53 protein-coding genes and 1 tRNA gene (1 of these 54 only partly in view) are annotated in these 56,194 nt (G+C 71.4%); 29 read left to right on the top strand and 25 right to left on the bottom strand.

All coding sequences use genetic code 11. From position 1 onward, the window contains the following. From ABD932_RS02005 to ABD932_RS01980, 6 genes are all read left to right on the top strand, one after another. Nucleotides 1–25, top strand: the 3' end of a protein-coding gene (locus tag ABD932_RS02005) for a class F sortase (protein ID WP_345008308.1). Its footprint begins 629 nt before the window's first position; only the last 25 of its 654 coding nucleotides appear in the window; its start codon lies off the left edge, out of view; its stop codon occupies nt 23–25. Between the two features lie 188 nt (nt 26–213). Continuing rightward, nucleotides 214–1,554, top strand: a complete 1,341-nt coding sequence (locus ABD932_RS02000; RefSeq protein WP_345008307.1) for an ABC transporter ATP-binding protein — start codon at nt 214–216, stop codon at nt 1,552–1,554. 29 nt (nt 1,555–1,583) lie between these two features. Next, the gene (locus tag ABD932_RS01995; RefSeq protein ID WP_345008306.1) at nt 1,584–2,054 is read left to right on the top strand and encodes a DUF3574 domain-containing protein; all 471 of its coding nucleotides are present in this window, start codon (nt 1,584–1,586) and stop codon (nt 2,052–2,054) included. A gap of 136 nt (nt 2,055–2,190) precedes the next feature. Next, nucleotides 2,191–3,579 carry an aldehyde dehydrogenase family protein gene (locus ABD932_RS01990; RefSeq protein WP_345008305.1) on the top strand — a complete coding sequence of 463 codons (1,389 nt, stop codon included), beginning with the start codon at nt 2,191–2,193 and terminating at the stop codon, nt 3,577–3,579. An 11-nt stretch (nt 3,580–3,590) separates the two neighbouring features. After that, a complete protein-coding gene (locus tag ABD932_RS01985) occupies nt 3,591–4,670 on the top strand; it encodes a Zn-dependent alcohol dehydrogenase (RefSeq protein WP_345008304.1) in 1,080 nt (359 codons plus the stop codon). Between the two features lie 191 nt (nt 4,671–4,861). Further along, nucleotides 4,862–6,184, top strand: a complete 1,323-nt coding sequence (locus ABD932_RS01980; RefSeq protein ID WP_345008303.1) for an MFS transporter — start codon at nt 4,862–4,864, stop codon at nt 6,182–6,184. Here ABD932_RS01980 and ABD932_RS01975 read toward each other — a convergent pair. The 3 genes from ABD932_RS01975 to ABD932_RS01965 form a co-directional block, all read right to left on the bottom strand. Next, complete coding sequence (locus tag ABD932_RS01975; protein WP_345008302.1) at nt 6,176–7,126, bottom strand: DMT family transporter; 951 nt, start codon at nt 7,124–7,126, stop codon at nt 6,176–6,178. The genes ABD932_RS01980 and ABD932_RS01975 overlap by 9 nt on opposite strands. A 216-nt stretch (nt 7,127–7,342) precedes the next feature. Then, nucleotides 7,343–8,053 carry an ArsR/SmtB family transcription factor gene (locus ABD932_RS01970; protein ID WP_345008301.1) on the bottom strand — a complete coding sequence of 237 codons (711 nt, stop codon included), beginning with the start codon at nt 8,051–8,053 and terminating at the stop codon, nt 7,343–7,345. A gap of 91 nt (nt 8,054–8,144) precedes the next feature. Next, nucleotides 8,145–8,786, bottom strand: coding sequence for a TetR/AcrR family transcriptional regulator (locus tag ABD932_RS01965; RefSeq protein WP_126390583.1), 642 nt, complete (start codon nt 8,784–8,786; stop codon nt 8,145–8,147). Nucleotides 8,787–8,890: 104 nt separating this feature from the next. Here ABD932_RS01965 and ABD932_RS01960 point away from each other — a divergent pair, with 104 nt between their 5' ends. From ABD932_RS01960 to ABD932_RS01950, 3 genes are all read left to right on the top strand, one after another. Then, nucleotides 8,891–10,042, top strand: a complete 1,152-nt coding sequence (locus ABD932_RS01960; protein WP_345008300.1) for an acyl-CoA dehydrogenase family protein — start codon at nt 8,891–8,893, stop codon at nt 10,040–10,042. 60 nt (nt 10,043–10,102) lie between these two features. Continuing rightward, nucleotides 10,103–10,390 (top strand): YiaA/YiaB family inner membrane protein, encoded by a 288-nt coding sequence (locus ABD932_RS01955; RefSeq protein ID WP_345008299.1) that lies wholly within the window; start codon nt 10,103–10,105, stop codon nt 10,388–10,390. Between the two features lie 146 nt (nt 10,391–10,536). Further along, nucleotides 10,537–11,160, top strand: a complete 624-nt coding sequence (locus ABD932_RS01950; protein WP_345008298.1) for a TetR/AcrR family transcriptional regulator — start codon at nt 10,537–10,539, stop codon at nt 11,158–11,160. Nucleotides 11,161–11,179: 19 nt separating this feature from the next. Here the strand turns inward: ABD932_RS01950 and ABD932_RS01945 are convergent, their stop codons facing one another. After that, nucleotides 11,180–11,641, bottom strand: coding sequence for a MaoC family dehydratase (locus ABD932_RS01945; protein WP_345008297.1), 462 nt, complete (start codon nt 11,639–11,641; stop codon nt 11,180–11,182). A gap of 137 nt (nt 11,642–11,778) precedes the next feature. Between ABD932_RS01945 and soxR the strand changes: the two genes are divergently transcribed. Continuing rightward, nucleotides 11,779–12,285, top strand: a complete 507-nt coding sequence (soxR, locus tag ABD932_RS01940; RefSeq protein WP_345008296.1) for a redox-sensitive transcriptional activator SoxR — start codon at nt 11,779–11,781, stop codon at nt 12,283–12,285. A 76-nt stretch (nt 12,286–12,361) separates the two neighbouring features. On the opposite strand, the gene ABD932_RS01935 is transcribed toward soxR, so the two are convergent. Continuing rightward, nucleotides 12,362–13,429, bottom strand: coding sequence for an RNA ligase (ATP) (locus ABD932_RS01935; protein WP_345008295.1), 1,068 nt, complete (start codon nt 13,427–13,429; stop codon nt 12,362–12,364). Between the two features lie 134 nt (nt 13,430–13,563). On the opposite strand from ABD932_RS01935, the gene ABD932_RS01930 reads away from it, so the two are divergent. Continuing rightward, a complete protein-coding gene (locus ABD932_RS01930) occupies nt 13,564–14,316 on the top strand; it encodes a hypothetical protein (protein WP_345008294.1) in 753 nt (250 codons plus the stop codon). Here ABD932_RS01930 and ABD932_RS01925 read toward each other — a convergent pair. Both ABD932_RS01925 and ABD932_RS01920 read right to left on the bottom strand, forming a co-directional pair. Beyond that, nucleotides 14,262–14,990, bottom strand: coding sequence for a 3-keto-5-aminohexanoate cleavage protein (locus ABD932_RS01925; protein WP_345008293.1), 729 nt, complete (start codon nt 14,988–14,990; stop codon nt 14,262–14,264). The two genes, ABD932_RS01930 and ABD932_RS01925, sit on opposite strands and share 55 nt — an antisense overlap. Nucleotides 14,991–15,091: 101 nt before the next feature. Next, nucleotides 15,092–15,697 (bottom strand): hypothetical protein, encoded by a 606-nt coding sequence (locus ABD932_RS01920; RefSeq protein WP_126390569.1) that lies wholly within the window; start codon nt 15,695–15,697, stop codon nt 15,092–15,094. 231 nt (nt 15,698–15,928) lie between these two features. On the opposite strand from ABD932_RS01920, the gene ABD932_RS01915 reads away from it, so the two are divergent. Then, nucleotides 15,929–18,727, top strand: a complete 2,799-nt coding sequence (locus ABD932_RS01915) for a penicillin acylase family protein (protein WP_345008292.1) — start codon at nt 15,929–15,931, stop codon at nt 18,725–18,727. Between the two features lie 18 nt (nt 18,728–18,745). Here ABD932_RS01915 and ABD932_RS01910 read toward each other — a convergent pair whose 3' ends face one another. Both ABD932_RS01910 and ABD932_RS01905 read right to left on the bottom strand, forming a co-directional pair. After that, nucleotides 18,746–20,074 (bottom strand): serine-threonine protein kinase, encoded by a 1,329-nt coding sequence (locus ABD932_RS01910; protein ID WP_345008291.1) that lies wholly within the window; start codon nt 20,072–20,074, stop codon nt 18,746–18,748. 96 nt (nt 20,075–20,170) lie between these two features. Beyond that, nucleotides 20,171–21,403 (bottom strand): exo-beta-N-acetylmuramidase NamZ family protein, encoded by a 1,233-nt coding sequence (locus ABD932_RS01905; protein WP_345008290.1) that lies wholly within the window; start codon nt 21,401–21,403, stop codon nt 20,171–20,173. Nucleotides 21,404–21,591: 188 nt separating this feature from the next. Here ABD932_RS01905 and ABD932_RS01900 point away from each other — a divergent pair, with 188 nt between their 5' ends. Genes ABD932_RS01900 through ABD932_RS01890 form a run of 3 tightly spaced genes read left to right on the top strand, consistent with a single transcriptional unit; the run spans nt 21,592 to nt 24,662 of the window. Continuing rightward, on the top strand, nt 21,592–22,365 hold the full coding sequence (locus ABD932_RS01900) for an SDR family oxidoreductase (RefSeq protein WP_345008289.1): 774 nt from the start codon (nt 21,592–21,594) through the stop codon (nt 22,363–22,365). Beyond that, the gene (locus ABD932_RS01895; protein WP_345008288.1) at nt 22,362–24,029 is read left to right on the top strand and encodes a class I adenylate-forming enzyme family protein; all 1,668 of its coding nucleotides are present in this window, start codon (nt 22,362–22,364) and stop codon (nt 24,027–24,029) included. The genes ABD932_RS01900 and ABD932_RS01895 overlap by 4 nt, the downstream gene beginning before the upstream one ends. A 39-nt stretch (nt 24,030–24,068) precedes the next feature. Continuing rightward, nucleotides 24,069–24,662, top strand: coding sequence for a TetR/AcrR family transcriptional regulator (locus tag ABD932_RS01890; RefSeq protein ID WP_345008287.1), 594 nt, complete (start codon nt 24,069–24,071; stop codon nt 24,660–24,662). Between the two features lie 53 nt (nt 24,663–24,715). On the opposite strand, the gene ABD932_RS01885 is transcribed toward ABD932_RS01890, so the two are convergent. The 3 genes from ABD932_RS01885 to ABD932_RS01875 all read right to left on the bottom strand — a co-directional run bounded on the left by ABD932_RS01885 (nt 24,716) and on the right by ABD932_RS01875 (nt 27,472). Then, a complete protein-coding gene (locus ABD932_RS01885) occupies nt 24,716–25,930 on the bottom strand; it encodes an acyl-CoA dehydrogenase family protein (RefSeq protein ID WP_345008286.1) in 1,215 nt (404 codons plus the stop codon). A 5-nt stretch (nt 25,931–25,935) separates the two neighbouring features. Continuing rightward, nucleotides 25,936–26,970 carry a phosphotransferase family protein gene (locus ABD932_RS01880; protein ID WP_345008285.1) on the bottom strand — a complete coding sequence of 345 codons (1,035 nt, stop codon included), beginning with the start codon at nt 26,968–26,970 and terminating at the stop codon, nt 25,936–25,938. A gap of 205 nt (nt 26,971–27,175) precedes the next feature. Further along, complete coding sequence (locus ABD932_RS01875) at nt 27,176–27,472, bottom strand: hypothetical protein (protein ID WP_345008284.1); 297 nt, start codon at nt 27,470–27,472, stop codon at nt 27,176–27,178. 111 nt (nt 27,473–27,583) lie between these two features. On the opposite strand from ABD932_RS01875, the gene ABD932_RS01870 reads away from it, so the two are divergent. Continuing rightward, complete coding sequence (locus tag ABD932_RS01870; RefSeq protein ID WP_345008283.1) at nt 27,584–28,591, top strand: NADP-dependent oxidoreductase; 1,008 nt, start codon at nt 27,584–27,586, stop codon at nt 28,589–28,591. 49 nt (nt 28,592–28,640) lie between these two features. On the opposite strand, the gene ABD932_RS01865 is transcribed toward ABD932_RS01870, so the two are convergent. Together ABD932_RS01865 and ABD932_RS01860 are read right to left on the bottom strand one after the other, a co-directional pair. Continuing rightward, entirely contained in the window at nt 28,641–28,970 is a 330-nt protein-coding gene (locus ABD932_RS01865) for a DUF202 domain-containing protein (protein ID WP_345008282.1), read from the bottom strand. Next, nucleotides 28,967–29,359, bottom strand: coding sequence for a YidH family protein (locus ABD932_RS01860; protein WP_250085308.1), 393 nt, complete (start codon nt 29,357–29,359; stop codon nt 28,967–28,969). Before ABD932_RS01860 ends, ABD932_RS01865 begins: the two co-directional genes overlap by 4 nt. A gap of 65 nt (nt 29,360–29,424) precedes the next feature. On the opposite strand from ABD932_RS01860, the gene ABD932_RS01855 reads away from it, so the two are divergent. Continuing rightward, nucleotides 29,425–30,210 (top strand): hypothetical protein, encoded by a 786-nt coding sequence (locus ABD932_RS01855; protein WP_345008281.1) that lies wholly within the window; start codon nt 29,425–29,427, stop codon nt 30,208–30,210. Between the two features lie 54 nt (nt 30,211–30,264). Here the strand turns inward: ABD932_RS01855 and ABD932_RS01850 are convergent, their stop codons facing one another. Further along, nucleotides 30,265–30,783 carry an NUDIX hydrolase gene (locus tag ABD932_RS01850; RefSeq protein ID WP_345008280.1) on the bottom strand — a complete coding sequence of 173 codons (519 nt, stop codon included), beginning with the start codon at nt 30,781–30,783 and terminating at the stop codon, nt 30,265–30,267. Between the two features lie 65 nt (nt 30,784–30,848). Next, the gene (locus ABD932_RS01845; protein WP_345008279.1) at nt 30,849–31,745 is read right to left on the bottom strand and encodes a DMT family transporter; all 897 of its coding nucleotides are present in this window, start codon (nt 31,743–31,745) and stop codon (nt 30,849–30,851) included. Nucleotides 31,746–32,063: 318 nt separating this feature from the next. Between ABD932_RS01845 and ABD932_RS01840 the strand changes: the two genes are divergently transcribed. The 4 genes from ABD932_RS01840 (at nt 32,064) to ABD932_RS01825 (ending at nt 36,386) form a co-directional block, all read left to right on the top strand. Further along, a complete protein-coding gene (locus tag ABD932_RS01840) occupies nt 32,064–33,014 on the top strand; it encodes a hypothetical protein (protein ID WP_345008278.1) in 951 nt (316 codons plus the stop codon). A 265-nt stretch (nt 33,015–33,279) separates the two neighbouring features. Continuing rightward, nucleotides 33,280–34,827 carry an APC family permease gene (locus ABD932_RS01835; RefSeq protein WP_345008277.1) on the top strand — a complete coding sequence of 516 codons (1,548 nt, stop codon included), beginning with the start codon at nt 33,280–33,282 and terminating at the stop codon, nt 34,825–34,827. 217 nt (nt 34,828–35,044) lie between these two features. After that, nucleotides 35,045–35,779, top strand: coding sequence for a molybdopterin-dependent oxidoreductase (locus ABD932_RS01830; protein WP_345008337.1), 735 nt, complete (start codon nt 35,045–35,047; stop codon nt 35,777–35,779). Next, on the top strand, nt 35,763–36,386 hold the full coding sequence (locus ABD932_RS01825; RefSeq protein WP_345008276.1) for a cytochrome b/b6 domain-containing protein: 624 nt from the start codon (nt 35,763–35,765) through the stop codon (nt 36,384–36,386). Before ABD932_RS01830 ends, ABD932_RS01825 begins: the two co-directional genes overlap by 17 nt. Here ABD932_RS01825 and ABD932_RS01820 read toward each other — a convergent pair. From ABD932_RS01820 to ABD932_RS01800, 5 genes are all read right to left on the bottom strand, one after another. Further along, nucleotides 36,297–37,421 carry a hypothetical protein gene (locus ABD932_RS01820; RefSeq protein WP_345008275.1) on the bottom strand — a complete coding sequence of 375 codons (1,125 nt, stop codon included), beginning with the start codon at nt 37,419–37,421 and terminating at the stop codon, nt 36,297–36,299. The two genes, ABD932_RS01825 and ABD932_RS01820, sit on opposite strands and share 90 nt — an antisense overlap. A 179-nt stretch (nt 37,422–37,600) precedes the next feature. Then, nucleotides 37,601–38,626 (bottom strand): L-idonate 5-dehydrogenase, encoded by a 1,026-nt coding sequence (locus ABD932_RS01815; RefSeq protein WP_345008274.1) that lies wholly within the window; start codon nt 38,624–38,626, stop codon nt 37,601–37,603. Nucleotides 38,627–38,640: 14 nt separating this feature from the next. Next, the gene (locus ABD932_RS01810; RefSeq protein ID WP_345008273.1) at nt 38,641–39,417 is read right to left on the bottom strand and encodes a glucose 1-dehydrogenase; all 777 of its coding nucleotides are present in this window, start codon (nt 39,415–39,417) and stop codon (nt 38,641–38,643) included. Between the two features lie 10 nt (nt 39,418–39,427). Next, nucleotides 39,428–40,825: a GntP family permease gene (locus tag ABD932_RS01805; RefSeq protein ID WP_345008272.1), complete on the bottom strand. Its 1,398-nt coding sequence runs from the start codon at nt 40,823–40,825 to the stop codon at nt 39,428–39,430. A gap of 49 nt (nt 40,826–40,874) precedes the next feature. Then, a complete protein-coding gene (locus ABD932_RS01800; RefSeq protein WP_345008271.1) occupies nt 40,875–41,393 on the bottom strand; it encodes a gluconokinase in 519 nt (172 codons plus the stop codon). A gap of 138 nt (nt 41,394–41,531) precedes the next feature. On the opposite strand from ABD932_RS01800, the gene ABD932_RS01795 reads away from it, so the two are divergent. The 3 genes from ABD932_RS01795 to ABD932_RS01785 are packed head-to-tail and all read left to right on the top strand — an operon-like array spanning nt 41,532 to nt 42,589. Beyond that, nucleotides 41,532–42,233 carry a FadR/GntR family transcriptional regulator gene (locus tag ABD932_RS01795; RefSeq protein ID WP_345008270.1) on the top strand — a complete coding sequence of 234 codons (702 nt, stop codon included), beginning with the start codon at nt 41,532–41,534 and terminating at the stop codon, nt 42,231–42,233. Continuing rightward, nucleotides 42,230–42,385 (top strand): hypothetical protein, encoded by a 156-nt coding sequence (locus tag ABD932_RS01790; protein ID WP_345008269.1) that lies wholly within the window; start codon nt 42,230–42,232, stop codon nt 42,383–42,385. The genes ABD932_RS01795 and ABD932_RS01790 overlap by 4 nt, the downstream gene beginning before the upstream one ends. 51 nt (nt 42,386–42,436) lie before the next feature. After that, a complete protein-coding gene (locus tag ABD932_RS01785) occupies nt 42,437–42,589 on the top strand; it encodes a hypothetical protein (RefSeq protein ID WP_345008268.1) in 153 nt (50 codons plus the stop codon). 4 nt (nt 42,590–42,593) lie between these two features. On the opposite strand, the gene ABD932_RS01780 is transcribed toward ABD932_RS01785, so the two are convergent. Then, on the bottom strand, nt 42,594–43,001 hold the full coding sequence (locus ABD932_RS01780) for a YchJ family protein (protein WP_345008267.1): 408 nt from the start codon (nt 42,999–43,001) through the stop codon (nt 42,594–42,596). A gap of 182 nt (nt 43,002–43,183) precedes the next feature. On the opposite strand from ABD932_RS01780, the gene ABD932_RS01775 reads away from it, so the two are divergent. The 3 genes from ABD932_RS01775 to ABD932_RS01765 are packed head-to-tail and all read left to right on the top strand — an operon-like array spanning nt 43,184 to nt 48,610. Next, a complete protein-coding gene (locus ABD932_RS01775) occupies nt 43,184–43,714 on the top strand; it encodes a hypothetical protein (RefSeq protein ID WP_345008266.1) in 531 nt (176 codons plus the stop codon). A 2-nt stretch (nt 43,715–43,716) separates the two neighbouring features. Continuing rightward, nucleotides 43,717–47,715, top strand: coding sequence for an nSTAND1 domain-containing NTPase (locus ABD932_RS01770; RefSeq protein WP_345008265.1), 3,999 nt, complete (start codon nt 43,717–43,719; stop codon nt 47,713–47,715). Between the two features lies 1 nt (nt 47,716). Beyond that, entirely contained in the window at nt 47,717–48,610 is an 894-nt protein-coding gene (locus tag ABD932_RS01765) for a DUF4231 domain-containing protein (protein ID WP_345008264.1), read from the top strand. A gap of 6 nt (nt 48,611–48,616) precedes the next feature. On the opposite strand, the gene ABD932_RS01760 is transcribed toward ABD932_RS01765, so the two are convergent. The 3 genes from ABD932_RS01760 to ABD932_RS01750 form a co-directional block, all read right to left on the bottom strand. Next, complete coding sequence (locus tag ABD932_RS01760; protein WP_345008263.1) at nt 48,617–49,960, bottom strand: M1 family metallopeptidase; 1,344 nt, start codon at nt 49,958–49,960, stop codon at nt 48,617–48,619. Between the two features lie 77 nt (nt 49,961–50,037). Beyond that, complete coding sequence (locus ABD932_RS01755) at nt 50,038–53,904, bottom strand: Pls/PosA family non-ribosomal peptide synthetase (protein WP_345008262.1); 3,867 nt, start codon at nt 53,902–53,904, stop codon at nt 50,038–50,040. A 268-nt stretch (nt 53,905–54,172) separates the two neighbouring features. Continuing rightward, nucleotides 54,173–54,257, bottom strand: a tRNA-Leu gene (locus ABD932_RS01750). A 189-nt stretch (nt 54,258–54,446) separates the two neighbouring features. On the opposite strand from ABD932_RS01750, the gene ABD932_RS01745 reads away from it, so the two are divergent. Both ABD932_RS01745 and chpH read left to right on the top strand, forming a co-directional pair. Further along, complete coding sequence (locus ABD932_RS01745) at nt 54,447–55,772, top strand: M20/M25/M40 family metallo-hydrolase (protein WP_345008261.1); 1,326 nt, start codon at nt 54,447–54,449, stop codon at nt 55,770–55,772. Between the two features lie 157 nt (nt 55,773–55,929). Then, the gene (chpH, locus tag ABD932_RS01740) at nt 55,930–56,163 is read left to right on the top strand and encodes a chaplin ChpH (protein ID WP_345008260.1); all 234 of its coding nucleotides are present in this window, start codon (nt 55,930–55,932) and stop codon (nt 56,161–56,163) included. Nucleotides 56,164–56,194: the final 31 nt, after the last annotated feature.

Genomic DNA, 56,194 nt, shown 5'->3' with positions numbered 1-56,194 from the left:
CGCCCACCTGACCGCGACGAAGTGACCCTTGGCCGCGGCGAAGTGACCGATGACCGCGACGAAGTGACCGATGACCGGACGAAGTGACCAACCCCTTCCCCCGGCCGGGCACATTCCGTTAACTTCCGTGACTCACAGGCCCCGTACGACCCGCACGGGGCCTTCGAACCCACGGAGCAGCGGCGCTCCGCACAGCCCTCGGGGGCAGCAGTCATGACACGCGCCATCTCCCTGCACGACGTGAGCAAGTCCTACACGCGAGGCGTCCGGGTCGTGGACCGGCTCTCGCTGGACATCGAGCCCGGCGAGTTCCTCGTCCTCCTCGGGCCCTCCGGCTGCGGCAAGTCCACCGTGCTCAGAATGATCGCCGGCCTGGAGGAGATCGACGAGGGCGAACTGCTCCTGGACGGCGAGTGGGCCAACGACCTGCTGCCCGCCGACCGGCGCATGGCGATGGTCTTCCAGAACTTCGCCCTCTACCCGAGCATGACCGGCCGCGACAACATCGGTTTCCCGCTGCGCATCGAGGCACCCGGCGCGGACCCGCGCCCGCGCGTGGACGCCACCGCCCGCATGCTGGGCATCGAGGACCTCCTCGACCGCTTCCCCGCGCAGCTCTCCGGCGGTGAACGCCAGCGCGTCGCCATGGGCCGGGCCATCGCCCGCCACCCCACCGCGTTCCTGATGGACGAGCCGCTGTCCAACCTCGACGCCAAGCTCCGCAACCACCTGCGCGCCGAGATCTCCGGCCTCACCCGGAAACTGGGCGTCACCACGGTCTACGTCACCCATGACCAGGCCGAGGCGATGTCGCTCGGCGACCGGGTCGCCGTCCTGCGCGGCGGCGTCCTCCAGCAGGTCGGCACCCCGCGCTCGGTGTACGCCCTGCCCCGCAACGTCTTCGTCGCCGCCTTCATCGGCACCCCGCGCATCAACCTCCTGCGCGGCGTCGTACGCGCCCCACTGGACGGCGCGATGACCATCAGCCTCGGCAAGCAGTACCTGCGCCTGCCCGAACCCCTGTGCCTGGACCACCAGTTGCTCCGGGTCCAGCAGGGCCGCGAGGTCATCGTGGGTCTGCGCTCCGAGGCGGTGCGCATCGCCGAGCCCGCCGCCGCACGGCCCGGCGAGGTGCACATCACCGGGCTGGTGGAGCACGTGGAGTTCCAGGGCCACGAGGTCCTCGTCCACTTCAACACGGGCTCCCGCCCGGCCGTCGTACCGGACCTGGAGGCCCCGCGCCCGGCCGTCCGCCCCGCGCGCCGCCGTCGCCGCGAGGGCGGCACGGTCCTGGACCGCCTCCGGGAACGCGCGGGCGCCCTGCGCGCCGGCCCGGTGGTGACGCTCGACGACCCGGCCGACGCCGGGCCCGATCAGACGCCGCCCGAGGGCCGACTGCCCGGCGACCTCATCGTCCGCACCACCCCCGACTTCGAGCTCCGGCACGGCATGCATGTCCCGCTCCTCGTCGATCTCGCCCACCTGTTCGTCTTCGATCAGCACGGCGACCGCATCTGCCCGGCCCCGGCGCGGCTTCCCGACCTGGAGGAGTGAAGTCCGCCGGACATGGCTAGCTATGCGCCATGAACGTGCACTTCACCCGAACCCGGGCCGTCCTCACCGCCGTCGGCCTCCTGCTCGCCGTCGGCGCGCCGACCGCGTACGCCACCCTCGACGACGACACCTCCGCGGCGCCGGCCGCGTCCTCCGCCCCCGCACGGGGGGAGCCGTACATCGAGACCCGGTTGTTCTTCGGCACCGCGCGCCCGGACGGCGGCCCGGCCGTCACCGACAAGCAGTTCATGGCGTTCGTCGACAAGGAGGTCACGCCGGACTTCCCGGACGGGCTCACGATCCAGTCCGGGCGCGGACAGTGGCGGGACGCGAGCGGCACGATCGAGAAGGAGCGGTCGTACGAGCTGATCCTGCTCTACCCGCGGGCGCAGGCGCAGAGCAGCGACCGCAAGATCGAGGAGATCCGCCGCGCCTACGAGAAGGCCTTCGGTCAGGAGGCCGTGGCGAGGGTGGACGACAGGGCCCGGGTCGACTTCTGATGTCATGGGGCGCGGCTCACTCCGGAGGCGTCTGGCGCGGTAAAACTATCGCCGCTAGTTTGTGAGCCGGACGACGACAGCCGTACGACGGCGACGGCAGCCGGTCGATGAAACGGCCCACCCGGGAGGAAGCTCGATGAAGGCACACGACGGCATGTACATCGGCGGCGCATGGCGCCCCGCCGCGAGCGGGGAGGTCATCGAGGTCGTGAACCCGGCCGACGAGCAGGTCGTCGGGGCGGTGCCGGCCGGCACCGCCGCCGACGTCGACTCCGCCGTACGGGCCGCCCGTGCCGCCTTCCCGGGCTGGGCCGCGACTCCGCCCGCCGAGCGGGCCGCGCGGCTGGCCGCCCTGCGGGACGTGCTGGTGGCCCGCAAGGACGAGATCGCCGAGACGGTCACCGCCGAACTCGGCTCGCCGCCGAACTTCTCGCAGGCGGTCCACGCGGGCGTGCCGATCGCGGTCGCGGGCTCGTACGCCGAGCTGGCGGCGACGTACGCCTTCGAGGAGAAGGTCGGCAACTCGACCGTGTACCACGAGCCGATCGGTGTGGTCGGCGCCATCACGCCCTGGAACTACCCGCTCCACCAGATCGTCGCCAAGGTCGCCCCGGCGCTGGCCGCCGGCTGCACGGTCGTCCTGAAGCCGGCCGAGGACACCCCGCTGGTCGCCCAGCTCTTCGCCGAAGCGGTGCACGAGGCAGGTGTCCCCGCGGGCGTCTTCAACCTGGTCACGGGCCTCGGCCCGGTCGCGGGCCAGGCGCTCGCCGAGCACCCGGACGTCGACCTGGTCTCCTTCACCGGCTCCACCGCCGTCGGCCGGCAGATCGCCGCCGTGGCCGCCGCGGCGATCAAGAAGGTCGCCCTGGAGCTGGGCGGAAAGTCCGCCAACGTCATCCTGCCGAGCGCCGACCTGGCCAAGGCGGTCAACGTCGGCGTCGCCAACGTCATGTCCAACTCGGGGCAGACGTGCAGCGCCTGGACGCGGATGCTGGTGCACCGGGACCAGTACGACGAGGCCGTGGAGCTGGCCCAGGCCGCCGCCGCGAAGTACGGGGAGCGCATCGGCCCGGTGGTGAGCGCCAAGCAGCAGACACGGGTGCGCGGTTACATCGAGAAGGGTGTCGCGGAGGGGGCGCGCCTCGTCGCGGGCGGGCCCGAAGCGCCGCGCGAGCAGGGCTACTTCGTCAGCCCGACCGTCTTCGCCGACGTGACGCCCGAGATGACCATCGCGCAGGAGGAGATCTTCGGCCCGGTCCTGTCGATCCTGAAGTACGAGGACGAGGCGGACGCCCTGCGGATCGCCAACGGCACGGTCTACGGCCTCGCGGGCGCCGTCTGGGCGGGCGACGAGGCGGAGGCGGTGGCCTTCGCGCGCCGTATGGACACCGGCCAGGTCGACATCAACGGCGGCCGCTTCAACCCGCTCGCCCCCTTCGGCGGGTACAAGCAGTCGGGCGTCGGCCGCGAACTCGGCGCGCACGGCCTGACCGAGTACCTCCAGACCAAGTCCCTGCAGTTCTGAGGAGCCTTCCCGTGGTTCGCGCAGCAGTTCTTCCCGCCGTAGACGCTCCTCTGGAGATCACCGAGATCGATCTCCCGGACCCCGGCCCCGGCCAGGTCCGCGTCCGCCTCGCCGCCGCCGGTGTCTGCCACTCCGACCTGTCCCTGTCCAACGGCACGATGCGCGTCCCGGTCCCCGCGGTGCTGGGCCACGAGGGCGCGGGCACGGTGGTGGCCGTGGGGGAGGGCGTCACCCACGTCGCCCCGGGGGACGCAGTCGTCCTCAACTGGGCGCCGTCCTGCGGCAGTTGCCACGCCTGCGGGCTCGGCGAGGTCTGGCTGTGCGCCAACGCGCTGAACGGCGCCGCCGACGTCTACGCCCGTACCGTGGAGGGCACCGACCTCCACCCCGGCCTGAACGTCGCCGCGTTCGCCGAGGAGACGGTCGTCGCGGCGGGCTGCGTCCTGCCGCTCCCGGACGGCATTCCGCTCACCGACGCCGCCCTGCTGGGCTGCGCCGTCCTCACCGGCTACGGCGCCGTGCACCACTCGGCGCGGGTCCGGGAAGGGGAGACGGTCGCGGTGTTCGGCGTCGGGGGAGTGGGCCTGGCCGCCCTGCAGTCGGCCCGCATCGCGGGCGCCGCGAAGATCGTCGCGGTCGACGTCTCCCCGGAGAAGGAGGAGCTGGCCCGGGCGGCGGGCGCCACGGACTACGTCGTCGCCTCCGAGAACACCGCCCGCGAGATCCGCGCCCTCACCGGCAAGCAGGGCGTGGACGTGGCCGTCGAGTGCGTCGGCCGTGCGACCACCATCCGCACGGCCTGGGACTCCACCCGCCGCGGCGGCCGCACCACGGTCGTCGGCATCGGCGGCAAGGACCAGCAGGTCACCTTCAACGCCCTGGAGATCTTCCACTGGGGCCGCACCCTCTCCGGCTGCGTCTACGGCAACACCGACCCCGCCCGCGACGTGCCGATCCTGGCCGAGCACGTGCGGGCGGGCCGCCTGGACCTGGGCGGGCTGGTGACGGAGCGGATCGCCCTGGAGGGCATCCCGGCGGCGTTCGAGAACATGCTGGCGGGCAAGGGCGGCAGGGCGCTGGTGGTGTTCTAGCCCTGCCTCCCGCGCGCCCCGGTCTCCGTGCGAGGCCGGGGCCCTCGGCATGCCCGGATCCCGCTCTCCGTGCCGTGTGCAGGCAAAACTGCTGCTGCGCGACCCGTTGACGTCCATACCGTCCGGTCAGTACGTTCCCGGAACCCGAGCCACCCCCTGTTCCGTCCCCGCACCCATCGGAGTGTGCACGCATGGACACGGCACCTTCCGCCCAGCCGCTCACCTCTACCGCTACCGCCGTCGGCAACCGCCGCCGTGTCGCCACCGCCGCCGCTCTCGCGTCAGCCGTGGAGTGGTACGACTACTTCGTCTTCGGTATCGCCGCCGCACTGGTCCTCGGTGACCTGTACTTCCCGGCCGGCAGCCCCACCGCAGGAGTGCTCGCCTCCTTCGCCACCTTCGCCGTCGGCTTCCTGGCCCGCCCCCTCGGCGGCATCGTCGCCGGCCAGCTCGGCGACAAGCGCGGCCGCAAGCCGATGCTGGTCCTCGCGCTCACCCTCATGGGCCTCGCCACCACCGGCATCGGCCTGCTTCCGACGTACGAGACGATCGGCGTCGCCGCCCCGATCCTGCTGGTCCTCTTCCGCGTGCTGCAGGGCATCGCCGTCGGGGCCCAGTGGGGCGGCGCGATGCTGATGGCCACCGAGTACGCCCCCGAGGGCAAGCGCGGTATCTACGGCAGCTTCGTCCAGCTCGGCGTCCCCATCGGCGTGGTGACCGCCAACACGGTCTTCCTGCTGGCCGGGGCGTTCACAACCGACTCCGAGTTCGCGGCCTGGGCCTGGCGCGTGCCGTTCCTCGTCGGCCTGTTCGTCCTCGTGCTCGCCTGGTACATCCACACCCGCGTCGAGGAGACCCCCGAGTTCCGGGAGGCGGAGAAGAAGCTGGCCGAGCAGGAGAAGGCCGAGCAGTCCTCCCCGCTGCGCACCATCCTGAAGAGCCACCTCGGCACGGTGCTCCTCGCCGGCGGCTCTTTCGCCGTGAACACGGCGACCTTCTACATCATCATCACCGGCGTGCTCGACTACACCACCCGCGAACTCGGCATGAAGAAGAGCGCGGTCCTCACCGTCTCGCTCTGTATCAGCCTCACCCAGCTCGTGCTGATCCCGGCCGCCGCCGCGCTCTCCGACAAGATCGGCCGTATCCGGATCTACGCGATCGGCGCGGCCGGCATCGGCCTGTGGGCCGTACCGCTGTTCCTGCTGATCGACACCGGCTCACTGCTGTGGCTGGCGGTCGGCACGTTCGTCGCGAGCTGCTTCCTCAGCATCATGTACGGCCCTCAGGCGGCCCTGTTCGCCGAGCTGTTCACGCCGGAGATGCGCTACACGGGCGCCTCCCTCGGCTACCAGATCGCGGCCGTGCTCGGCGGTGGCCTCGCCCCGTTCGTCATGGTGCTGCTGCTGGAGACCACGGGCACCTCGATGGCGGTCTCGGGCTACATCATCGGCCTCGCGGTGATCGCCCTGCTGTCCATCAAGGTCCTTGCGGACAGGGCGCGTTCACGCTGATTCCCGGGCCTGCTCGGGTTGTGGCGCGGCCGCCACGACCCGGGCGGCCCGCGTCCGCGACCGCGACACGGCGACCCCCGCCAGGCACACCATTCCACCCGCCAGGGTGAGCAGACCCGGCACCTCGCCCAGCGCCACCCAGGACATCAGCACGACCAGCGCGGGCACCGCGTACGTGGTCGCGCCCATACGGCTGGCGGTCGTCCGGGCCAGGGCGTACGCCCAGGTCGTGAAGGCCAGCGCCAGCGAAAAGACGCCCAGATAGACCATGTTGAGCGTGGCGGACAGCGAGGCGTCGGCCACCTCGCCGATCAGCTGCCCGGAGAAGGGCAGGCACAGGACCGCGCCGACCAGGCATCCGAACGTCGTCACCTGCAGCGCGCTCGCATGGCCGAGCGCCGGCTTCTGCGCCACGGCGCCGCCCGCGTACCCGACCGCCGCGAGCAGGCACAGCACCACGCCGAGCACCGAGGATCCGCCCCCGCCCGACATCGACAGCCCCACGGTCACCGCACCGGCGAACGACACCGCCATCCCGGCCAGCAGCCGCGGCGGCATCGGATCACCCAGGACCCGGGCGGCCAGCAGCGCCATGAGGATGGGCCCGATGTTCACCACGAGAGCGGCCGTACCGGCGTCCACCTGCTGTTCGCCCCAGTTCAGCACGACGCTGTAGAAGCCGAACCACAGCAGCCCCGATATCGCGATCCCGGGCCAGGCCGCCCGAGGGGGCAACCCCTCCCGCCGGACGAGACAGATCACCCCCAGCACCAGGGATCCGACGAGCAGCCGCCCCAGGGCGAGCGCACCCGGGGAGTACTCCTCGCCGGCGCTGCGGATGGAGACGAAGGCGGAGGCCCACAGGACGACGGTGACGGTGGCGGCACCGGCGGCGAGAAGGTCGGGGCGGCGGGTGGGGCGGGTGGCGGAGGTGCTCATCATGCTCCAGAGGCTAGAAGGGGAGGGCGGGCGAGGGCTCGCGGATTTCGGACGGGAAGACCGGGCGTACGGCGCCTGTTCAGCGGCGTCTGCCGCAGCCGATCCAGGGGCGCGGGGCTGTATCGATATGCGGCTCCGCCGCGTGGGCGCGACCAGCCCCCACCCACCCGCACCCGGCACGCATCACAAGCCCCCACCCCCGTAGTCGCCCGGGCTCGCTCACCGCAGCGCCCCCGCCTCGATACCGAGCAGCTCCCCCAACACCCGCTCTCCCGACGGAGTCACCTTCACCGCCCGCTCCGACCCGATCCGCACACACCACCCCACCTCCAACGCATGCCGACACAGAGCCGCGCCCGCGACACCGGCCAGATGAGGGCGCCGCTCGGTCCAGTCGAGGCAGGCCCGGGCCAGCGGCCGACGCCCGGTCCGGTCGAGGCGGATACCCGCGGTGTCGAACCAGCCGACCCCCGCATCAGTGAGCGCAAACCCCGTGTCCTGCCGCAACAGCCCGCGCGCGGTCAACGCGTCGGTGACCGCGATGCCGAGCCGCCCGGCGAGATGGTCGTAGCAGGTGCGCCCACGCGCCATGGCGGACCTCGCGCCGGCCTCCCGTAGATTCCGGGGCCGTACGGCCGTTCCCGGGGTGACCTGCGCGGCCAGGTCCTCCACCAGCTGGGCGACCCGCGCGTCGGCCAGCCGTACGTACCGGTGCCGCCCCTGCCGCTCCTCGGCGAGCAGCCCGCCCGCGACCAGCTTTCCCAGGTGCTCGCTGACCGTGGACGCGGCGACCCCGGCATGCCGCGCCAGCTCACCCGCGGTCCACGCCCGCCCGTCGAGCAGCGCCAGCAGACAGGCGGCCCGGGTCTGGTCGGCGATGAGAGCGGCGAGGCGGGCGAGCTGTGATGCCTGGGGGTCCTTGGTGGCCATGCGTTCCAGGATGGGGCACGGACACTTCGGTGCCGGCCGAAGAGTGGCGGGGCGGGCCGCCCAAGCCGCTGAGGGGCGGGCCGGCGTATCCCTAGCCGGCCCGCCCGACCTGCTCGTACTGCCGGGCCAGCCCGTCCAGCAGCGCCGCGAGCCCGGTTTCGAAGGCCCGCTCGTCGATCTTCTCCTGCTGCTCGGCGAGGAGGTGGGCCTGCCCGAGGTGGGGGTAGTCGGCGGGGTCGTACGCGCTCGCGTCGTCCACGAAGCCCCCGGCGAACGAGCCGAGCGCCGAGCCCATGATGAAGTACCGCATCAGCGCGCCGATGGACGTGGCCTGCGCCGGCGGCCAGCCCGCGTGGACCATCGCGCCGTAGACGGCGTCGGCGAGGCGGAGACCGGCGGGGCGGCGGCCGGGGCCCTGGGCGAGGACCGGGACGATGTTCGGGTGGTCGCGCAGGGCGGCCCGGTAGGAGACGGCCCAGTCGTGCAGCGCGGTCCGCCAGTCCCGGCCGTCCTCGAACATCGACAGGTCGACCTGCGCGCTCACCGAGTCGGCGACCGCCTCCAGGATCTCGTCCTTGGTGCGGAAGTGGTTGTACAGGGACGGCCCGCTCACGCCCAGTTCGGCCGCGAGCCGGCGGGTGGAGAAGGCCGCGAGGCCCTCCCCGTCCACGAGTTCGCGCGCCGTCTCGACGATCCGGTCGTAGCTGAGGAGGGGCTTGCGCGGTCGGGCCATGGCGCACATAGTAGGGCTGCCCAACGGAAACTAGCAGTGCTAATTTAAATGTACGGCTTTCAATGGACGGCCCTCGGTGGCCGCTGTCTGTGGGGTGACTCGGCATGAACCTGGAGCTCAGCGAGGAACAGATCGCCGTCCGACGGCTCGCCCGGGACTTCGTCGACCGCGAGATCGCCCCGCACGTCGTCACTTGGGACCGTGCCGAGGAGGTGGACCGCTCGATCGTCAAGAAGCTCGGCGAGGTCGGCTTCCTCGGTCTGACGATCGACGAGGAGTACGGCGGCTCTGGCGGCGACCATCTCGCGTACTGCCTGGTCACGGAGGAACTGGGCCGGGGCGACTCCTCGGTGCGCGGGATCGTGTCGGTCTCACTCGGCCTGGTCGCCAAGACCGTCGCGGCGTGGGGGAGCGAGGAGCACAAGCGCCGCTGGCTGCCGGGGCTCACCGCGGGCGAACTGGTCGGCTGCTTCGGCCTGACCGAACCGGGCACCGGCTCCGACGCCGGCAACCTCGCCACCCGCGCGGTCCGTGACGGCGACGACTACGTCATCAACGGCACCAAGATGTTCATCACGAACGGCACTTGGGCCGATGTCGTCCTGCTCTTCGCCCGCTCCACCGACGCGCCCGGCCACAAGGGTGTCTCCGCCTTCCTGGTCCCCACCGACACCCCCGGTCTGACCCGCCGCACCATCCACGGCAAGCTCGGCCTGCGCGGCCAGGCCACCGCCGAGCTGGTCCTCGAGGACGTACGGGTGCCCGCGGCGGCCATGCTGGGGGAGGAGGGCAAGGGCTTCTCGGTCGCGATGTCCGCCCTGGCCAAGGGGCGGATGTCGGTCGCCGCGGGGTGCGTCGGCATAGCCCAGGCCGCGCTGGACGTGGCCGTCCGGTACGCCGGTGAACGCGAGCAGTTCGGCAAGTCCATCGCCCACCACCAGCTCGTCCAGGAGCTGATCAGCGACATCGCCGTCGACGTGGACGCGGCCCGCCTGCTGACCTGGCGCGTCGCCGACCTGATCGACCGCGGGCTGCCCTTCGCCGTCGAGTCCTCCAAGGCCAAGCTCTTCGCGTCGGAGGCCGCCGTCCGGGCCGCCAACAACGCCCTTCAGGTCTTCGGCGGCTACGGCTACATCGACGAGTACCCGGCGGGCAAGCTGCTGCGCGACGCCCGTGTGATGACCCTCTACGAGGGCACGAGCCAGATCCAGAAGCTGGTCATCGGGCGGGCGTTGACGGGTGTTTCGGCGTTCTGAGTACGCGTCTGAGTACTTCGGCGGATGTGGCCGGCGCCACCGTCGCCGACCCTGTTCCCCATGAGTGACACACCGGTCAAACAGCAGAGCACGGCGGCGTTCTACGGGCAGGCCGTGGCTTCCTTCGCGGTCGCCATGGCCGCCACCGGCATCGGTATCTACCAGCTGAACGCCAACGCCTGGGTGCGTGGCTTCCTCGCGATCGCCGTCCTCTACCTGGTGACGTCGGCGTTCACCCTCGCCAAGGTCATCCGGGACCGTCAGGAGGCCGGGCAGATCGTCAGCCGGGTCGACCAGGCGCGGCTGGAGAAGCTGCTCGCCGACCACGACCCCTTCGAGAAGCTCTGACCCTCCTTCGACACCTCCGACCGCCTCACTAAGCGCTCGCTCAGCATCGGCGGTATGGTGGTGGCTCGCCCGATGGAAAGGTGTGGCCCGAAGGGCCTCCGTCAGGGCGGTGGTGGGTGACGGCGGGCGAGAGGGGCGAGTGAGCGATGAGTACGGCGGAGGAGACGGCCGACGGCGAGACGTCGGCGTGGGGTGAGGTCACGCCCGACGCGGCCCGGCGGCTGCTGGTCGCCGCCGTGGAGGCCTTCGCCGAGCGCGGCTACCACGCCACGACGACCCGTGACATCGCGGGCCGCGCCGGCATGAGCCCGGCCGCGCTCTACATCCACTACAAGACCAAGGAAGAGCTCCTCCACCGCATCAGCAGGATCGGCCACGCGAAGGCCCTCGACATCCTGCGGACCGCGGCCCGCCGTGAGGGCGCCCCGGCCGAGCGGCTCGCCGACGCGGTGAGCTCCTTCGTCCGCTGGCACGCCGGAGGGCGTACGACCGCGCGCGTCGTGCAGTACGAGCTGGACTCGCTCGGCCCGGACGCCCGTGCCGAGATCCTCGCGCTGCGCCGGCAGTGCGACGCCGAGGTGCGCGGGATCATCGAGGACGGTGTGGCGGCCGGTGACTTCGACGTGCTCGACGTGAAGGGCACGACCCTCGCCGTCCTGTCGCTCTGCATCGACGTGGCCCGCTGGTTCAACGTCGACGGCCCCTGGACACCGGACGAGGTCGGCGCACTGTACGCCGACCTCGTGCTGCGGATGGTGGGGGCCAAGTAGAGCCGGACGGACCCGTGTGTCAGAGGTAGTACCGCGACACGGACTCGGCGACGCACACGGGCTTGTCCCCGCCCTCGCGCTCCACGGTGAAGGCGACGGTGACCTGGATGCCGCCGGTCACGTCCTCGACGCCGGTGATGGTGGCGGTGGCGCGCAGCCGCGAGCCGACCGGTACGGGGGCGGGGAAGCGCACCTTGTTCGTCCCGTAGTTGACGCCCATCTTCACGCCTTCGACCGCGATGAGCTGGGGTCCGAAGAGCGGAAGCAGCGACAGCGTGAGGTAGCCGTGGGCGATCGTGGTCCCGAAGGGGCCCGCGGCGGCCTTCTCGGGATCGATGTGGATCCACTGGTGGTCGCCGGTGGCCTCCGCGAACAGATCGATCCGCTTCTGGTCGACCTCCAGCCAGTCGGTGTACCCCAGCTGCTCGCCCACCGCCGCCTTCAGGTCGTCGGCGGACGTGAAGATCCTCGGCTCTGCCATCTCCAGGCCTCTCGCGTCGCGTATGTCTGACGTGCACCAGGCCGTAAGCCTCATGCCTAAGCGACTGCTTAGCATGCTAGGCCGGCAAGCCTCTGTCAACGCTCCGGGGCCGAGTCGCGATAGGTAGGTTGGGGGGCGTGCCCCAGATCCCCGAGAAGATCCACGAACTCACGGTCGGCCAGGTCGCCGCCCGCAGCGGCGCCGCCGTCTCCGCCCTGCACTTCTACGAGTCCAAGGGCTTGATCAGCAGCCGCCGTACGTCCGGCAACCAGCGCCGCTACACCCGTGACACCCTGCGCCGGGTGGCCTTCGTCCGAGCCGCGCAACGCGTGGGCATCCCCCTGGCCACGATCCGCGAGGCCCTCGCCGAACTCCCCGAGGAGCGCACCCCCACCCACGAGGACTGGGCACGCCTCTCGGAGGCCTGGCGCTCGGAGCTGGAGGAGCGCATCAAGCAGCTCAACCGCCTCCGCGACCACTTGACCGACTGCATCGGCTGCGGCTGCCTGTCCCTGGACACCTGCGTGCTCTCCAACCCGGACGACGCCTTCGGTGAGCGCCACGCGGGTTCCCGACTGATGGTGGAACAAGGGAGGGGACGCCGGAAGAGGAACGGCGCCGAGAGAGCTGGAGGGCAGGGGTAGAAGGCCGGGGACGGCTGTGGGTGAGTAGCTGTAGCCGCTGGGGGCTGAGGGGCGCTACCGGCCCAGCGGCACCACGTCACTCGTACTCGGTCCCGCCCTTGCGGGTCAGATAGGCCGGACTCACCGCCTTCGCGATCGCCCGCCCGCCGGTCACCGCGCTGTACCGCTCAGCAGCCGGCCGTATCACCACGCCCTCGCGCAGATGCAGCGCCCGCCCAGAGACCGTCTCCCGCCCCGTGGCGACCTCCAGCACCCGCTCGATGTCGAACGCCCCCTCGAACAGCCGCGGCACCAAGGGCAGTTCCCCCTCCAGCACCTCGGCCGCATCCAGCCACCGCACCTGCCCGTCGATGTCGGCAGATACGTCGAACGCGGCGTACCCCAGCGTCTCCCGCCGCCCGTCGGCCCCGTAGTTCAGGTCCTGCACGCCCGCCCCGAACACCTCCCCGAAGATCCCGACCCGCCGAGCCCCGAGCCGCTCGGCGACCCGAGCAGCCGCCTCGGCGACACCGTGCCCCCGCACCGCACGCCAGTACAGATTCCGCGGCTCCTCCTTCAGCGCCAGCGACTTCGCGCCGAAGCCCTTGGAGGACACGTACACCCGCTCCTCGTCGGCGACATACGTCAGCAGGCACGCCGACCCGTGCAGCTTCTCGGTCAGCACCACCGGCTCACCCGGAGTGAAGATGTCCGGGTACCGCTGGATGTTCTCGATGTCGACCCACGGCAGCAGATCCGGCGCCGACTCCACGTCACCGGACATCGTGGGCGGGATCGGCGGCACCCATTTCGTGATCCCGAGCGCCTCGGCGAAGTCGGTGCCCTCCACGGCCGCCCGCTCCAGATCCACGTCGGCCAGCGCCTTCGGACGGCACACGATCCCCTGCGACAGCTCACCCCGCAGCCGCACCGCCTTGACCCGGTCGGCCTTGCTCCCCGCGAGCCGCCCGGTCAGCCCCAGCTCCTCGATCAGCCCGGCCGGCAGCACGGACTGCTCGGGGATGTACACGGCGGCCTCACCGGTGCGGTACGCGCCCTTGGCGACGACGGCCCGGTACAGGCCCACCTGGGCCAGTTCGAGAGCGTCGGCGTTCGGATGCTCGTGGACGGTCAGCACTTCGGCGGTGACGCGCAGCGTCGACATGAGGGGCTCCTTCAGGGACTCAGGCTGGGTTTCATCGCCCCCAACTGTCCGGACGGGAAAGGGCTGGAGCGAGCGGATTAGCGGCTGGTATCGTCGCGATCTTCGGCCGGCGGCCCGCCGCCGCGCACGGAGTCATGACGGGACGAACTCTCATGTCCTCCCCTTCCCTTGACGCCGCCCTCGCGGACATCGACACGGTCTTCAACGGATTCGCCAGTCCCACCGAGACCGGCTGCGAGCGGTGCTTTCTCCCGGAGGAGACGGCGTATCTGCGCACGCCGTACACGCGCGTGCCCGCCGATCTGGTCGGCAGGTTCGTCTACAAGGTCCCCGGCCACTTCGAGGACCACGCCGCCGTGATGCGGCGTCTTCTGCCGCAGGCCGCGCATGCGATGGCCGAGGGCACGCTGGACGGCATCGGCTGGGGACACCACGGGTGGAGCCGGGTCGACTGGCGCGCCTGGCCCGCCGAGCAGGCCGCCGCCGTCGAGGCGTTCGTGTACGCCTGGTGGCAGGACGTCCTCACGGCGTCCGAGCCGCCGTACCCCGTGGCCGATGTGTTCGAGACCTGCGCGATGATCCTCGGAACCATGACGCCGCTGCTCGACCGTTGGGGCAGCGGTCCTGTCGCGGACGCCCACCTCGCGAGCTGCGCGGCGACGTGGCTGTACGACCTGGACTCCGACGCCGCGCCGTTCGGCTGGTGGGATCACGACGACGCGGCCCCCGTCGTCGCCGAACTCCAGTCCTGGCTGACCGCACACGCCCCAGCCCGCCTCCGCGCCCGGAACGAGCCCGACCTCGCGATCCGCGCCGAACTCCTCGCGCTGCCCTACGACGAGCGCTGGGCCCACCCGTACTGGACCAGGCCCTCGGCCACCAACTGAGCGTTGGACGCGGCCTGTTCCCCGTCCGGCAGGACCATCGTGTCCTCCAGGCCGATGCGCGTCGCCAGCCCCAGCCGCCCCGCCAGCCTCAGCACCGGCCACGCCCCGCCGTCCTCCCCGTGCAGCAGCACGGGGCGGTCGAACGCCGGGCCCAGGTCGGCGAGGAGCGCACGCGCGCTCTCCTCGGCGGTCTCCGCGGAGGGGTCCGTCACCTCCGCCAGCACCCGCAGCACCCTCGGCCCCAGCGGTGAGGCGGCGAACCGCGCCGCCCCGTCCGTGCCGGACCAGATGCCGGCCTCGACGCCGATGCCCCGCTCGATCAGCGCCGCGGCCACGGCCTCGGCACCCTCCTCGTGCCAGTTGACCGAGGCGTGGTCCGGCAGCACCGTCCAGCTCTGGACCCGCTGCAGCCGGGCCGCAGGATCCGGTTCCGCCCAGGCACCCGTGGTCACCCCGACCGGCACCGGCACCCGGGCCCGTATCGCCTCGAGCACCGGCGCGAGCACGCGAGGCGACAGCGTGTCCTGCCCGCAGGGGGTCTTCGGGTGAACGTGAACGTCCGTGGCCCCGGCCGCGATCGCGGCGGCCGCTGACTCGGCCATGGCCTCCGGCGAGAGGGGCACCACCGCACCGTCGCCGGCCCCTCGGGGCCCGTTCAGACACACCTGGATCATGTCTCGATGGTGCCAGTCACCACTGACAACGGCGGGCGGAAGGAGCGGGAACCGTACGCATACAAGAGGGGGTGCGGCATCCCCGGCGCACCCCCGTCGTACTAGGCGGACATGAGCAGCCGCCGCTCGCGCCGCGATGCCGCCAGCGCTTCCGGCGTGAGAATCGGACGCGGCACCACGATTCCGCAGTCCGTGCAGACCGGGCCCGACGACGGTTCATGGGCCAGGTCGTACATCCAGATCAGCCGCTCCCCGCCGCACACCGGGCACTCCGAGCCCGGATCGCGCTCCAGCGCGGAGATCAGTCGGCGCAGCACCTCGGCCAGCGGTTCATGCGGGTGGACCCGGGGGTTGTCGCACCAGGCGACTCCGAAACCGCCCCAGGTCAGCCGGTGCCAGTCGTCCACGCTGCCCGGCCTGCGCAGTCCGTCGTGCTTTTCCTTCTTGCGTCGCTCGGCGAACTCGACCTCATAGGCCAGCCAGACCGAACGCGCCTCTTCCAGCTCGTCCAACGCGGCCACGAGCCGCGCAGGATCGGGGGACCGGTCCTCCGGACCGAATCCCGCCCGGGAGCACAAGTGGTCCCAGGTCGCCCTGTGCCCGTAAGGAGCGAACCGCTCCAGGCACTTACGCAGCGAATAGCGCCGTAGCGCCAGATCGCACCGCGTATCTCGCACCTGTCTCGCCAGACTCCGGAAACCGGCCATCGCCCTGCACCTCCGTCACACCTGCACCTGTACTTCGGTCACTTCGGCGTCGCCGCACGGACTTCGCGCGACGTTGACGAATAGACGTATCGACAAGCGATTCGGCTCCATCCGATTTCCGATGACCTCCATAGCGAGTCCTGGTGACTCCAAAAAGTGACGCATGTTCATCTTCAATCCCGGGGATACCGCCGGTAACGTCCCGGCCCACCCTCGTCGGTAGGAGCTGCCATGCCACGGCGTATCCCCCGTAACGCCCTGTCCAGACTGAGAACTCCCGGCAGATTCCCCGGGTTCCTGAAGACGGCATCCGTATGCGCGCTGATTGCCGGTCTTTTGTCACCTCTTTCCCAAGCGGTGGCCACGCCCGAGGCAGCGGCGGCCGAGGCTACGGCCGCGAACGACCACTGCGGCAACCAGTGCTCCGACATCCTGCCGCCGGGTCAGAACGGCAACGCCACCCTCGCGCAGATCCTGGTCAACCAGGCCTTCGGAACCATGCCCGAGCATGCCTCGGACCAGTTGGGCCCGTACGCCAACCTGGCCAAGGGCTACTCCGGCCTCACCAACGCGGCGATCAACACCTTCTTCAACGATGCCTCGTTCGGTGTCCCCTCCGACCAAGTCGCCTCCACCGTCAAGCCCGCCGGGCGCGGCGATGTGACGATCGTCCGCGACAAGAAGACCGGTGTGCCGCACATCACCGGTACCACCAGATACGGCACGGAGTTCGGCGCAGGCTATGCGGCCGCCCAGGACCGGCTGTGGCTGATGGACGTCTTCCGGCACGTCGGACGCGGACAGCTGACCTCCTTCGCGGGCGGCGCGGCCTCCAACCAGGGCCTGGAGCAGCAGTTCTGGCGCAACGCGCCGTACACCGAGGCCGATCTGCAGGCCCAGATCGACAACGCCGTCGCCAACAACGGCGAACGCGGACAACTGGCCCTCGCCGACGCCAAGGCCTACCTCGACGGCATCAACGCCTACATCGACGCCTCCGACAGCGGCCGCTACTTCCCCGGCGAGTACGTCCTGACCGGCCACAAGGACTCCGTCACCAACGCAGGCACCATCGAGCACTTCAAGATCACCGACCTGGTCGCGCTGGGCTCCGTCATCGGCGCCCTGTTCGGCTCCGGAGGCGGCGGCGAGGTCAACAACGCGATCTCCCTGCTGGCCGCCCAGGAGAAGTACGGCGTCGCCGAGGGCACGAAGCTGTGGGAGTCGTTCCGCGAGCGCAACGATCCCGAGGCGGTCGTCACCGTCCACGACAAGAGCTTCCCGTACGCCACCAAGCCCGCCGACCCACAGGGCGAGGCCCTCCCCGACGCCGGCTCGGTGACCGAGGAACAGCTCGTCCACGACCGTACGGGCAGCGCGGCCGGCTCGGCCGCGACCAGCGCCTCCACCACGGCGGCCCGAACCGCCATGACCTCGGCGAAGCGGGGCATGTCCAACGCCCTCGTGGTGAGCGGCGAGCACACCGCCAGCGGCCACCCGGTCGCCGTCTTCGGCCCGCAGACCGGCTACTTCGCGCCCCAGCTCCTGCTGCTCCAGGAGATCCAGGGCCCGGGCATCAGTGCGCGCGGCGCCTCCTTCGCCGGCCTGAGCATGTACGTCGAGCTCGGCCGCGGCCAGGACTACTCGTGGAGCGCCACCACCTCCGGCCAGGACATCATCGACACCTACGCCGTCGAGCTGTGCCAGGACGACCACCACTATCTGTACCGCGGCACCTGCACCGCGATGGAGAAGGTCGAGCAGAAGAACGCCTGGAAGCCGACGACCGCCGACAGCACCCCCGAGGGCTCGTACACGATGCGGGTCTGGCGCACGAAGTACGGTCCCGTCACGCATCGAGCGACCGTCGGCGGCAAGAAGGTCGCCTACACCACCCTGCGCTCGTCGTTCATGCACGAGGCCGACTCGATCATCGGCTTCCAGATGCTGAACGACCCCGACTACGTCAAGGGCCCGGAGGACTTCCAGGAGGCGGTGCAGCAGATCAACTACACGTTCAACTGGTTCTACGCCGACTCCGAGCACACCGCCTACTACAACAGCGGCGACAACCCGGTCCGGGCGACCGGCGTCGACGCGGAGTTCCCGGTCTGGGCGCAGCAGGCGTACGAGTGGCGGGGCTGGGACCCGGCGACGAACACGGCCCAGTACACCCCTGCCTCGGCGCACCCCAACTCCATCGACCAGGACTACTACATCTCCTGGAACAACAAGCAGGCCAAGGACTACACGACCGCTCCCTGGGGCAACGGCTCGGTCCACCGCGGCAACCTGCTGGAGAACCGCGTGAAGAAGCTGGTCGACGCGGGCGGCGTGACCCGGGCCTCACTGGTGAAGGCGATGGCCGACGCGGGCCTGGCCGACCTGCGGGCCGAGGACGTGCTGCCGGACCTGCTCAAGGTCGTCAACAGCTCCACGGTGACCGACTCCACGGCCGCGGCGGCGGTGAGCAAGCTGCGGACGTGGCTGTCGGCGGGCGGCAAGCGCACCGAGACGTCCGCCGGTTCGAAGACGTACGCCGACGCCGACGCGATCCGCATCCTGGACGCGTGGTGGCCGCTGCTGGTGAAGGCGCAGTTCGAGCCGGGCCTCGGCAGCGAGCTGTACGCCGCGATGACGAACAACCTGCCCATCGACGAGTCCCCGTCGGCCGGGCACGGCCCGACCGGCTCGCACGCCGGAAGCTCCTTCCAGTACGGCTGGTGGAGCTATGTCGACAAGGACATCCGGTCCGTGCTCGGTGAGTCGGTCCAGGGGCCGCTCGACCGGAAGTACTGCGGCGGGGGCAGCCTCAGCGCCTGCCGGGACATCCTGATCAGCACCCTGAAGGAGGCGGCCGGCAATTCCGCCGCCCAGGTCTACCCGGGCGACGACCAGTGCTCGGCCGGCGACCAGTGGTGCGCCGACTCGATCGTCCAGCGCACCCTGGGCGGCATCAAGCACGGCAGGATCAGCTGGCAGAACCGGCCGACGTATCAGCAGGTCGTGGAGTTCACGTCACACCGGTGACGGGTCGATGGCGGCGGGTCACTTGACGCGGCCCGCCGCCAGCACCACCTGTGCGAGCTCCCGGTGCACGATGTCGCTGTGCGCTCCCGCCGGCGCCCCGCCACGCCTGACGACCGCCGCCGCGTCGACGTTCACGCACCCCGAGGCGGGCAGCTTCCCCTTCAGCGCGTCGGCCAGCTTCAGCGACTTCGTCCCCGGCACCGCCTGCACCCCGTCGTGCCCCATCGCACCCCACTTGTCGCTCAGCATCCGGCCGATCCCCTGGGCCGCGATCCCGCGCGCGTCCCCCGCCATGCGGGAGGCCAGCGGGTACATCGTGGACAGGGCCGAGTCGTGCCGTGAGTAGCAGCACACCAGCGGCCCGTCGATCCGCTTGTGCTGGCCTTCCAGGACCCCGCCCGCACGGGCGTCGTGCGGCAGCCGGGACGCGAACGCGTAGTGCGAGAAGGCGCCTTGGAGCAGTGTCACGGACTTCACCGTGCGCACCCCCTTCGGCAGCCCGCGCAGCGCGAACGACACCAGCCGCGCGCCGAAGCTGTGCCCCACGAGATGCACCCGCACCTCGGGCTCCCGCGCGGCCAGTTGCCCGATCACCCGGCCCAGCCCACGCTCACCGACCGTCCCCGCGCGCCGCTTCATGGCGTAGTACGTCGCCTGCCGCAGCAGTTCGTGCGCACCCTCCCACGGGTTCGGCAACGAGAAGGCGGCCGCGCCGTCCGGCGCCCCGTCGGGCGCCTCCAGAAGCGTCAGCGCCTGCGCGAACTCCTCGCACGCGGCGGCGACGGATCCCGAGAGCATGTCCGGCGAGTCCTGCGGCACCCCCTCGCACAGCGTGTCCGCCGCGAAGAGCGCCTGCGGACCGGGCGGCACGACGTCCACCAGCATCCGCACCAGCCGCCCGAACTCCTCCAACTCGGTCTCCTCGCGCGGCTGCTGGTCCAGCATCCGCGCGATCTGGTCGATCACGGTCGCCCGCCCCGGGAACGTCTCCAGCAGCGCGTGCCGCGTGTCCTTGTCGAGCGCCGGCCGACGGGGCATCTCGGCCGCCAAGGCCCGTGGGAAGTCCGGGATCGGCTCGTCGGAGAACCGCATCGACGGCCAGACCACACCCACGTACCCGATCTTCGCCGCGGGGACGAGCCGAGGGATCGGCGCGAAGAAGCCGTCGTAGAGCCGGGTCGCGCCCGAGCGGTCGTTGTTCCAGCCGTGCGCGAAGACGATCAGATCGCGGACGCCCTGCCGCGTCACGCCGTCCAGCAGCCGGTCCCGTCGGCCGGCGTCCGGATCCCCGTCCGCGTCGAAGGTCAGCTCCCAGTAGGGAGTCACGCTCACTGCCGGATCCGCCATGACAGGCCCCCTCGTCCCCCGAAGTGGTGCGACACGGGCGCATCGTCCTGCTGGCGGGCGGGAAAGGCCATACGTCGTCACCCATCTGTGGGGCGCTCATTTGTACAGCAGGTACTCCTTGCGCATCCGCCGGAACGCCGCCAACTCCTGCTGCCAGCCCGCGACCACCTCGTCGGCACTCGCGCCGGCGTCGATCATCGTCCGTACCCGGGTGGAACCGGTGAGCTTGTCGATCCAGTTGTCGGCGCGCCAGGCGAAGCCGCTCCAGGCCTTCTTGGCGGTCACCAGCAGGGCGATTCCGGTGCGGACGGGGTCGTACGCGGCACGGTCGTGCACATGGAGTTGCACACCGCCGATGGTCTTGCCCTGGAACTTGGAGAACGTGGGCGCGAAGTACGCCTCCCTGAAGCGCACGCCGGGAAGGCCGAGCTCGTTGGCCGTCGCCGCCCAGCGTCCGTCGATGCCCTCCGCGCCCAGCAGTTCGAAGGGGCGGGTGGTGCCGCGTCCCTCCGAGAGGTTGGTGCCCTCGAAGAGACAGGTGCCGGAGTACACGAGGGCCGTGTCCGGGGTCGGCATGTTCGGGCTCGGCGGCACCCAGGGCAGGCCCGAGGCGTCGAAGAAGTCGGACCGCCGCCAGCCCGTCAGCCGTACGGTCTCCAGGGGGACCGGGGTGGTGAGGAACTCCTCGTTGAACAGCCGCGCCAGCTCGGCCACCGTCATGCCGTGCGCCTGGGAGATGGGCTGTCGGCCCACGAAGGTGGCGAACTCCTTGTGGAGCACCGGGCCCTGGGCCGCTCGTCCGGTCACCGGGTTCGGGCGGTCCAGGACCACGAAGCGTTTGCCCGCCAGCTGGGCCGCCTCCATGCAGTCGTAGAGCGTCCAGATGTAGGTGTAGAAGCGGGCGCCCACGTCCTGGATGTCGAAGACCACCGTGTCGACGCCGGAGGCGGTGAAGATGTCGGCGAGGGGACGGCCGCTCTTGAGGTACGTGTCGTAGACCGGGAGGCCGGTCGCCGGGTCGTCGTAGCGGCCTTCGGAGCCGCCCGCCTGTGCGGTGCCCCGGAAGCCGTGTTCCGGGCCGAAGACGGCCAGTAGGTTCACTCTGTCGTCCGCGTGCATGACGTCGACGATGTGGCGGACGTCTCGGGTGATGCCGGTGGGGTTGGTGACGATGCCGATGCGCCGGCCGCTGAGCTGTGCGTAGGCGTTTGCGGCGAGGTTCTCGAAGCCGGTTCGCACTTGCCTGTGGCGCTCGGACGCCGCCGCTGCCGAAGGTAGGGATGCTGCTGCCGTTGTCGCTGCGAGGAGAGCTCGTCTGGATAGGCGCATGGGGGGCACGGTATTGCTCCCGCAGGTTGTGGGGAAGGTGCCGGTGATTCGTGGCTTGTCGCGCCCACGCGGCGGAGCCGCATATGGATACAGCCCCGCGCCCCCTGGCGGCGTACAGTCGCCCTTCCCTGTTACATACCGACCGGTTAGTCTGGCCGTCGCAGGAGAGCCGCAGTCGAAGGAGACCGATGGTGGAAGCCGTTCAGGGTGCCGGAGTCGTCGTTACCGGGGCTGGGGGTGGCATCGGCGCGGCGCTTGCCCGGCGCTTTGCTGCTGAGGGGGCTCGGGTCGTCGTCAATGACCTGGATGCCGGGAAGGCCGAGGCGGTCGCCGGTGAGATCGGTGGCATCGCGGTGCCCGGCGACGCCTCCGCCGTCATCGGCGACGCCCGGGAGGCGCTCGGCGGCACCGTCGACGTCTACTGCGCCAACGCCGGTGTCGCCTTCGGTGGGCCCGATGTGGCGGACCTCGCCGACGACAAGGCCTGGGCGCTGTCCTGGGACGTCAATGTCATGGCCCACGTGCGTGCCGCGGGTGAATTGCTCCCCCAGTGGCTGGAGCGCGGCAGCGGGCGGTTCGTCTCCACCGTCTCCGCCGCCGGGCTGCTCACCATGATCGGGGCCGCGCCCTACGCGGTCACCAAGCACGGCGCGTACGCCTTCGCCGAGTACCTGTCGCTGACGTACCGGCACCGAGGGGTCAAGGTGCACGCCATCTGCCCGCAGGGTGTCCGTACCGACATGCTCGCCGCCACCGGAACCGCCGGTGACCTGGTGCTCAAGCCGACCGCCATCGCGCCGGAGGATGTCGCGGACGCTCTGTTCAAGGGCATGGAGGAGGACCGGTTCCTGATCCTGCCGCACCCCGAGGTCGCCGGGTACTACCAGGCGCGGGCCGCCGAGCCCGACCGCTGGCTGAGCAACATGAACCACCTCCAGCAGAAGTGGGAGGCGAGCCGGTGACCGAAGCCTCCCGCTACTCCGCCAAGCCCTGGCTCGCCCTGCTCACCGACGCCCAGCGCGCGCCGATAGCACCGGACGACTCGCTGGTGCACGCCCTGCGCCGGGCCGCCGCCGAGACCCCCGAGCGCGTCTTCCTCGCCTACTTCGACGGCCGCCTGACCTACCGCGAGGTCGACGAGCTCAGCGACTCGGTCGCCGGGCACCTCGCCGCCCGCGGGCTGGAGCGCGGCGACCGCGTGGCGGTCCTGCTGCAGAACTCCCCGCACTTCGTGCTCGCCCTGCTGGGTGCCTGGAAGGCGGGGGCGGTCGTCGTGCCCGTCAACCCGATGTACAAGTCGGGGGAGGTCACCCACGTTCTGCGGGACGGCGACGTGGCCGCGCTGATCTGTTCCGACCGGGCCTGGGAGTCGTATCTGCGCGAGACGGCGGCCGACTCGCCGGTGCGGATCGTGCTCACCGGGTGCGAGTTGGATTTCCAGACTCGCAACGACGCGCGCGTGCTGTCGTTCGAGCGGCTCCCGCAGGCCGACGACACCGACGACCTGACGACCGTCGCCCGCGCGGGCCACAAGGCGCCGCAGGGGCGCGACCTCGGTCCGTCCGACATCGCGCTGATCAGCTACACCTCGGGCACCAGCGGCACGCCCAAGGGAGCCACCAACACGCACGGCAACATCATGTACAACGCCGAGCGGCAGCGGACCGGACTGGACCTGCCCGACCCGCCCGTCTACTTCGCGATGGCGCCGCTGTTCCACATCACCGGGATGGTCGCCCAGCTCGGCGCCTGCCTCAACAGCGCGGGCGTGCTCGTGCTGGCGTACCGCTTCGAGGCGGGTGTCGTGCTCGACGCGTTCGCCGAGCACGGGCCGCACTACACCGTCGGCCCGTCGACCGCGTTCATGGCGCTGGCCGCCCACCCGGGCGTCACCCGCGACCACTTCGCCTCCTTCCGGATGATCTCCTCCGGCGGCGCGCCGCTGCCGCCCGCCCTGGTGGAGAAGTTCCGGGCCGGCTTCGGGCCGTACATCCGCAACGGCTACGGCCTCACCGAGTGCACCGCCCCCTGCGCCTCCGTCCCGCCCGGCCTGGAGGCCCCCGTCGACCCGGTCTCCGGGACGCTCGCCGTGGGTCTGCCGGGGCCCGAGACGGTCGTACGGATCGTCGACGAGCTGGGGCAGGAGGTGCCGTTCGGCGAGCAGGGGGAGATCCTCGTACGAGGGCCGCAGGTGGTCCCCGGATACTGGCGCCGCCCCGAGGCCACCGCCGAGACCTTCCCCGACGGCGAGCTGCGCACCGGCGACATCGGCTTCATGGACGCCGAGGGCTGGCTGTACGTCGTCGACCGCAAGAAGGACATGATCAACGCGTCCGGCTTCAAGGTGTGGCCGCGCGAGGTCGAGGACGTCCTGTACACCCACCCGGCGGTGCGCGAGGCGGCCGTCGTGGGGGTGCCCGACGGGTACCGCGGGGAGACCGTCAAGGCGTACATCAGCCTCCGTCCGGGTGCGGAAACCGACCCCGACGCACTCGCCGCGTACTGCAAGGAGAGACTGGCGGCCTACAAATATCCCCGCCAGGTGGAGATCCTGCCCGACTTGCCCAAGACGGCTAGTGGGAAGATCCTCCGGCGGGAACTTCGTTCCCGAGTGAACAACGGCTAGACAGCAGGCAGACATCTCGGAAGGGCAGGTGGCGGCACAGTGGCCAGGACGACGGACGGTGACGGTACGCCCGTCCCGCAGCGGCTGCTCGCCGCCGCCACCCGGCTCTTCGCCGAGCGGGGCTACGACCGCACCTCGGTGCAGGAGATCGTGGAGGCGGCCGGCGTCACCAAGGGGGCGCTGTACCACTACTTCGGCTCCAAGGACGACCTCCTGCACGAGGTGTACGCGCGCGTGCTGCGCGTTCAGCAGGAGCGGCTCGACGCGTTCGCGGACGCCGACGAACCCATCGAGAAGAGACTCAGAGGCGCGGCCGCCGACGTCGTCGTCACGACCATCGACAACCTCGACGACGCGATGATCTTCTTCCGCTCGATGCACCACCTGAGCCCGGAGAAGAACAAGCAGGTGCGCGCCGAGCGCCGGCGCTACCACGAACGCTTCCGTGCGCTCATCGAGGAAGGCCAGGAGTCGGGCGTCTTCTCGAAGACGACCCCGGCCGACCTGGTGGTGGACTACCACTTCGGCTCCGTCCACCACCTGTCGACCTGGTACCGGCCCGACGGCCCGATGAGCCCGCAGGAGGTCGCAGACCACCTGGCCGACCTGCTGCTGCGCGCACTGCGCCCCTGAAGCGCACGAGTAAGGGGCGGCCGCAGTAGCGACCGCCCCTTACATACGTCCGGTTACAGGTACTTCTTCAACTCCCGCCGCGCCAGCGACCGCTGGTGCACCTCGTCCGGCCCGTCGGCGATCATCAGCGTCCGCGCACTGGCATACAGCTCCGCCAGCGGGAAGTCCTGGCTGACGCCGCCCGCGCCGTGCAGCTGGATCGCCCGGTCGATGATGTCGACGACCGCACGCGGCGTGGCGATCTTGATGGCCTGGATCTCGGAGTGGGCACCCTTGTTGCCGACGGTGTCCATCAGCCAGGCCGTCTTCAGCACCAGCAGCCGCAGCTGCTCGACGGTCACGCGCGCGTCGGCGATCCAGTTGTGCACCACGCCCTGCTGGGCCAGCGCCTTGCCGAACGCCGTACGGGACGCGGCCCGGCGGCACATCAGCTCGATCGCCCGCTCGGCCATGCCGATGAGCCGCATGCAGTGGTGGATGCGGCCGGGACCGAGGCGGGCCTGGGCGATGGCGAAGCCGCCGCCCTCCTCGCCGATCAGGTGGGACACCGGCACGCGCGCGTGGTCGAAGATCACCTCGGCGTGGCCGCCGTGGGAGTGGTCCTCGTAGCCGAACACCTGCATCGCGCGCTTGACCGTGACACCCGGGGTGTCACGAGGGACCAGGACCATGGACTGCTGACGGCGGATGTCCTCGCCGTCCGGGTCCGTCTTGCCCATCACGATGAAGATCTTGCAGTCCGGGTTCATCGCACCGGAGATGTACCACTTGCGGCCCGTGATGACGTACTCGTCGCCGTCCCGCTCGATGTGCGTGGTGATGTTGGTGGCGTCCGAGGAGGCCACGTCCGGCTCGGTCATGGCGAACGCCGAGCGGATCTCACCGGCCAGCAGCGGCTCCAGCCACTGCTTCTTCTGCTGCTCGTCGGCGAACTGGGCCAGCACCTCCATGTTCCCGGTGTCGGGCGCCGCGCAGTTCGTGGCCGTCGGTGCCAGGTGCGGGGAGCGGCCGGTGATCTCGGCGAGCGGGGCGTACTGGAGGTTGGTGAGTCCGGCGCCGTGCTCGGCGTCGGGGAGGAAGAGGTTCCACAGGCCCTGCCTGCGCGCCTCCGCCTTCAGCTCCTCGACCACGGCCGGCGTGTCCCACGGGGACGCCAGCGCGGCCCGCTGCTCCTCCGCCACGGCCTCGGCCGGGTAGACGTACTCGTCCATGAAGGCGAGCAGCTTGCCGCGCAGCTCCTCGGTGCGTGCGTCGAACGCGAAGTCCATGTCCGTCAGCCTTCCTGGATGCCGTCTTGAAGAGTGGTCAGGCCGTGCTCGATGAAGACCGGTACCAGGTCTCCGATGCGGTCGAAGCCGCGGCCGACCGTCTGGCCCAGCGTGTAGCGGTAGTGGATGCCCTCCAGGATCACGGCGAGCTTGAACCAGGCGAACGCCGTATACCAGGAGACCGCGGAGACGTCGCGTCCCGAGCGCGCGGCGTACCGCTCGATCAGCTCGGCGGGGTCCGGGTGCCCGGGGGCCTCGGCGGTCGTGGAGACCGGGGAGTCCGCCATGCCCAGCGGCATGCTGTACATCACCAGCAGGCCCAGGTCGGTGAGCGGGTCGCCGAGGGTCGACATCTCCCAGTCGAGGATCGCCTTGATCTGGTCGTCGTCACCGATCAGGACGTTGTCGAGCCGGTAGTCGCCGTGCACGACGGCCGGCGCGGGGGAGGCGGGCAACCGCCGTCCGAGGGTCGCGTGCAGTTCGTCGATGCCGGCCAGCTCACGGTTGCGGGAGGCGTCCAGTTGCTTGCCCCAGCGGCGCAGTTGCCGGTCCAGGAAGCCCTCGGGGCGGCCGAAGTCGTCGAGGCCCACCGACGCGGGATCCACGGCGTGCAGCTCGACCAGCGTGTCCACCAGCGACAGCACCGCGTCGCGGGTGCGCTCCGGGCCGAGCGGGGCGAGCTGGTCGGCGGTGCGGTACGGGGTGCCCTCGACGAACTCCATGACGTAGAACGGCGCCCCGAGCACCTCCTCGTCCTCGCACAGCAGCACGGGCCGCGGCACCGGCACGCTCGTCGGGTCCAGCGCGCTGATGACGCGGTGCTCGCGCTTCATGTCGTGCGCGGTGGCGAGGACGTGGCCGAGCGGGGGCCGCCGTACGACCCACTTCGAGGTGCCGTCGGAGACCGTGTAGGTGAGGTTCGACCGTCCGCCCTCGATCAGCTTTCCGGTCAGCGGACCCTGCGCCAGACCGGGCTGCTCGCGCTCGAGCAGGCCGCGCAGCCGGTCGAGATCGAGTCCGGGCGGATGGTCGGTGCTCATACTGCGCTCCTAAAGGCACGTGAACGGGACCTGACTTATGATGCCGACCAGTCGGTATGTCGTCCAGTGGGGGAGCCCAACGTGATCGGGGCCACCATAGGCCGACAGCTCCCCGCGCAGAGCGCCGGGGAGCTGTCGTGGTGTCTTCTCGGCCAGTGCGCCGAGTCGATGCGTCTTGGTGGGTGCGGCCGCGTGGGCCCGGTGGTCAGTGGTCGTCCCAGTGGCCCTCGTGCGCGGCGTGCCGGTGGCCGTCGTGGACGTAGTCGACGTGGTCGCCGTGCAGGACGCTCTCGTGCCCGCAGTCGGCGCCGTGCTGATGGGAGTGGCCCTCGTGTGCGACGTGCCCGTCCGTCTCGCACTCGTCCCAGTGGCCCGCGTGCTCGCGGTGCAGGTGGCCGTCGTGCGCGTAGTCCGTGTGGTCACCGTGCGGCACCGCGGTGTGCCCGCAGTCGGCGCCGTGGGCGTGTGTGTGGGAGGGGTGTTCCACGTGCAGGGTGGTCATGGTGCTCACCTTCGAAGGCGCGGGTTGTGATGTCGACAGGCTGCCACGCGAACGCCGCATATCGGGCCATTCGGCTTGCGTGGCGTCCTGCCTGCCCAGAGGGTCGGACCCATGAAGGGCATCAGCTACTCACGCTACGGCGGCCCCGAGGAGCTCGCATACGGGGACGTGCGTGACCCCCGGGTCGGCCCCGACTCGGTGCTGGTCAAGGTGCGGGCGGCGGCGGTCAACCCGGTCGACTGGAAGTGCCGCGAGGGCTACATGGACCGCCTCCTCGAGCCGGCCTTCCCGGTGGTTCCGGGATGGGACGTCTCCGGTGTCGTCGTCCAACCCGGCGTGTCCGTCACGGAGTTCGGCGTCGGCGACGAGGTCATCGGCTACGTACGTGAGGACTTCCTCTCCCGGGGCACCTTCGCCGAGTACGTCGCGGCGCCCGTCCGCACCCTCGCGCGCAAGCCCCGCAACCTCACCTGGGAGGAGGCGGCCGGTCTGCCGCTGGTGGGGCTGACCGCCTATCAGGTGCTGTTCAAGGTGCTCCAGGTCAGGCGCGACGAGACCGTCCTCGTGCACGCCGCGGCCGGCGGGGTGGGCTCCATCGCCGTCCAGCTCGCCCGTCATCTGGGCGCCCGGGTGATCGGTACGGCGAGCGGGCACAACCACGACTTCGTGCGCGGCCTCGGCGGGGAGCCGGTCGAGTACGGCGACGGCTTGGTCGACCGGGTGCGCGGACTGGCTCCCGAGGGCGTGGACGCGGCGTTCGACACGGTCGGCGGCGACGCGCTGAAGGCCTCGGCCAACCTCCTCGCCCCCGAGGGCCGTCTGGTGTCGATCGCCGACCCGGACGTCTTCGACTACGGCGGCCGCTACTACTTCGTGCGCCCCGACGCGGCGGACCTGCTGCGGCTGTCCGAGCTGGCGGAGGAGGGCGTGGTGTCCGTGCACGTCTCGGAGACGTTCCCGCTGGAGCGGGCGGCCGACGCCCACCGGCTCAACCAGGAGGGGCGCACCCGGGGCAAGATCGTGGTGACGGTGGACTGGGAGACGGAGGAGACGGCGGCACCGGCGGGGCTGTGGCAGGGGGGCGGAGCAGCGGCCCGCGGGGATGCCGGCCTCGGGTAGGCCGGCGCAGGCCAGGAGCTCCAGGACGGTCCCGCGACGGCCGCAACCCTCAGAGGACGAGGGCGACGCCGCACACGGCCAGCGCCACGGTGACCAGAACCGTGGCCGTGGCCTGCCGGGGGGCGAACGCCGCGGGCTCGCCCGATGCCGCGAGGACGGTGATACGGCGGTGGGCCAGGGCCAGGAAGCCCAGCCACAGCCCGCAGCACAGGGCGCAGACGACGCCCCCGGCGACCGAGACCCCGCCGTGCAGCGCGGTCCGCATGGCGAGTACGGCGGCCACGGTGCCGGACAGTGTCGTACGGCGCCACGCCAGGCGGGTCCGCTCGGGCTGCAGCCCCGGATCCCGCGCCGGCTCCGCGACCGGCCCGGCGCTCACCCCTCCCACCCGACCAGTACGACGACGACCATGGCGACGGCCACGACCGCGACCACCAGGCTCAGCACCGCCGGGAACCGCGACACCGGCAGGTCGGCGCCCCGGCGCATCGCCCGCTCGCAGCGCACCCAGTGGTTGACCGCGCGCAACGAGCACAGCACCCCCGCCGCGAGCAGCGCGAGCGCCAGCCCGACCCGCCAGCCCCAGCGCAGGTCCGGCAGGAACTGGTCCACCGCGAACCCGCCGCCGATGAGCGCCAGAGCGGTACGCAGCCAGGCCAGGAAGGTGCGCTCGTTCGCCAGCGAGAACCGGTAGTCGGGGGTGCCGCCCTCCTGACGGATCTGCTGGGGTTCGAACCACAGTCGGACGTTTCGCACGAACTCGATCACATGCACGACCCTATCCGGGCGGCCGCGAGGGGGCGTTGTCAGTGCCGCCCGCTACGGTCCTGGGCATGGAAGTTCCCACGTCACTGGCCGGGTACGCGATGCCCGGACACGGCATCGCGCCCGCCGAGCACCTGCTCGGGCTGCCCGGCTTCTGGCCGGTTTTCTACGCTCCCGTCTGGGACGAGTTCGTGGCGGAGCCGGAGGCCTTCGGCGCCGACTCGGCGGACGTCGACGAGGCGGCCTCGGTGCTGTACGAGGCGGAGGAGGTCTGGCCGGCGTTCCGCATACCCATGGCGGGCGGGCATGTGCTGTGGATCGTGCACCGCAACTTCCCGGACGACTCCGGCACGGACTATCTGATCGCCCACCCGGACTGGGACCGGCACGCGTACCTGGCCTCGATCGACGGCCACTTCAGCGGGCCGGGACTGTCCTGGCCCGAGCTGGTGGCCGTGGCCGAGTCCGCCCCGGCGGGCGCGGAGGGCGTCGTGGATCCCGGGCTGCGGCTGCTCCTGCTGCTGCCCGCCTTCGGCGACGCGGACCTGCCCGAGCGGGAGGCGGTGGCGCGGATAGCCGGTGCGCTCGAGGCGGTGGGGGCGGCCGCGGAAGCCGCGCCGGGCCTGGCGGAGCGGCTCCTGGATCATGGGTTCTGGGAGGCGCCCAGCTGGTCGGTCCGGGGCGGCAGCCCGCTCAGCGGCAGCGCGGTCCTCCCCAGTCCGCTGGCGCTGTGCGACGGGGAGTACAGCCCGCGCACCGTGCGGCTCGGCCTCGGCATCACCGCCGAGCAGGAACGGGCCCTCGCCGACGCGCTCGCGGGTGGTTCCCGGGATCAGCCGGTGACTGCCCGATAGACGATCAGCCGGTCGCCGCGCGGCAGACGATCAGCCGGTCGCCGCGGCAGAGGATCAGCCGGTCGCCGCCCGGTGGGCCCTGAGCCGCTCGTACGCCGCGAGCCCGTCCGGCACCCACGCCCACTCCGTCAGCCGCCGCTCCACGTCGGCGTCGGACAGGAAGCTGTGCCAGGCGACCTCCTCCACCTGCGGGCTCACGGGCAGCTCGCAGCGCACCTCGTACACCGCCGACCACCAGGTCTGCCCGGCACCGTCGTCGTACAGGAACTTGAAGAGGTACGACGGGCTGGGGAGGCCGCTCACGCCGAGTTCCTCCTCGGCCTCGCGCAGCGCGGCGTCGTCGTACGACTCGCCCGCGCCGACCACTCCGCCGACGAACATGTCGTACCGCGAGGGGAACACCAGCTTGGTGGGCGTGCGGCGATGTACGAAGAGGCGGCCCTGTGCGTCCCGGGCCTCGATGAAGACGCAGCGGTGGCGGAGCCCCTGGGCATAGGCCTCGCCGCGCGGGGACTGTCCGATGACCCGGTCATGCTCGTCGACGATGTCGAGGATTTCGTCAGCAGCGCTCATGGGGCCATCCAAGCAGGGCGGCGCCGTAGCGGTCAGGCGTCCGCGTTCGGCGGCGCCCGTGCCGGTCAGGGCGTCTGCAGGGCCGGCGCCACCCGCCGGGGCTGGGCCGCGCCGGACGGCATCGCCGAATGCGTGCCGAGCATGATGATGCCGACCACGATCCCGGCGAGACCGGCCGCCTCCCACGCCAGCGCGCCCGCGTCGGTGCGGAGACGGTCGCCGAGGAAGCCCACGCCGCAGGCGATGCCGGCCAGCGGCTGGGCCGCGGTCAGGGCGGGCAGGGACATGCGCAGGGACGCGGTCTCGAACGCGCTCTGGACCAGGATCAGCCCGGTGAGGCCGAGCGCGACCACGGCGTACGGCTGCCAGCTGGTCAGGACCTCCGTCATGCCGCCCTCGGCGAAACGCTGCCCGGTCATGCGGGTCAGGGCGTCCTGCACGCCGTAGAGGAGACCGGCGGCGGTCGCCAGCAGTGCGGGACCCGAGCTGAGCCGCGAGCGCTTGGCGTACGTCGTGAGCACCAGGGCCACTCCGACCATGACGCCGATGATCAGCCAGTGCCGGAGGGGGCTGTCGGTCGCCGTTCCGCCCTGCGGCTGTCCGGCGACGATGAACGCCGTCACGCCGCCCGCGAGCAGCGCGAGGCCCGTCCAGCCCTGGCGGCCCAGCGGCTGCTTGGTCTGGCGGCGGGAGAGCATGAGCGCGAACAGCAGGTTCGTCGCCAGCAGCGGTTCCACCAGGGAGATCTCGCCCTGGCCCAGCGCCATCGCGCCCAGTGCCATACCGACCACCATCAGCCCGATGCCGCCCAGCCAGCGGGGCACCTTCATCAGGTCGAGGAGGATCCGGGGGGAGAGGAAGTCGCTCAGTGGCGCCTTCTGTGCCGCGTTCTGCTGCAGCACGAAGCCGAAGCCCAGGCAGCATGCAGCGGTGACGGCGAGTATCAGAATCTGGAGCGACACGCTGCGTACCTCGATCATCCTGCCGGGGGGACGGGGTGCGTAAGGGCCGACTGTAGCGGCCCAGAGCCCGGCATGCGCGGTCCTGCAATCGTGCGATGCCCGCCGCTATGGCGCCATGACGTACGCCACACAGTACGCACAAATCCGACATTCCTGACAGGTTGAATGCCTCAACTGTCCCACCAGTAACGGGAGTTGACGCGTGTAACACCGCGACGACCCTTGACGCGAACCATTGGCTGCGGGTTTGCTGTGCGTGATCACTCGATGACAGTCCACACACTTTCCCCGACAGAACCCAAAACAGAACCCAAAACGGTGCCCCCACCCCCGCCACCCCTCGGCCGCGGTCGAAAGCGCGCAGCGCACGCCTTCGACGCGGCCCTCGACGACGCCGAGCTCGCCGCCGCCCGCACCGCGCTGGCCCAGGGCCGATGGCAGACGGCCCGCTCGCTGCTGGCCCGCACCGGCGACGACTGGGACCGCAGAGGGCACCGCGTCACCGTCCTCGCCCAGGAACCGCACTGCGCCCCCTGGACCCGCGACTGGCTGCTCGCCGAACCCGACTCCGCCGACGCCGCCGTCCTGCTCGCCCTCGCGCAGGTCCAGCGAGCACTGCGCGGCAAGGAGAAAGCGGTCCGGGCCCGCGAGTCCTGCCACACCGCCGCCGCCCTCGCGCCCGCCGACCCCACCCCCTGGCTCGGCCTGCTCATGCTGGAGAGCGCGCTGGGCGCCGAGGAGGAGGTGCGCCGGCTCTTCGCCGAGGTCCGCGCCCGGTACGCCGACCACCACCACGCCCACCACCTGATGGTCGCCCGGCTCGCCGAGCGCCACCCCGGCACCGGTCCCGACCCGCTCCACGAGGTCTACGACTTCGCCAACCAGGCCGCCGAGCACGCCCCCGCCGACTCCCCGCTCGCCGTCCTCCCGGTCATCGCCCACGCCGAGCGCTACCGCGTCCTCGCAGCGGCCGGGCACGAGGCGCGTGACGCGGCCGCCTCCGGGCACTGGAGCGGCCGCCGGGCCCGGCAGGTGATGCGGGCCGCCTTCGACTGGTGGCTGGAGTGGGAGCAGGAAGGCCACCCGCGCCGCCTGGTCGACCTGAACTTCCTCGCCCACGCCAAGGTCTGCGAGGGCCGGGGCGCCGAGGCGGCCGCCCTGTTCCACCGCATCGGCGAACACGCCACCCCGTCGCCCTGGTCGTACCCGGACCGCGACCCGTACCCCGCCTTCAGTGCCGCACGCGACACGGCGCTCGGCACGACGTGACGGCAGCGACTCGACGTGACGGGGCGGACGTGACGGCACCGACGCGACGCGACCGTATCGGCGCGACGCAACGGGAGCGTCGCGACGCAACGGGATCGTCGTGGCGGAACCGGCCCGACGCCACCGCACCGACGCGACGGCACCAGCTCGATGCGACGGCATCGTCGCGACGCAACCGCACCGACGCAACGAAACCGACCCGGCCCCGACACCCACCCCGCCCCACACCCCCAGCGCCCCCAACCCGACGAAGGACGGTCCTCCAATGAAGACGGGCAGTTCCAGCACGAGCAGAGCCACCGCGGACGGCGGCGGCATCAGTACGTTCAAGGGACAGGACCGCGCCCTGCGCGCCGACCGGCTCGGTACGGCGGGCCTGCTGCTGTCCGTGCTTGCCGCGACCGCACCCCTGATGGTGGTCGCAGGTGTCATGCCCACGACTTTCGGGGTGATGGGCGTCCTCGGACAGCCGCTGCTCTTCGTGATTCTCGGCCTCGTCCTCGCCCTCTTCAGCGTCGGGTACGCCGAGATGAGCCGGCATGTCCACAACGCCGGCGCCTTCTACGCGTACATCTCCCGCGGCCTCGGCGGCACGGCCGGCGCCGGCGCCGCGATGGTCGCACTCGTCGCCTACAACGCGCTCCAGGTCGGCATCTACGGAATCTTCGGCTTCGAGGTCTCCGGCCTGTTCGCCACCTACCTCGAAGTGGAGGTCGCCTGGTGGATACCGGCGCTGGCGGCCGTGCTCGTCGTCGGTGCCCTCGGCTGGCTGAAGATCGACCTCAACGCGCGCGTGCTCGGCGTTCTGCTGGTCATCGAGGTCGCCCTCGTGGTCATCTTCGACGTCGCCGCGATCGCCGACCCGGGTAAGGAAGGCCTGTCGCTGCACGCCTTCAACCCGGACACGCTCACCGGCGCAGGTATAGGCACCGCCCTGTGCTTCTGCGTCGCCGCCTTCCTCGGCTTCGAGCAGGCGCCCGTCTACGCCGAGGAGACCAGCCGCCCGCACGTCCTCGTGCCGCGCGTGATGTTCCTGGCCGTCGGCGGCATCGCCGTCTTCTACACGATCAGCTGCTGGGCGTACACCGTCGCCGCAGGCCCCTCCGCCATCGTCGGCACATCGCAGGAGCAGAGCGCAGGTCTGCTGTTCTTCCTCACCGAGGACCTGCTCGGCACCGGCTTCACGGACGTTCTGCACGTCCTGTTCGTGACCGGCATGTTCGCGGCGATGCTCAGCTTCCACAACGTCGTCGCCCGCTACGCCTTCGCCATGGGCCGAGAGGGCCTGCTGCCCGGCGCCTTCGGCCGCACCAGCGGCGCGAGCGGCGCCCCCGGCACGGGCTCGCTGCTGCAGACCGGGATCTCGCTCGTGGTCGTCGCCGCGTTCGCGTTCGCCGACGACAGGCCGACCGGCGACCCGACCGCGCCGGTCCTGCACCTGTTCACCTGGATGGGCAGCCTCGGCGCGCTCGGCGTCGCCGCTCTGATGGCCGCCGCCTCGGTCTCGGTCATCGTCTTCTTCGTCCGCCGCGGGGCCGTCGCCGCCCAGTTCTGGCGGCTGGCCGCCTCCGGGCTCTCCGTCCTCGCGCTGCTCTTCATCGTCGTCTACACCGTCAAGGACTTCGACGCCCTGATCGGGGCGGGCCCGGACTCGTCGCTGAGCTGGGCGCTGCCCGCCGTCATCGCCCTCGCCCTGGCCGTAGGCCTGGTCCAGGGCCTGCTGCTGCGCTCCCGCGCCCCCGAGCGGCATGCCCGCATCGGGCTCGGCAACGAGGCGTTCCAGCTGGAGAAGGCTGCGACGGAGGAGTCGTAGCGCAGGTGTCGTAGCGCAGGTGTCGTAGCGCAGGTGTCGTAGCGCGGGAGTCGTAGCGGGCGCGGCCCAGTGCCGCCTAAGAAGTCCTTACGGAACCCCGACGAGCATCCGCGATCCCTGGTCCCGCCGGGGTCGCGGGTGTTCGAATGAATACGTGAACCCCGAACAGCCCGAAGCAGAGGACGAGGAACAGGTCGAGGCACAGGTCGAGGCACAGATCGAGGAACAGGACCGGGAACAGGGCGAGGCGAAGGGCAAGCCCATCGGCCGCCGCGTCCTCCTCGGCACCCTCGGCCTGGGCGCCCTCGGCGTGGTCACCGCGCCCACCCTGCAACGCGGCCTGGAGTCCTTCCTCGCGAGCGCCTCCGACAAGGACCCCACGGGCCTGACCGGCCTGCTCCCCAACGGCGGCGGCTTCCGCTACTACTCGGTCGCCTCCTCCGTACCCCGCAAGAACGCCACCACCTACCGCCTCACGGTCGACGGCCTGGTCGAGCACCCCCGGACCTACACCCTGGCCGAACTGCGCGCCCTGCCGCAGAACCGGTTGGTGCGCGACGTGCAATGTGTCACCGGATGGCGGGTACCCGGCACGCCGTTCGAAGGGGTGCGCCTGTCCCGGCTGCTCGACGCGGCGGGAGTGCGCCAAGGGGCCGGGGCGGTGCGCTTCACCTGCTTCGACGGCACGTACACCGAGAGCCTCACTCTCGACCAGGCCCGCCGGGCCGACGTCCTGGTCGCCCTGCGCATGCAGGACAAGGACCTGAGTCACGCCCACGGCGGCCCGGCCCGCCTCTACGTGGCGCCCATGTACTTCTACAAATCGGCCAAGTGGCTCTCCGGTATCACCGTCACCGAGGACGTGCAGCCCGGGTACTGGGAGGAACGCGGCTACGACGTCGACGCCTGGGTCGGCCGTTCGAACGGACGCGACGATGAGCCTACGAGTTGACACCCCCGGCCGGACGACGAGCGTGCGGCGCTTCGGCCCGGCCACGCGCTGGGTGCACCGCACGACGGCCGCGCTGATGGGCGTGTGCGTGGTGACGGCGGCCTGTCTGTACGTCCCGCAGCTCGCCGAACTCGTCGGCCGCCGCGAGTTGGTGGTCCGTGTCCACGAGTGGGCCGGTCTCGCCCTGCCCGTGCCCGTGCTGGCCGGGCTCGTCTCCCGTGCGTTCCGCGCCGACCTGGGCTTTCTCAACCGCTTCGGCCCGCACGACCGCCGCTGGCTGCGTGCCGCCCTGCGCCGCGACAAGCGGCACGCGTCCCGTCCGGCGGGCAAGTTCAACGCCGGGCAGAAGCTCTACGCGGCCTGGATCGCCGGCGCGACGCTGGTGATGCTCGGCACCGGGCTGGTGATGTGGTTCACCCATCTCACGCCTCTGGTGTGGCGCACCAGCGCGACCTTCGTCCACGACTGGCTGGCGCTCACCATCGGAATCGTCCTCGCCGGCCACATCGGGATGGCGCTAGGGGATCCGGAGGCGCGCCGGGGGATGCGGACCGGTGAGGTGAGCCGGGAGTGGGCCGAGCGGGAACATCGCCTGTGGCGGCCATGACGAAATGCTCCGAGGGGGTGCCGTGATGAGTGTGCTCGGCTCCTGTACCACCTCCGGAGCGGTGACCGTGAACGCCGCCGGCATGCGAACCTCGGTGCCGGCGTGCCGGACGGCCACGTCGACGGGGCCCGGCTGCAGGACCGGTACGACGACGGACAGCACCGGACGACGGTCGACCAGTACGGGCACCTGCTGCCCACCGATGAGCACACCGACATCCCGCTGCAGCTCGGCAGGGTCGAAGTACGCCTCCGCCAACTCGATGCCGATCGTCTCACCCGGCCGAGCCTCCCCGTCCCCGCCCGTGTCCACCCCGGCGATCCGGTAACCGCAGGCCGCGGGCGCGCCGCTCGCGGTGGGCTTCAGTCGCACACTGGCGCCGGGATGCCGCCGATGGAAGTCGAGCAGCCCGCCCAGGACGGCGTACGCGGCACGGCCCTTGCAGGTGTCGGCCCTGCCCGCCGACGCGGCATGGTCCCGGCCCGCCTGTGCCCAGTTGCCGCCCTCGCCCTGCACGGCCAGGCAGGCGGTGGCCAGCCCTCGCAGCACCGTCCATTCCGCGGCGCCGGAGGTTCCGGGCAGCGCCTCCAAGGCGTTCCGGCACTCGGTGGGGGTGCGGAGCAGGTCGTACACGCTCGACGGGTCGGGAGTGCCGTCGAGGTTCGGCGAGTCGGGGCCGGGCGGGAGCCAGGCGGGGGCTTCGAGGAGCTTTTGGCTCATGGTGGGGCTGGGAGAAGGGGGAGCGGGGGCCGGGCTCGCGCTCGCCCTCTCGCGCTGGGAGGCGCGGGGCGTGCCGGTGAGCGCGGGTGCGCCGATGTGGCCGTCGGGCGACGGCCGTACCGCAGGAGCGGAGCCGGCCGACGGTCCGGTCGGCAGACTCCGGGTGCCGTCGGAGGGCCCTGCGGTGACGACGGTGCCTCCGCCGCCCCTGCCGTCCGCCGAGCCACCCCCGTCACTGGTGATGGCCGCGGCGGCCACCGCCACCGCCCCTGCGACGAGCAGCCCCGAGACACGCGTCCCGAGGGAAACCGCCATGACGCCCCCCGATGTTCCGGCCCCGGCGACTGCGGCAGTCGCCGGGGACCCCTTCATCATCGGGCTCGCGGCCCCCTCGGGGAAGCCGCTTCATGGGACGGTCAGTGCGAGTTCGGGCACACGGGAACCGCGACCCGGCGAACCGGAATCCCGGCGGAACAGCGGCTGTTCGCAGGCACTCAGCCTTCGAAGTCCAGCAGCACCTTGCACGACGTGCTCCGGTCCGCCGCCAGCGCGAACGCCGACTCGGCCTCCCGCACCGGCACCACCGCGCTGACCAGCCCGTCGAACGACGCCTCGGCGGCGAGCAGTTCCAGCGCGTCGTCGAACTCCGTGTCGAAGCGGAACGCCCCGCGCAGCTCGATCTCCCGGCTCACGACGAGGTTCCCCGCGAACGGGCTCTGCCCCGGCGGCAGTATCCCGAGCTGCACCACGACACCCCCGCGCCGCACGAGCCGCAGACACGTGTCCAGCCCCGCCGCGACCCCGGACGCCTCGATCGCCACGTCCACCTCGGCGGGCCACCCGGCATCGTCCGGATCGTCGGCCCGTACGAGGCTGTCGGCGCCCGCGATCCGCGCATACTCCAGGGCCGTCGGCAGCAGGTCCGTCACCGTCACGCGTGCCGCCCCGGCCGCCTTCGCCGCCGCGACCACCAGACACCCGATGGGTCCGGCACCGGTGACGAGAACATGCCTCCCGGCCACCTCCCCGGCCCGCCGCACCGCGTGCAGCGCGACGGACAACGGCTCGGCGAGCGCCGCCCGCCGCAGCTCGAGCCCGGCCGGCAGCGACCTCAACTGGTCTGCGGGTACGGTCACTTGGGCCGCGAACCCGCCCTGCACATGCGGGAAGCGGGCCGCGCTGCCGAGGTAGCGGGTGTCCCGGCAGACGTTGCGCCGCCCGTCCGCGCACTCGGGGCACACCCCGCAGGGCGTGGCCGGGTGCACCGCGACAGCCGTACCGGGAACCGGCCCTGACGCCCCGTCGCCGTACGAGACGACGGTCCCGACCACCTCGTGCCCGAGCAGCATCGGCTCCTTGAGCCGGAAGTCCCCGACCCCGCCGTGCCGCCAGTAGTGCAGATCGGAGCCGCAGACCCCGCCGTAGCGCACCGCCACCAGGGCCTGCCCGGGGCCGGGCGCCGGTACCGGCAGCTCGTCGACCCGCAGGTCGCCCTGCCCGTGGATCACACAACCAAGCATCGCCGAAGCCTCCTTCACAGCACGCTCGTCATGCCGCCGTCGACGTACAGCACCTGCCCGCTGATGAAGTCCGCGGCAGGGGAGGCGAGGAACAGCACCCCGCCCACCAGGTCCTCCGTGCGGCCCCAGCGCCCGGCCGGGGTGCGTCGCCGCACCCACGCGCTGAACTCCTCGTCCTGGACGAGGGCTTGGGTGAGCTCGGTCTCGATGTAGCCGGGGCCCAGGCCGTTGACCTGGACGCCGTACGGCCCCCAGTCCGCGCACATGCCCTTGGTGAGCATCTTCAGCGCGCCCTTGGTGGCGGCGTAGGGCGCGATACCGGGGCGGACCACCTCGCTCTGCAGCGAGCAGATGTTGACGATCTTCCCGTGGCCGCGTTCCGTCATCCGCCGGGCCGCCTCCCGGCCGACCAGGAAGGCACTGGTCAGGTTGGTGTCCAGGATGCGGTGCCAGTCGGAGTCGGTGAACTCCAGGAGCGGGGCGCGCAGTTGCATGCCCGCGTTGTTGACCAGGATGTCGAGCGGGCCCACCCGCTCCTCGACGTCCGCGATCCCGGCGGCCACCGAGGCGCCGTCGGTCACGTCGAACACGGCCGTGTGGACGTTCCCGGACAGCTCGGCGGCGCCCAGTTCGGCGGCGGCCTTGGTGAGCCGTTCGCCGTCCCGTCCGTTGAGGACCACCGTGCAGCCGGCCTGCGCGAGGCCTCGGGCCAGGGCCAGTCCGATGCCCCGGCTGGAGCCGGTGACCAGGGCCGTGCGGCCGCTGATGTCGAAGAGAGGGTGAGTCGTCATCGTCGTGCCCCTAAATGATCAGCGAGAGCAGGAGGACCACACCGCCGGCGACCACCGAGATGATCGTCTCCATGACGGACCAGGTCTTGATGGTCTGGCCGACGTTCAGGCCGAAGTACTCCTTGACCAGCCAGAACCCGGCGTCGTTGACATGGCTGAAGAAGAGCGAGCCGGCGCCGATGGCGAGGACCAGCAGGGCCGCGTGGGTCGTCGACATGTCGGCGGCCAGCGGGGCCACCAGCCCCGCGGCCGAGACCGTCGCCACCGTCGCCGAACCGGTGGCGAGCCGGATCGCCACCGCGATCAGCCAGGCCAGCAGCAGCGCCGGGATCGACCAGTCCTCGGAGATGTCGAGGACCATCTGGCCCACGCCGGTGTCGATCAGTGTCTGCTTGAAGCCACCGCCCGCGCCGACGATCAGCAGGATGCCCGCGATGGGCGCGAGGCTCTTCTCGACCAGCGGCGAGACGCGCTCCTTGCTGAACCCGGCCGGCCTGAGCAGGGTGAAGATGCCCACGAGCACGGAGGCGAGCAGCGCGATCAGCGGCGAGCCGATGACGTCGAACACGCGCTGCACGGTGTTCTCGGGGTCGTCGATCACGATGTCGACCAGCGCCTTGGAGAGCATCAGGACGACCGGCAGCAGGATGGTCGCCAGCGTGGCGCCGAAGCCGGGACGCTTGTCCAGATCCTCCGAAGCGCGCTGGGGGATCATGCGGTCCGGGGCCGGGACGTCCACCCAGCGGGCCGCGTACCGGGAGAACAGCGGACCGGCGATGATCACCGTCGGTATGGCGACGAGGACGCCCAGCGCCAGCGTCACGCCCAGGTTGGCCCCCACCGCGTCGATCGCGACCAGCGGGCCGGGGTGCGGCGGGACCAGTCCGTGCATCACGGACAGGCCGGCGAGAGCGGGGATGCCGATGCGCATCAGCGAGTAGTTGCCGCGCTTGGCGACCATCAGGACGACCGGGATCAGCAGGACGACGCCGACCTCGAAGAACAGGGGCAGACCGATCACCGAGGCGATCAGCACCATCGCCCACGGCATCGAACGGCCGCCCGCCTTGGCGAGGATCGTGTCGACGATCTGGTCGGCGCCGCCGGAGTCGGCGAGCATCTTGCCGAGGATCGCGCCCAGGGCGATGAGCACGCCCACGCCGGCGACGGTGGTGCCGAGCCCGGTGGTGAAACTGGCGATCGCCTTGTCGAGCGGCGCCCCGGCGATCGCGCCGAGTGCCAGTGACCCGAGGGTCAGGGACAGGAAGGCGTGCAGCTTGAACTGGGTGATGAGCAGGACGATGACGGCGATGCCCGCCAGGACGGCGATGCCCAGCTGAGCGTGGCCGGCCGAGGTGATGGGCTCGACGGTGTCCGCTGCCAGCATCTCGACGCTGAGTCTGGTCACGGGGGTGGATTCCCTTGCAGATACGGGGGTGGAGGAGGAGTGCGGGGGGTTAGGGGGTCGGCTCGGGGAGCGCCGTCAGGGCCGACACGGCCCGTTCGGTGATCTCCTCGGGGCTGCCGGACACGTCCACGACGACTCCGGCCTCGTCCGCCTGGAGCGGCTGGAGCGTGGCGAACTGGGAGTCGAGGAGCGCCGTGGGCATGAAGTGCCCCTGCCGGTGCGACATCCGGTCCTCGATGAGCGCGCGGTCGCCCGCGAGGTGCACGAACACCAGGTCGGGCGCGGCGGCCCGCAGCCGGTCCCGGTACGACCGCTTCAGCGCCGAGCAGCTGACCACCCCGCCGAGCCCGGCCCGCCCGTGCGCCCAGGTGCCGATGGCATCGAGCCAGGGCCACCTGTCGTCGTCGCCGAGCGGGGTACCGGCCGACATCTTGGCGATGTTGGCCGGCGGGTGGAAGTCGTCGCCCTCGGCGTACGGAACGCCGAGCCGGGCCGCGAGCAGGGGACCGATGGTGGTCTTCCCGGTGCCCGCGACGCCCATGACCACGACGACATGGGGGGTACTCATCGCTGCCTCACTGTCTGAATGTCCTCGTCGACACGTGATGTCGACGCCACTGAAACCCATTAGGTACGACGAATTCAAGACCCTGTGATGAATAAGTCTGACTTTTTGAGACCGTGATCCACCCCGTACGCTGAGTACATGACCACTCCGGGCCGGGGTCTGCACGGCCATGTACTGGAAACCCTCGGCCCCGCGATCACCGCGGGCGAGTACCCGCCGGGCAGCGTCCTGCGCACCGACGAACTGGCGCAGCGCTTCGACGTGTCGCGCTCGGTGATGCGCGAGGCGGTCCGGGTCCTGGAGTCCATGCACCTGGTCGAGTCCCGCCGCCGCGTGGGCGTGACGGTCCGCCCCAAGTCCGAGTGGAACGTCTACGACCCCCAGGTCATCCGCTGGCGACTGGCCGGCGCCGACCGCCCCCAGCAGCTGCGCTCACTGACCGTGCTGCGCTCGGCGATCGAGCCGGCGGCGGCCGCCCTGGCCGCCAAGAACGCCACCGCCGAGCAGTGCGCCGAACTCACCGAGTGCGCCCTCGGCATGGTCGCCCACTCCCGCGGCCACCAGCTCGCGGGCTACCTCGTCCACGACGTCGCCTTCCACCGCGCGATCCTGAACGCCTCCGGCAACGAGATGTTCGCCCGCCTCGGCGACGTCGTCGCCGAGGTCCTCGCGGGCCGCACCCACCACGAGGTCATGTTCGAGGACCCCGACCCGGCCGCGGTCACCCTCCACGTCCAGGTCGCGGAGGCGGTCCGCGCGGGCGACGCGGCCCGGGCGGAACACCTCACCCGCGAGATCACGGTGGGCGCGCTCCAGGAACTGGACATCCTGGCGCCATGACCGAAGCGCGCCGACGCCTGGGCCTCGACCGGATCATGCAGCCGCTGAAGGTGAACATGCCCGAGGCCGGGGATTTCGGCTTCGAGGCCATCAGGCGCCTGGGCAACCCGGTGCCGATGCTGGTGCAGAACGGCGGCGCAAGGCCGTTGTAACTGTGGCTGGAGCCCTTCGGTCAGGACTACTGGCTCGAGCCCGGGGAGACCGTGTACGTCACCTCGTACGGCACATGGAACGACCACCCGTTCGAGACGGTCCACGAGCCCGACTGCCTGACCATCTGGGCGACGTCCTTCTTCGCCACGGTCTCCGACCGCGACGGCAACGAGTTCCCGCCGGGACGCAGGAACCCGACCTAGGCGATCACTCCAGGAACTCCCCGTCGACGTACACCCACGCCCCGTCGACCCGCTCGAACCGGCTCCGCTCATGCAGCGACCCGCCCCGGAACGAGGCCCGGAAGGTCACGGTCCCGGTGGCATGGAACGCCGACCCGTCCGTCGTCCCCAGGATCTCCAGCCCGGTCCACCGCATCCCCGGATCGAGATCCAGCCGCGCGGGCCGCGTCCGCGGATGCCAGGTCCGCAGCAGGTACGCCACATCTCCCTTGACGAACGCGCTGTACCGCGACCGCATGAGCGCCTCGGCGGTCGGCGCGGCGGCGCTCCCGGTGTGGCAGCGGCCGCAGCAGTCGTCGTACGGCTGCGGGAGCCCGCAAGGGCAGGCGGTGTTCGTGGGGCGCTGCTGGGAACGCGAGGTGCGGCGAGACATGGACACCATTATGCGTCACTCCCGTCCCGTAATTGAGAACGTTAATTCCGGGTTGACGCAGAATATGCTGGACGAGTAGCCTCGGCTCCCCCGAATTGTTCCATTCGACTTGCATGCATCCTTGATTCGCACGCGAAGTCGAATTCTGGAACCTCACTCTTTTCTGCCCGAAAGGAATGCCGTTGTTAATCAATCATGCCTGGACGCGAGGGCGTGCCCTGATCGCGTTACTGGTGGTGGCGCTCATCGGCGCTCTGGTGCTGGCGGGCGCCACGGACGCCTTCGCGAAACGGAAGAAGCCAAAGAAGAACATTTCGCTGGCCGCCTTCGCGGGCGACTACGAACACCCGCGGAAATTCTCCTGTTCGTATCTGGAGAAAGTCGACCGAATTGTGGTCGAGGATTGGGTCTGCTCGGCAGGACCCGGCGGTACGGCGATCCTCTTCAGTCAATTGCTGACCCGGGGAGGCAACTCGGGATACTGGTGGGAGGACGAGGGCTGGAAGTACCTTGCCGCGCCCAAGCGTTTCTCCTGCGAGGTGCTGCCCGACGACGCCGCCAGGACCATCGAGAACTACCGGTGCGCCTACAAGGAGCGGGGCACGACCTACAAGGTGCCGCTGAAGAACACCAACCTCGCCACCTCGGACCAGGGCGAGAAGTGGTACCTGCAGCGCATCGACTACCCGCCGTCGCCCACCCCGACGCCCTGAAGATGCCCCACCTCTTCATCAGCCACAGCAGCCGGGACCGAGCCGTGGCCCAGCGCGTCGCCGACTGGCTCAAGTCGGTCGGGTTCGAGAGCCTGTTCCTCGATGTCGACCCCAATGCGGGTATTCCCGCCGGGCAGCGCTGGGAGGCGGAGCTCTACACGCAGCTGCACCGGGCCGACGCGGTGATCTACCTGGCGAGCGCGGCGTCACGGGAGTCGCACTGGTGCTTCGCCGAGCTGACCCACGCGCGACGGGCCAAGCGGCCGGTCGTTCCCGTACGGCTCGACGACGCGCCCCGCCCCGGCATCCTGGGCGATGTCCAATGGGTGGACCTGCGGGACGGCGAACGGGCCTACGGCCGGATCCTCGAGGGACTGCGGCTCGCCGGCATCACCTCCGAGGGCTCCTTCGCCCGGGACCCGGTCCGACCGCCCTATCCGGGGCTCGAACCGTTCTCGACGCAGGACGCGGCGGTGTTCTTCGGGCGCGACCGCGACATCGAGCGGCTCCTCGAGGCACTGGACCCCGTGATGCGGTACGACGGCGGCCGGTTCGTGGCCGTCGTCGGCCCCTCGGGCAGCGGCAAGTCCTCGCTGCTGCGCGCGGGCGTCCTGCCCCGGCTGCTGCGCCAACGGCACCGATGGGTGGTGCTGCCGCCCTTTCGGCCCGGCAGGCAACCCACGGCCAATCTGGTTTCGGCCCTGGAACGCGCCTTCGCCGACCAGGGAGACCCGCAGACGTACGACGAACTGCGGCGGGCCCTCGCCGACGGCTCGGCGGGCCTCGTCCGGCTCGCGGCCCGGCTCGCCCGCTCCCCAAGGGTGGACGGCGAGTCCCGCATGGTCCTCGTGGTCGTCGACCAGGCGGAGGAACTGGTCGGCCTGACCGGCGTCGCGGAACAGCGCTCCTTCCTGGGGCTCCTGCGTGCCGGGCTCGGCCCGGACAGCCCTCTGTGGGTGCTGGCCACGGTGCGGTCGGAGTTCCTGACCACGAGCCCGGAGCGCGCGGGACTCGCCGACGCCATCGACGATTCCGTGCTGATCCAGTCGATCGGCCCGGACCGGCTGCCGGAGGTCATCGAACGCCCCGCCCAGCAGGCCGCGTTGACCTTCGAAGCGGGTCTCGTCACCCGCATGGTGAACGAGACCGCGGGGGGCGACGCCCTGCCCCTCCTGGCCTACACCCTGCGCGAGCTCTATCTGCGCGCCGCCGCCACGGGCACCGTCACCCGCGCCCACTACGAGCAACTCGACGGGGTCGTGGGCGCGTTGCGCGGCCGGGCCGACCGGATCCGTGCGGAACTGCAGGTGCGCGGCGTGGGTGGCGGTGTGCTGCCGACCCTCCTGAAGTTCGCCGCGGTGGAGGGCGACCGGCCGCCCACCGGCCGACGGGTGGCGTACGCCGAACTGGGCGCGGACGAACGGCGCGTGGCCGACGCCTTCGTCGAGGCCCGGCTGCTCGTGCGCACCGGCGAGGCCGGCACGGGCACCACGGTCGAGGTCGCCCACGAAGCCCTGCTGCGCCAGTGGGAGCCGCTGCGTGAGCGCATCGAGGAGTCCAGGAACCTGCTGCGACTGCGTTCCGACCTGGAGCGGCTGGCCGCCGACTGGGAGCGCGGCGAACAGGACCGGGCCTACCTCCTGCGCGGGGCCAGGCTCGAGGCCTTCGAGGACTGGGCCGGCCGGCACCCCGGCGAACTCGGCCCGGCGGAACGGCAGTTCCTAGCCGCGAGCCGCGCCCAGGCCAGGAGCGAACTCGACGCGGCGAGGCGCTCCAACCGACGCCTGCGCGGACTCGCCGCCGGACTGAGCCTGCTGCTGGTCCTGACCGTGCTCGCCACCGGGCTCGCCTACGTCAGCAACGCACGCGCCCAGTCCCGTGCCCGGCTGGCCCTCGCGGGCAGACTCGGCGCGGAGTCGGACCGCCTGGCCGGGAGCCGCCCGGACGTGGCGGTCCTGGTGGGCCTGCAGAGCCTCAGCGTGGCCCACGGAGACCACCCGGAGCCGCAGCCGCCGTCCGGGCTGATCACCGGACTCTCCCGGATCACACACCCGTCGACCCTGCTCGCCCATCCCGACCAGGTCCAGAGCGCGGCCTTCAGCCCGGACGGGCGGCTGCTCGCCACCTGCGGCTGGGACCGGACCGTACGCCTGTGGAACGCGACGACCGGTGCGCCCGTCGGCAAGCCCCTGGCCGGACATCAGGCGGCGGTGACCGAGGTGGAGTTCGACCCCGCGGGCAGGTTGCTCGCGGCAGGCGCCATGGACGGCACCGTCCGGCTGTGGGACGCGGCGACACGAAGGCAGACCGCGGTGCTCCGGGGACACACCGAAATGGTGCACGACCTGGCCTTCGACCCGGCCGGCCGCACTCTGGCCACCGCGAGCCTCGACGGCACCGTTCGCCTCTGGGACGTACGGCGATCGCGTCTGCGCACCGTCGTGAAGGGCCACCAGGACGCCGTCACCGGCGTCGCCTTCAGCCCCAACGGCCGTCAACTCGCCACCTCCAGTTGGGACATGACCGCACGTCTGTGGAGCCTGGGGCCCGGCGCGCCGCGCGAGGTGCGGACGTTCAAGGGCCACAGCGACTGGCTGCGACGGGTGGTGTACAGCCCCGACGGACGGAGCATCGCCACCGCCGGCGCCGACGGTACGGCCCGCGTGTGGGACGTCGCCACGGGGAAGCCCCGGGACTGGAACGTCGACGCCCATGGCCGTGACATCTGGTCGGTCGCCTTCAGCCCGGACGGCAGCCTGCTCGCCACCGCGGGCGACGACGGGGCGGCCCGACTGTACGACGCGCGCACCGGGGAGCAGCAGGGCCTGCCGCTGGTCGGGCACACCAACCTCGTCAACCAGGTCGTGTTCAGCGCCGACGGCAAGCGGCTCGTCACGACCAGCTGGGACCGCACGGCCCGGCTCTGGCAGGTCGCCCGGACCCACTCGGTCAGCAGGCCGCTCGTCGGCCACGACGGCGACGTCAACGGCGTCGACTTCGCCCCCGACGGCCGGCTCCTTGCCACCGCGGGGCAGGACGGGACCGCCCGCCTGTGGCGCCTCGGCCCGGGCACGCCCGCCACCCGGGTGCTGCGCGGCCACGACGGGGCGGTGTACCGGGCGGTGTTCAGCCCCGACGGCGGCAACTTCGCCCCCGACGGCGAGGAGGACGCCGTACGCCTGTGGGACCTGCGCACCGACCCGCCGCGGCCGCTGCGGACGCTGACCGGCTCCCACGGCGGTGTCCAGGACGTGGCGTTCAGCCCCGACGGCAGACTGCTGGCCGCGGCCGACGGGGACGCCGAGGTACGGCTGTGGTCGGTGGACGGCGGCCGGGCCCTGGGCGCCCTGCCGGACGGACACGGCGAACTGGTGAACGGCGTCGCGTTCAGCCCCGACGGGCGACTGCTGGCAACTGTGAGCGACGACCAGACCGTGCTGTTGTGGGACGTCGACCGGCGCAGGCGCGTCGGAAAGCCGCTCAAGGGACACACGAACGCCGTGCAGGAAGTGGCGTTCAGCCGGGACGGAAGGCTGCTCGCGACCGCGAGCCTCGACCACACCGTGCGCGTGTGGGACGTCGCGGCCCGCCGGCAGCGCGGCGCACCCCTCACCGGGTTCACCGCCGGCGTCGAGGACGTCGCCTTCAGCCCCGACGGGCGTCTCGTCGCCGGCGCCGGGGACGACGGCACCGTACGGACGTGGCAGGTGCGCACGGGCCGGCCTGCCGGACTCGTCCTCACCGGCCATCGGGGCGAGATCTACGCCGTCGCCTTCGGTCCCGGCGGTCGGTCGATCGCCTCCGCCGGCGCCGACGACACCGCCCGCGTCTGGGAGCGGGGCTTCACGTCCTGGGTGGAGTACGGCTGCCGACTGGTCAACCGCAACCTCACCGCGGCGGAGTGGCAGCAGTACGTACCGGGCCGCCGCTACGAACGCACGTGCCCGAATCTGCCGTCCGGAGCCGGTGCCCCGGCCGACGCTCCCGCCGCGAGGTACTGACATGGCGACCGAGCGGGCGGCGGACGCCGTGGCCCGACGGGCCTGGGACCAGCAGAGCGTCTGGTCCCAGGCGGCCGGCCGGGCGAAGGCCACCATCGAGCGGTCCCGCACATGGAGCCTGGTCCTTGGGCTCACGGCCGCCGCTCTCGGCACGGCCGCGTCCCAGACGATGGCCGCCCACGCGACGCTCGGCAAGGCGCTGGCCTTCGCCGCCGCGGCCACCACCGGCCTGGTACCGCTCCTCGCCCGGCACGCGGGACCCGCGGCCGTGCGCGACTGGACCGGACTGCGGGTGACCAGCGAGGCCATGAAGAGCGAGATACACATGTGGCTGGCTGGAGTGACGCCGTACCGCGGGCCCGACGCCCGCCGCGTTCTGCAGCAACGCCTGAAGGCCCTGCGGGAGGACGCGGCCCACCTCATCCCGCGTACCGTCGGCATCACTCCGGTCGCACGACGGCTCCCCGCCGTGTCGGACGTCGACACGTACGTCGAGCACTGCCTGCGCCCCCAGATCAGCGGCTACTACCTGGCCCGGGCCCGCACGATGGGCCGTCGCCTCGCGCTGGTCCGCCGGATCGAACTCGCGCTGGGCACCGCCGGGGTCCTGCTGGGCGCCCTGGCCGGTGCGTTCGGTGTGGAGCACGCGGCCGCCTGGGTGGCCGTCGCCACCACCGCGGGCGCCGCGGTCAGCGCGCACGGCATGACCGCCAACTACGCCTATCAGCAGGCTCAGTTCGCCGCCACTGCCGACGACCTGGCGGACGCCGTCGAGCGACGCGGCGAGTCCGGCGACCGCGCCGACCCGGCCGCCGAGGACGCCTTCGTCGCCGGCTGCGAGCGGGTGATCTCCGCGCTCAACGATGGCTGGATGATGAAGTGGACCTCGGAGTAGCCCGCTCTAGACGGCCGCTCGCGTCTGCGCCCCGGGCAAGGGCGGCAGCGCCGCCCCGTACACCCACGCCTCGAACAGCTCGTCCACCGGCTCGCTCGTGAAGCGGGCCACGTGTCCGGCGAACGCCTTGGTCGTCACCGTGCCGTTGCGGTTCAGCTGCCCCCAACCGCGCAGCATCCGGAAGAAGGCGATGTCGCCCAGCGCGCAGCGCACTGCGTGCAGGACCAACCCGCCACGCTCGTACAGCCGGTCGTCGAACATCGACTTGCGCCCCGGATCCGCCAGCCGCAGATCCTGCGGCAGCGACGACAGCAACCGGTGTGCGGCGGCGGCGAGTTGCTGGGCCGTACGCCCACCCGACCGCTCCGACCACAACCACTCCGCGTACTTCGCGAATCCCTCGTTCAGCCAGATGTGCCGCCAGTCCGCGATGGACACGCTGTTGCCGAACCACTGGTGCGCCAGCTCGTGCGCGACCAGCCGCTCCGAACCGCGCGCCCCGTCCACGTGGTTGGCGCCGAACAGCGACAACCCCTGTGCCTCGACGGGCACATCGAGCTCCTCCTCGGTCACCACGACCGCGTACTCGTCGAACGGGTAGGGGCCGAACAGCTCCTGGAAGACCTCCATCATCTGCGGCTGGCGGGCGAAGTCCCGCGAGAAGTCGCCGAGCAGATGCGCGGGAATGTGCCCGTGCTGCGGTACGCCGCCCAGTCCCGGGTCGCCCAGCAGCACGGTCTGGTACTTGCCGATCGACAGCCCGACCAGATAGCTGGACGTCGGCGCCGACTGCTCGTACACCCAGGTGGTCGTGGACGCCTTCGTCGTCCGCGTCAGCAGGCGCCCGCCCGCCACCACCGCGTACGACGAGGGCGTGGTGATCGAGATCTGGTACGACGCCTTGTCCGCGGGTCGGTCGTTGCACGGATACCAGGACGGCGCGCCGATCGGCTGGCTCGCCACCAGCGCCCCGTCCTCCAGCTCCTCCCAACCGAGCCCGCCCCAGGGGCTGTTCACCGGCCTGGGGTTGCCCGACCAGTGCACCTCGACCGTGAAGGCCGCCCCGGCGCGGATCGGCTTGGCGGGGCGGACGCGCAGCCTGCCGCCGCGGTGCGTGTAGTGCGGCTGCCGTCCGTCGATGCGGACCCGCCCGATCTTGAAGTCGGCCAGGTTCAGCACGAACTCGGGGAGCGGCGAGCGCCCCGCGATCGCGTTGATCCGGGCCGTCCCCGACAGCCGGTTCGGGCCCGGGCGGTAGTCCAGCGCGAGTTCGTACCGGTGCACCCGGTACCGGGAGTCGCCGTGCTCCGGGAAGTACGGGTCCGCGCCCGCCGCCTGCTGAACTGCCACTGCTGTCTGTGCTCCCTGCGCCGTACCGCTGCCACTCCGTGCCGGCCCACCGTTCTCCGGCCCCGAGCGGGCCGCGCTCAGGGACGCCATGCCTCGATCGGATTGCCGAGCCAGCGGGTGTCGTCGGGGACCGACTCCGCCGCCATCACGAGCGACGCGGGACCCAGCGTCGTACGGGCCCCGATCGCGCTGCCGGGCAGAACGATCCCGCCAGGACCCAGCGTCGCGCCCTCACGGAGAACCACAGTATCCGTCCGCAAGATCCGGTCGTGGAAGAGGTGGGTCTGGAGCACACAGCCCCGGTTCACGGTGGACGAGTCCTCCAGGGTCACCAGATCGGTCTCCGGCAGCCAGTAGCTGTCGACCCACACGCCCTTGCCGATCCGCGCGCCGAGACCGCGCAGCCACGCCGTCATCACCGGCGTACCGGGCACCGAACCCGCCAGCCACGGCACCGCGAGCACCTCGACGAAGGTGTCGGCCAGCTCGTTGCGCCACACGAAGGAGGACCACAGCGGATGCTCCCCGCTGTGATGCCGCCCCACCAGCAGCCACTTCGCGACGATCGACACGAGCCCCGCCGCGGCCCCGGCTCCGAGCAGGACCAGCCCGGACAGCACCGGCGCCCAGCCCCCCAGCACACACAGCGCCGCCACGGTCAGCACCGCGATCCCCGCCGAGCAGAACACCGGCACGATCCGGCACAGCTCCACCAGCCCGCGCGCCCACAGCAGCCGGGCCGGCGGATCGTACGTCAGACTCTGATCGCCGTCGGCCGCGGCGCGCGGCAGCTTCACCGGCGGCAGCCCCAGATACGACGTGCCCTTCTTCGCGTTCTTCGGCGTCGCCGACAGCACGCCGACCAGCCCGCCGTCCGGCACGGTCCGCCCGGGCGCCGTCATCCCCGAGTTCCCGAGGAAGGCCCGCCGCCCGATCTCCGCCCGCCCGATCCGCATCCAGCCACCGCCGAGCTCGTACGGCGCGGTCAGCGTGTCGTCGGCCAGGAACGCGCCCTCGCCGACCGTGGTCAGGCTGGGCAGCGCCAGCACGGTCGACACCTCGGCGCCCTTGCCGATCCGCATCCCGAGCAGCCGCAGCCACACCGGCGTGACCAGCCCGGCGTACAGCGGGAACAGCGTCTCGCGCGAGCGGTCCATCAGCTGCGTCACGGTCCAGGCCTGCCAGCCGACACGGCTGTGCGTCGGATACGTCCCCTCGCGCAGCCCCAGACTCAGCAGCCGCACGGAGATCAGCAGCAGTACGGCGTACGCCAGCCCGAAGGCGAGCGTCGCCGGTACGAGGGCCAGCGCGGCGCCCGTCAGGGGCGCGTCCGGCGTGTAGAACACCTGGGCCACGAGGAACGCGGCCGCGCCCGCCAGCACGGGAAGCGCGGTCAGCGCGAAGCCGGTGAGGCCGTACATCACACGCCAGTACGTCCCGCGCCGCGGCCGCTCCTTGGGCCAGTTGCGCTTGGCCTTGCCGAGCTTGACGGCGGGCGCTCCGGCCCAGCGCTGGCCGGTCGGGACCTGCCCGGTGACCGCCGAGCCGGGGGCCACCTCGGCCCGCTTGCCGACGCGGGCGCCCGGGAAGAGCATGCTGCGGGTGCCGACGGTCGCGTGCGCGCCGACCTTGATCGCGCCGATCTCCAGCCGGTCACCGTCCAGCCAGTACCCGGACAGGTCGACCTCGGACTCCACGGCCGCGCCCCGGCCCAGCTTCAGCAGCCCGGTGACCGGCGGCAGCGAGTGCAGATCGACGTCCGGCCCGACCTTGGCGCCCAGCGCCCGCGCGTACCGCTCCAGCCACGCCCCGGTCAGCGAGGTCGCCCCGCTGAACTCGGCGAGCCGCTCGGCCGTCCACAGCCGCAGATGCACGCTGCCACCGCGCGCGTACCGCCCGGGCTTCACGCCCTTCAGCAGCAGCCGCGCGCCACCGGCGGCCAACGCGAGCCGCCCCGGCGGGCTGAACAGCACCACGGCTCCGACCGCGACGAGCCACCAGGGTGCCGTCGGCAGCCACGCGTAGGCGGGCAGCAGATTGCCGAGCGCGGCCAGCGCGACCGTCCAGCGCAGGCCCAGCAGCGTGAACAGCGGAACGAGGAGCAGCAGCTGAATCACCTGCGCACGCCGGGGCACCGGCTCGACGAACCTCTCCGCCCCGTCGTCGTGCGCGGACTCCTCCAGCAGCCGGGCCAGCTTGCGCAGCACCGGCTGCTGGTAGATGTCCAGGACGGCAGCGCTCGGATAGCGGGTCCGCAGTCGCGTCGTCAGCTGCGCGGCGGCCAGACTGCTGCCGCCGATCGCGAAGAACTCGTCGGAGGCGCCGGTGACCGGGATGCCGAGCACCTCGGTCCACTGCTCGGCGAGCCACGCCTCGGTGCCGTAGAGCTGCTCGGCCGGCCCACCGGTCTCCAGCCCGTCCAGCGGCCAGGGAAGCGCGTTGCGGTCCACCTTGCCCGACGTCCGGGTCGGCAGCTCGTCGACGGGCGCGAGCAGCGGCACGAGCGCGGCGGGCAGTTCCGCCCGCAGTTTCTCGACCGCCGCCGCCTGATCCCAGCCGTCCTGGGTGACGACGTACCCGACGAGCAGCTGATTGCCGCTGCGAGAGGTCCGCACGGCGGCGGCCGCACCGGCCACACCGGGCAGCGCCTGCAACGCGGCATCCACCTCGCCGAGCTCGATCCGTCGCCCGCCGAGCTTGATCTGCTCGTCGGCCCGCCCGAGGAAGATCAGCCCCTCGGGCTCCGCCTTGACCAGGTCACCACTGCGGTACGCCCGCTCCCAGCCCAGCGACTCCAGCGGCGCGTACTTCGCCGCGTCCTTCTCGGCATCGAGATACCGCGCGAGCCCGACCCCGCCGATCACCAGCTGCCCGCTGCCGCCCATCGGCACGGGCTCCCCGGCCTCGTCGACGACGGCCAGCTCCCAGCCGTCCAGCGGCAGCCCGATCCGGATCGGCTCCTCGCCGCCCATCAGCGAGGCACAGGCGACGACGGTCGCCTCGGTCGGCCCGTACGTGTTCCAGACCTCGCGCCCCTCGGTCACCAGCCGCTGCGCCAGCTCGGGCGGGCAGGCCTCACCACCGAAGATCAGCAGCCGTACGTCGTTGAGGGTCTCGGGCTCCCAGAGCGCGGCCAGCGTGGGCACGGTCGACACGACCGTGATCTCCTGCTCGACCAGCCAGGGCCCCAGATCGGCCCCGCTCCTGACCTGCGAACGCGGCACCGGCACCAGACAGGCCCCGTACCGCCACGCCAGCCACATCTCCTCGCAGGACGCGTCGAACGCCACCGACAGCCCCGCCATGACCCGGTCGCCGGGCCCGATCGGCTCCTCGGTGAGGAACAGCGCGGCCTCGGCGTCCACGAACGCGGCGGCACTGCGGTGCGAGACGGCGACGCCCTTCGGCTTCCCGGTGGAGCCGGACGTGAAGATGATCCACGCGTCGTGCTCGACACCGGGCCGCGCGGCGGGCACATCGCTGCGGCCGTTGACGACCAGCTCGTGCCCGGCCCCCACGACGGCCCGTACGTCCGCCTCCCCGAACACCAGCTCGGCCCGCTCGTCCGGGTCCTCGGCATCGACGGGAACATAGGCGGCACCGGCCGCGAGCACAGCAAGAATCGCGACATAGAGGTCATTGGTGCCGGACGGAACCCTGACCCCGACCCGATCACCGAGTCCGACCCCCGCCGCGGCCAGCCCGCGCCGCAGCCGCTCCACCTCGACGGCCAGCGCACGGTAGGTCAGACACGTCGTGCCGTCGTCCAGGGCGGGCTCGTCCGGATACGACCGCACGGACGCCTCGAAGACGTCGACGAGCGTGCGGGGGGAGGCCGCGGGGCCCCCGGAGAAGCGTGCCCTGTCACCGAACTGCTGATGGATCTCCGCGCTCAGCTCTTCGTCGAGCAGGCCGAGAGCACTGCTCTCGTGTATGGCTGCCATCCGGTCCTCGCGTCTCGATCCCGGAAGCTCCGGGGCGTCGGCGGGCCCGCAGGTCTGCCTGGGGTTGTCCGACCCGACTCCGTAACAAGCCGGAAATTTTAGTACGACGCTAGGTTCGCGCCTCTCGGTCCGCCACTCGGAGCAGTCGTTTCGGGGTGGCGCGGAGACGGGGGACAGGCCCTGACCTGGTGATCTTCGACGGAACGAGACTTCCCCCACACAACGAACAAGGGCCGTGACTCATGGTCACGGCCCCTGCTGTTTCGTGTGTCCGAGGGGGGACTTGAACCCCCACGCCCGATAAAGGGCACTAGCACCTCAAGCTAGCGCGTCTGCCATTCCGCCACCCGGACAAGGTGTCTGTCGTGCGGGGTTTCCCTCGCGGCGACAGAGGAAACATTACCAGGCTTCGGAGGGTGCCCCGATCACCCCCCGTCGTGGCGTGAACGGTGTGTGACGGGGTGCGGCCGGTCTTGGGCGGGGCCGGGCGGAGGGGGAGGATGAGGGGAACCACCAGCAGTGACAGCGCGGGAGGAAGCAGCGTGAGCGAGACGGACACGGCCAGGGGCGTCACCGGCGAGAACGAGGTCGTGGACCTCTGCCGCGAGCTGATCCAGATCGACACCAGCAACTACGGCGACCACTCGGGTCCCGGTGAGCGCAAGGCGGCCGAGTACGTCGCCGAGAAGCTCGCCGAAGTGGGCCTCGAACCGAAGATCTTCGAGTCGCACCCGGGCCGTGCCTCCACCGTGGCGCGGATCGAGGGAGAGGACCCGTCCCGGCCCGCGCTGCTCATCCACGGGCACACCGACGTCGTACCGGCCAACGCGGACGACTGGACCCACCACCCCTTCTCCGGCGAGGTCGCGGACGGGTGTGTGTGGGGACGCGGGGCCGTCGACATGAAGGACATGGACGCGATGACCCTGGCGGTCGTACGCGACCGGCTGCGCAGCGGACGCAGGCCGCCGCGCGACATCGTGCTCGCCTTCCTCGCCGACGAGGAGGCCGGCGGCAAGTACGGCGCCCGGTTCCTCGTCGACAAGCACCCCGACCTCTTCGAGGGCGTCACCGAGGCGATCAGTGAGGTGGGCGGATTCTCCTTCACGGTGAGTGAGGAGCGGCGGCTCTATCTGATCCAGACGGCCGAGAAGGGCATGCACTGGATGAAGCTGACCGTGGCCGGTACGGCCGGGCACGGGTCGATGATTCACCGCGACAACGCGATCACCGAGCTGTCGGAGGCCGTCGCGCGGCTGGGCCGGCACAAGTTCCCGGTGCGGGTCACCAAGACCACCCGGGCCTTCCTCGACGAGCTCGGCGACGCCCTCGGCACCGAACTCGACCCGGAGAACATGGAGGGCACCCTCGCCAAGCTCGGCGGCATCGCCAAGCTCATCGGCGCGACCCTCAGCAACACGGCCAACCCCACGCAGCTCGGCGCCGGCTACAAGGTCAACGTCATCCCGGGCGAGGCCACCGCGCACGTCGACGGCCGCTTCCTGCCCGGGTTCGAGGAGGAGTTCCTCGCCGACCTCGACCGGATCCTCGGGCCGAACGTGCGGCGCGAGGACGTGCACGCCGACAAGGCCGTCGAGACGGGCTTCGACGGGGCGCTCGTGGCGGCGATGCAGTCCGCCCTGGTGGCCGAGGACCCGGCGGCCAAGGCGATCCCCTACATGCTCTCCGGCGGGACCGACGCCAAGTCCTTCGACGACCTGGGCATCCGGGGCTTCGGCTTCGCGCCGCTGAAGCTGCCGCCGGAGCTGGACTTCGCGGGCATGTTCCACGGTGTCGACGAGCGGGTACCGGTGGAGGGGCTGCAATTCGGGGTGCGGGTCCTCGACCGATTCATCGATGCGTCCTGAATTGGACCACTGAAACGACACTTCAGAATTCGACCAGACGTGCTGGGCGTGGCTGGGGAGAGTGAACGCGCTCATAAGGTCGTAGCCCTATTAGTTCCTCCTCGTTACAGGTGATGCGATCAGCTACTTGTGATCGCATTGCCAACAAGGAGGAATAATGATCAAGAAGGTCGTCGCCGCTGCGGCTGCCACTGGTGGCCTGGTTCTCGCGGGCGCGGGCCTCGCTGTCGCCGACGCCGGTGCCCAGGGTGCCGCGGTGCACTCCCCGGGCATCCTGTCCGGCAACGTCGTTCAGGCGCCGATTCACGTCCCCGTGAACGTCTGCGGCAACACGATCTCGGTGGTCGGGCTGCTGAACCCCGCCTTCGGCAACACCTGCATCAACAAGTGACGTTGTGCCTCGCCCCGTGAATGGGGCTGAG

Source organism: Streptomyces shaanxiensis, from assembly GCF_039537145.1.
GTDB classification, from domain to species: domain Bacteria; phylum Actinomycetota; class Actinomycetes; order Streptomycetales; family Streptomycetaceae; genus Streptomyces; species Streptomyces shaanxiensis.
The sequence above is the reverse complement of the archived record's forward strand: the minus strand, read 5'-3'. Positions and strand labels throughout refer to the sequence as shown.

Excerpts from the sequence above, each read along its gene's own strand:
- ABD932_RS02000 (WP_345008307.1), top strand. The coding sequence starts at position 214 with ATGACACGCGCCATCTCCCTGCACGACGTGAGCAAGTCCTACACGCGA.
- ABD932_RS01995 (WP_345008306.1), top strand. The coding sequence starts at position 1,584 with ATGAACGTGCACTTCACCCGAACCCGGGCCGTCCTCACCGCCGTCGGC.
- ABD932_RS01990 (WP_345008305.1), top strand. The coding sequence starts at position 2,191 with ATGAAGGCACACGACGGCATGTACATCGGCGGCGCATGGCGCCCCGCC.
- ABD932_RS01980 (WP_345008303.1), top strand. The coding sequence starts at position 4,862 with ATGGACACGGCACCTTCCGCCCAGCCGCTCACCTCTACCGCTACCGCC.
- ABD932_RS01975 (WP_345008302.1), bottom strand. The coding sequence starts at position 7,126 with ATGATGAGCACCTCCGCCACCCGCCCCACCCGCCGCCCCGACCTTCTC.
- ABD932_RS01970 (WP_345008301.1), bottom strand. The coding sequence starts at position 8,053 with ATGGCCACCAAGGACCCCCAGGCATCACAGCTCGCCCGCCTCGCCGCT.
- ABD932_RS01965 (WP_126390583.1), bottom strand. The coding sequence starts at position 8,786 with ATGGCCCGACCGCGCAAGCCCCTCCTCAGCTACGACCGGATCGTCGAG.
- ABD932_RS01960 (WP_345008300.1), top strand. The coding sequence starts at position 8,891 with ATGAACCTGGAGCTCAGCGAGGAACAGATCGCCGTCCGACGGCTCGCC.
- ABD932_RS01955 (WP_345008299.1), top strand. The coding sequence starts at position 10,103 with ATGAGTGACACACCGGTCAAACAGCAGAGCACGGCGGCGTTCTACGGG.
- ABD932_RS01950 (WP_345008298.1), top strand. The coding sequence starts at position 10,537 with ATGAGTACGGCGGAGGAGACGGCCGACGGCGAGACGTCGGCGTGGGGT.
- ABD932_RS01945 (WP_345008297.1), bottom strand. The coding sequence starts at position 11,641 with ATGGCAGAGCCGAGGATCTTCACGTCCGCCGACGACCTGAAGGCGGCG.
- ABD932_RS01935 (WP_345008295.1), bottom strand. The coding sequence starts at position 13,429 with ATGTCGACGCTGCGCGTCACCGCCGAAGTGCTGACCGTCCACGAGCAT.
- ABD932_RS01930 (WP_345008294.1), top strand. The coding sequence starts at position 13,564 with ATGACGGGACGAACTCTCATGTCCTCCCCTTCCCTTGACGCCGCCCTC.
- ABD932_RS01925 (WP_345008293.1), bottom strand. The coding sequence starts at position 14,990 with ATGATCCAGGTGTGTCTGAACGGGCCCCGAGGGGCCGGCGACGGTGCG.
- ABD932_RS01920 (WP_126390569.1), bottom strand. The coding sequence starts at position 15,697 with ATGGCCGGTTTCCGGAGTCTGGCGAGACAGGTGCGAGATACGCGGTGC.
- ABD932_RS01915 (WP_345008292.1), top strand. The coding sequence starts at position 15,929 with ATGCCACGGCGTATCCCCCGTAACGCCCTGTCCAGACTGAGAACTCCC.
- ABD932_RS01910 (WP_345008291.1), bottom strand. The coding sequence starts at position 20,074 with ATGGCGGATCCGGCAGTGAGCGTGACTCCCTACTGGGAGCTGACCTTC.
- ABD932_RS01905 (WP_345008290.1), bottom strand. The coding sequence starts at position 21,403 with ATGCGCCTATCCAGACGAGCTCTCCTCGCAGCGACAACGGCAGCAGCA.
- ABD932_RS01900 (WP_345008289.1), top strand. The coding sequence starts at position 21,592 with ATGGTGGAAGCCGTTCAGGGTGCCGGAGTCGTCGTTACCGGGGCTGGG.
- ABD932_RS01885 (WP_345008286.1), bottom strand. The coding sequence starts at position 25,930 with ATGGACTTCGCGTTCGACGCACGCACCGAGGAGCTGCGCGGCAAGCTG.
- ABD932_RS01880 (WP_345008285.1), bottom strand. The coding sequence starts at position 26,970 with ATGAGCACCGACCATCCGCCCGGACTCGATCTCGACCGGCTGCGCGGC.
- ABD932_RS01875 (WP_345008284.1), bottom strand. The coding sequence starts at position 27,472 with ATGACCACCCTGCACGTGGAACACCCCTCCCACACACACGCCCACGGC.
- ABD932_RS01870 (WP_345008283.1), top strand. The coding sequence starts at position 27,584 with ATGAAGGGCATCAGCTACTCACGCTACGGCGGCCCCGAGGAGCTCGCA.
- ABD932_RS01855 (WP_345008281.1), top strand. The coding sequence starts at position 29,425 with ATGGAAGTTCCCACGTCACTGGCCGGGTACGCGATGCCCGGACACGGC.
- ABD932_RS01850 (WP_345008280.1), bottom strand. The coding sequence starts at position 30,783 with ATGAGCGCTGCTGACGAAATCCTCGACATCGTCGACGAGCATGACCGG.
- ABD932_RS01835 (WP_345008277.1), top strand. The coding sequence starts at position 33,280 with ATGAAGACGGGCAGTTCCAGCACGAGCAGAGCCACCGCGGACGGCGGC.
- ABD932_RS01825 (WP_345008276.1), top strand. The coding sequence starts at position 35,763 with ATGAGCCTACGAGTTGACACCCCCGGCCGGACGACGAGCGTGCGGCGC.
- ABD932_RS01820 (WP_345008275.1), bottom strand. The coding sequence starts at position 37,421 with ATGGCGGTTTCCCTCGGGACGCGTGTCTCGGGGCTGCTCGTCGCAGGG.
- ABD932_RS01815 (WP_345008274.1), bottom strand. The coding sequence starts at position 38,626 with ATGCTTGGTTGTGTGATCCACGGGCAGGGCGACCTGCGGGTCGACGAG.
- ABD932_RS01810 (WP_345008273.1), bottom strand. The coding sequence starts at position 39,417 with ATGACGACTCACCCTCTCTTCGACATCAGCGGCCGCACGGCCCTGGTC.
- ABD932_RS01800 (WP_345008271.1), bottom strand. The coding sequence starts at position 41,393 with ATGAGTACCCCCCATGTCGTCGTGGTCATGGGCGTCGCGGGCACCGGG.
- ABD932_RS01795 (WP_345008270.1), top strand. The coding sequence starts at position 41,532 with ATGACCACTCCGGGCCGGGGTCTGCACGGCCATGTACTGGAAACCCTC.
- ABD932_RS01790 (WP_345008269.1), top strand. The coding sequence starts at position 42,230 with ATGACCGAAGCGCGCCGACGCCTGGGCCTCGACCGGATCATGCAGCCG.
- ABD932_RS01780 (WP_345008267.1), bottom strand. The coding sequence starts at position 43,001 with ATGTCTCGCCGCACCTCGCGTTCCCAGCAGCGCCCCACGAACACCGCC.
- ABD932_RS01770 (WP_345008265.1), top strand. The coding sequence starts at position 43,717 with ATGCCCCACCTCTTCATCAGCCACAGCAGCCGGGACCGAGCCGTGGCC.
- ABD932_RS01765 (WP_345008264.1), top strand. The coding sequence starts at position 47,717 with ATGGCGACCGAGCGGGCGGCGGACGCCGTGGCCCGACGGGCCTGGGAC.
- ABD932_RS01755 (WP_345008262.1), bottom strand. The coding sequence starts at position 53,904 with ATGGCAGCCATACACGAGAGCAGTGCTCTCGGCCTGCTCGACGAAGAG.
- chpH (WP_345008260.1), top strand. The coding sequence starts at position 55,930 with ATGATCAAGAAGGTCGTCGCCGCTGCGGCTGCCACTGGTGGCCTGGTT.